Genomic DNA, 57,671 nt, shown 5'->3' on the forward strand with positions numbered 1-57,671 from the left:
CACTAACTTCATTTACACTGGAACGAAGGGTGATATCTTCATCCAATCCTTCATCTGCAAAGTTATCATAAGGATATAAACTTGCCAATTTTCGTACTGCCGCATCGGTTTGAACCACCACAAAATTTTCGAAGTTATTAACGTCAAAGGAAGCTTTGTACGTGTCCATCACGCGCCATACAAGAATGGTGCTTATCATTACAGGATTTCCCAGTTTGTCGTTCACTTTAAGCCGTTCACTGTCAAAGTTCCTGGCACGAAGGGAAATTTTCTTTTTTGTGTAAAAAGGATTTACCCAAAAAAGTCCGTTTTTTTTAACCGTTCCTTTATAATCTCCGAAAAGCAATAGAACTCTGGATTCATTAGGGTTTACAAGGATTAAGCCGGGAAGGATTACCAGGGAAATAAGGAAACCAAAACCAAACCATACGCTTTTAAGGGTTGCGAAGCCTATAATGCTTCCAATAAAGAGGATGAGAAATAAAAAAAGCATTACGTATCCATTTGAAGGATTTAAATCTTTTTCCTGAGTCATGACTAAAGTTGTTAGTTGATATTAATATGATATCATAAATGTATTAAATTAAACTGATTAAATGGTTTTTTTAACATTCAGTTTACTTAGCTTGTTTATATTTGCGGAAAAATTGCCTGCTATGAAGTCATTCCTGATTATTTTCTTTTCGGTTTTTGTTCTACAATTCTCTTTCGCTGGTACCGGAGACTGGGGGAAAACAGGACATCGTGCCACTGCTGAAATTGCTGAATCCCACCTCACTAAAAAAGCACAAAAAGCAATAGATAAAATTTTGAACGGGAGAAGCCTGGCTTTTGTCGCAAATTATGCAGATGATATTAAAAGTGATCCAAAATTCCGGCAATACGGGCCATGGCACTATGTGAATATAGATCCTGATGAAGAAGAATATAACCGGGAAGAGGCAAATCCAAGAGGAGATTTGATACAAGCTATAGAGAAGTGTGTTGAGGTTTTAAAAGATAAGAGTTCTTCTAAAGAGGATAAAGAGTTTTACTTAAAAATGCTCGTCCATTTTATGGGTGATCTTCATCAGCCTTTTCATGCCGGCAGGAGTGAGGATAAAGGAGGCAACGACATCCAGGTGCGGTGGTTTGGTGATGGATCCAACATTCATCGTGTATGGGACAGTGAAATGATCAATTCTTTCCAGATGAGTTATACTGAACTCGCCGAAAATACAAAAGAACTCTCAAGGGAACAGGTGGAGCAGATAAAATCTGGTGAACTCCTGGACTGGGTTTACGAGTCCCGGGCACTTGCAGACAAGTTATACGCTTCTGTAGAAAAGGGTGAAAAACTGGGCTATGAGTATATGTATGCGAGGTTTCCATTGGTGCTGGAGCAGCTACAAAAGGGAGGATTACGTTTGGCCAGCGTGCTCAATGAAGTTTTTGGATAACTATTCTATTCTTCTAAAAGTAAGATTGATTCTTTTTCCGATTTTTTTCTTTGTCTTCGGAAGTTGATGTTTCCAGAAATGCTGGGTGCTGCCTCTCATAATAAGCAGACTCCCGTGCTTTAGGTTGATCTTAAATTTTTCGTCTTTTGTTTTATGCTTAAAATGAAAAATCCTTTCAGCTCCAAAACTTACAGAGGCGATTTCGGGATTTTCTCCAAGTTCTTTTTCATTGTCGGCATGCCAGCCCATGCTGTCCTCTCCGCCCCTGTAAAGGTTTAGTAGGCAGGTGGTGAAGTTAACATTGCAGGCTTTTTCAATAGTAGCTTTTATTTTGAGTAAATCGTCAGAAAAACTTTCCGGCTTCATTGTTAATCCAGAATAGGTATATGTTTTATTATTATTTGCAAATAAGGCAGTAAGCCTTGGTTGAAGTATTTCTTTGCCAAATAACCTTATTTTGTCCTGTCTCCATTCAGTTGTATTGATAAGTTTGTTAAAATATAGATCTGCTTCAGCTTCAGAAAAAAAGTATGGGAAATACAGGATTTCTGCATCAGGAAGCTCAATAATTTCCGGTTTCATCATTTAATATTGAAGATATTGCCAGGCCCACCACATAAGAACAAACTGAAGCGGAATTCTAAGCATCAAAATCCACTTTGGGATTCCGGCAGCGGCCTTTTTAGAAGATAACATATAGAAGTGAACGAGCAAAAAGATGATGAGCATCAGGATAATCCCATATACCGCAAGGTTCCTGGTTTGCTCAAGTAATAAAGCTGCTCCTAAAGTTATTTCTGCCGCACCACTTAAAAGAACGAGGAATTTATGTGCGGGTAAATACCGTGGCATTATGCGCAGGTATATTTTGGGCTTTACAAAATGAAGAAATCCGCCAGTGAGATAGATTCCAGCCATGAGGTAAAGATGCCAGGGTTGATACATACTGGTTTTTGATTAAAGATACTGGAATTTTTTCCTAAGTTGGTTATTACTGCTAAGAAGAGAAATCTAAATTTAAAAAATTTTGTGTAGTTTGTTGAAATGCAGTATTTTTCGTACCCCTTAGATCTTTAACTTAACCAACAGCTAATTGCAAAAAAGCTACTACAGGCTTCTTTTTTTTCTGGTTTCCATACAGGCTTTTGCTCAGCAGAATCCGTGTAGGGACCCTTATCTGGATTCTCTCTACGACGTTTCCGTACGGCACTCCTATGATTATAATTATTACGATGCTATAACCGAAGCAAGGAATCTCATTCAGGAGGCTACACTCAGGGACAACAATTACTATATGTATCACGGCTATAATGTTTTGGGAGGTAGTTATACTGACTTAAAAGATACACTGCGTGCCAAGAGAAATTATGAGGAGGCGCAGCACTATGCTGTGGAATCAAAAAATGATACGCTTATCCTCTGGGCGAGCAATAATCTTGGAAATATTTACTCTGAAGATAAGGACACCAGGCAGCTTGGAATAGATTATTACAATAAGGCAATTGCTATTGCCAAAAAAATGGGTATTGAGCGGGAAATTCTTTATCCAACTAACAATATTGCCTGGACGTATATAGACAATTTGGAATACGACAAAGCCGGACCTTATCTTAGGGATGTATGGAATCTGATAAAAGATTCAGATGAAGAGGATCACTATTTGTTATCGCAGGTTAATTATTTGACAGGAAGATACTTTTTAGGGCAAAATGAGCTCGAGAAGGCTGAGCCATTCTTTAAAGACGCTATAGAGGTTGCCGAAGAGGATTCCTATCTGCTGGAGGCGTCACAGGCATATAAAGAATATGCACATCTTCTTTATAAACTTGAAAAATTTGACGAGGCTTATCTGGCGCTGGCAAAATATCAGGAATATAATAACCAAATTTTTGAAAAGCAGCGATTAAGACAAATCAACATAGCCAATGCAAAGTTTGATAATAATGAATACCAAAATAACCTCAAATTAGCCGAAAAAGAGCAACAATTCCAGGCGAAGATCATAGAGAATTCCAACGAGAAGATCTTTATCATGGTTATTTCTTCTGTTGTTTTAGTAATAATCTTATTTGTGCTGAATAAAATCAACAGGGACAGGACTAAATTAATTGATGAGCTAAAAGCCAAAAATAGTCAGCTTGAGGAATCAAAAAATGAGGCCGAGCGTCTTTCCAAATTAAAGACGCAATTTTTTTCTACTGTAAGCCATGAGATTAGAACTCCGCTCTATGGAGTGGTAGGATTAACTTCTCTTTTATTAGAGGATAAAAGCCTTACAAAACACCAAAGTGATTTAAAGTCTTTAAAGTTCTCTGCAGATTACCTTCTGGCGCTTATTAACGATGTTCTGCAAATGAACAAAATGGAATCAAATCTTGTAAAGCTGGAGAATGTGTCTTTTCATCTTAAGGATTTAATGAGCAGCATCTTAAATACTTTTGAATTTGCACGTATTCAGAATAATAATAATATTCATATTAACATTGATAAAGATATTCCGCCCTATTTAATGGGAGACCCTGTACGTCTTTCTCAAATATTAATTAACCTGGTAGGGAATGCAGTAAAATTTACCGAAAGAGGAGACATTTATCTATCAGCCAGGCTGCTAAAGAAAACAGAGGGGGAGGCATATCTTATTGACTTTGAGGTAAGAGACAACGGGATTGGGATTCCGGAGAATAAACAAAAACATATTTTCGAGGAATTCTCCCAATTGAAGACTTCAAACTACAATTATCAGGGTACAGGATTAGGGCTTCCTATAGTTAAAAAATTACTAGAGCTCTTTGATTCTGAAATCCATCTGGAAAGTGAAGAGGGTAAAGGCTCTGTTTTTAGTTTTACCATTGGATTTCAGAAAGATATTTCCAAACAGGAAAAAACTGTTCCAAAAACCAATGATGAGGAGTGGACAGAGACAAATGAAACTCCACAACACATTTTAATTGTTGATGATAACAGGATCAACCAGGTAGTTACCAGTAAAATTCTTGAAAAAAAGAAATTTATTTGTGAGGTGGCCGGCGATGGAGAAGAGGCAATTAATAAGGTGAAAGAGAATGATTACGGCCTTGTCCTTATGGATCTTAACATGCCGGGGATGGGCGGTTTGGAAGCCACTCAAAAAATTAGGCAGTTCAACTCTTATGTTCCTATTGTAGCCCTTACGGCTGTAGAAGTAGAAGAGATGCGCGAGAAAATTTTTAATTCTGGGATGGATGATATCATCGTGAAACCATATGATGTTCAGCAATTTTATCAGATAATTTATAGAAATCTTACAGGTAGAAAAATGATAGACAAAGTATAATTGTCGTCGATTTCAGCACTTCAGGAGCCTACGATTAATACTATTCAGGTGAACCAATTCCTAAAGATATTCAATCTTTTTTATTGCGGTTATACTTCCAGAGTCAATGCACATTTTTGGCAATTATCGGTATAAAAAAAGCCGCTTTACTGTAATTGCAGTAAGGCGGCTTTCACATCTTTAGTAACAATGATTTTACTTAACCATATCGAAGCTACGCTTTATAAAAGCAGTTAATTCTTCTCCTTTAAGCAGGTTTTGAGATAGTCTGGCCAAATCCAGGGATTGCTTTATAAGGCGCTCCTGTTTTTTGTCAGTTTTCGTGTTTAGAATTTCAGAAATTAAATCGTGGTTGGTATTTACCACAAGATTGTACATTTCTGGCATATTGCCCATTCCAAACATTCCACCGCCGCCGGTTTGTTGCATTTCCTTCATACGACGCATAAACTCCGGTTGAGTAATAATGAGCGGTGCAGCATTGCTATCCATAGCTTCTAATTGTACAGTATACTTTTCCTTCGGAACAACTTTTTCAAAATCTGATTTCAATTTCTCCTTTTCTTCATCTGAAAGTTTAGAGATATTTTCATCATCTTTTTTGATGAGGTTGTTCACGTGATCAGAATCTACACGTACAAAAGAAAGTTTTTCTTTAGAAGATTCCAGTTTCTGTAGCAAATGAGAAATGATTGGTGAATCTAAAAGTAGTACCTGGTAACCTTTGTCTTTGGCCGCCTGGATGTAGCTGTGTTGCTCATCCTGGTTGGAAGCATAAAGTACAACCATATTTCCGTCCTTGTCGGTCTGGTTTTCCTTTATCTTTTCCTCAAGTTCTTCAAAAGTATAGAACTTATTGTCTACCGTGGGATAAAGTGCGAAACTTTGTGCTTTGTCAAAGAATTTTTCTTCTGAAAGCATTCCGTACTCAATAACGATTTTAATGTCGTTCCATTTCTTTTCGAAATCATCACGATTATTGTTGAAAAGCGTTTTCAACTTATCTGCAACCTTACGGGTAATATAACTGGAGATTTTCTTAACTGAAGAATCTGCCTGAAGGTAAGATCGTGAAACGTTCAAAGGAATATCAGGAGAATCTATTACTCCGCGTAACATTGTTAAAAATTCCGGTACAATCCCTTCAACATTATCGGTAACATATACCTGATTTTGATAAAGCTGGATTTTATCTTTCTGGATGTTCATATCCTGATTCATCTTAGGGAAATATAAGATTCCGGTAAGATTAAAAGGATAATCTACATTTAAATGGATGTGGAATAACGGCTCCTCGAACTGCATGGGGTACAATTCGCGGTAGAAATTATTATAATCCTTTTCTTCAAGCTCGGTTGGCTGCTTTGTCCAGGCCGGCTCGGGATTATTAATAATGTTGTCTACAGTTTTTGTTTCCGGCTCAGCGTCTTCGGGAGCATCTTCAGGTAACGGAAGGGTTTCTTCTGTAGTTCCGAATTTAATTGGAATTGGCATAAACTTGTTATACTTCACCAATAACTCCTGAATTCTGTTTTCTTCCAGGAATTCTTCTTCATCTTCATTAATATGAACAATAATTTCTGTACCGCGCTCCTGCTTATCTCCTTCTTCTAAAGTGAATTTTGTAGTTCCTTCACAAGTCCAATGAGCAGCTGGTTCGTCTTTAAAAGATTTTGTGATTATTTCCACCTTATGGGCCACCATAAATGCAGAGTAAAAACCAAGACCAAAGTGTCCTATGATTCCGCTGTCTTTAGCAGAATCTTTATATTTTTCAAGAAATTCTTCAGCTCCTGAAAAAGCTACTTCATTAATATACTTCTCAACTTCCTCTTTGGTCATCCCAATTCCCTGGTCGATAACGTGAAGTTTTTTACCTTCTTTATCAACTTTTACTTCTATAACAGGATTTCCATATTCTACAGATACTTCCCCAATACTGGTAAGATGTTTCAGTTTAAGGGTTGCATCGGTTGCGTTAGAAATCAACTCCCTTAGGAAGATCTCATGATCACTGTATAAGAACTTCTTAATTAGAGGAAAAATGTTCTCTACAGACACATTAATATTTCCGGTTGCCATATATAATTTTTTATTTGTTAATCATTCGGCTCAATAAGGTCAAAAAAAGTACCATTGAACTGCCGCTGACAAACTGACATAGCAAGATGTAAGGATTTGCCAGTTTCGGCGTCTAAATTATGGAATACTACTGAAAAGGAAATATTTAACAAACATTTTGTTTAACATTCACGAATAAATGTTGAACAAGTAACTATATTTGAATAGAAAAATTAAGTGTTATGACAGCTAAAACAGGTACCACTAAGAAAAAACTTGATGAGGATCGTCTTATAAGTTTATATACGGATTATGTTCTGGAGGAGGAGAAGACTCCGGGAACTGTATATAAGTTTTGTAAAGAGAATAAAATTGACGAGCAGGAATTCTACCAGTTTTTTGGAAGTTTTGAGGGTCTTGAAAAAGGAATTTGGAGCCGTTTTTATGATCATGCTTTAAATGTGATTGGTAAGAGTCCGGAATATGAATCGTTCTCTAACAGGGAAAAGATGCTCACGTTCTTCTATACTTTTTTTGAAATCCTTACGGCTAACAGAAGTTATGTGTTATTTACGCTGAAAAAGGGTGAAATGCCACTTAAAAATCTGGAGCAGTTAAAAGGTCTTCGGAAAAAAGTGAAATCTTTTGCTGCAAATTTAGTGAGAGAGGGTAACCAGGAAAAGTCCGTAAATGTAATAAGACAATCTGAAGCTGTGTTTTCAGAAGGTGCCTGGATACAATTGCTGTTCCTTTTGAGATTCTGGAAAGATGATAATTCTCCAGGATTTGAAAGTACAGATGTAGCCATAGAAAAATCTGTGAATACGATATTTGACGTTTTTGACAGTACACCTTTGGATCGTATAGTGGATTTTGGCAAATTTCTATGGAAAGAAAAAATGGCATAAGCCGTATATAAAATGAAAACAATAGACAAAATACCCACAGGAAAGTTAGGTCGTAGCTCCAAAATGGTGCGTACCGGTGTAAAAATAGGTGGGAATTACATTAAGTATTATAGTAAAAAAGCCTTCAATAATCAGTTAACAAGGGATGAACTGGACGAAAGTAATGCCAGTGACATTTACGACGGCCTCAAAAGCCTGAAAGGAAGCGCGCTTAAAGTGGCCCAAATGCTTTCTATGGAGAAAAATTTATTGCCAAGTGCGTATGTGGAGAAATTTAGTCTTGCACAGTTTAGTGTTCCTCCATTATCGGCGCCTCTAGTTCGAAAAACCTTTAAAAAATACCATGGAACATTTCCGGAAGATCTATATGATACGTTTGCAACCCAATCTGTAAATGCGGCCAGCATCGGACAGGTGCACCAGGCTACTAAAGATGGGAAAAAACTTGCTGTGAAAATTCAATATCCCGGGGTTGCAGACAGTATCAGTTCAGATCTCGCAATGGTTAGACCCATTGCATTAAAGATGTTTAACATGCAGGCCAAAGATTCAGAAAAATACTTTAAAGAAGTAGAAGGGAAACTGCTTGAAGAAACAAATTATATTCTGGAGGTTGAGCAAAGTATAAATATTTCTGAACGCTGTGCTCATATTCCAAACCTTAAATTTCCGAAGTATTATAAAGATTTATCCAGTGAAAGAATTATTACGATGGACTGGATGGATGGCCGGCATTTAAGTGATTTTGCAAAAAATAATAAAAATCAGGAAAAGGCAAACAAGATTGGCCAGGCTCTTTGGGATTTCTATATGTTCCAGATACACGCTCTAAAAGAAGTACATGCAGATCCTCATCCTGGTAATTTTTTGGTAGATAAAGACGATAATTTAATAGCCATAGATTTTGGTTGTATTAAAAAAATCCCTGCAGAATTTTACGAGCCGTATTTTTCATTGACCAACAGGAATAACCTCGATAATTCTGAATATTTTCAGGAGCAGTTAAAAAAGCTGGAAATAATTCAGGAAACTGACAGTAAAAAAGAGGTAGCGTTCTTTTCTGAAATGTTTTACGAGATGTTCAGTATGTTTTCTACTCCATACCAGTCTGAAGAATTCGATTTTACAGATGAAGCTTTCTGGAAGCATCTTACAGAATTAAGCGAAAGATACTCTAAAGATCCGGAACTGCGAAAGATGAATGGAACCCGTGGTAGCAGGCATTTTCTATATATGAGCAGGACCTTTTTCGGCTTATATAATCTGCTTCACGATTTGGAAGCTAAAGTAAAAGTAAACAGGTATAAAGAGTATCTGTAACAATTTATTAATTGGTTAGGTTGTTGAAAAGCGTGTTCTTCTGCAAAGAATGCGCTTTTCTATGTCATAGCTTTTGCTGCTCGTCCCGGTTTGTTATTATAGTGGTAAAAAAGGCAGTTCCGCTTGTTAAATTCTGATAAATTGCTTTAGAACAGAGGCTTGTGTTTTTATATTCGTCCTAAGTTTAACCATTAAAAAAAATATATTATGAAGATGCAAACCTTAAGTATACTTGGTGCATTTTTGTTCCTAAGCACAGTGGCTGTTGGACAAAATACCGGGTATGATGATTACGATGGCAACATGGATGGAACTATAGATCGCACTGAGTTTGACGATCAGTACAACAACACCTACTCCACTTGGGACCAAAACAATGATGACAATGTTGATGAACGTGAATTCTACGAAAACACGTACAGAAATGTAGATCGAAACAGGGATAACCAAATTTCTGAAGATGAGTGGAACCAGGGCTATGATAACATGTATGGTGACTATATGGATTCCAGGAACTATGGTGACTACGACACCAATCGGGATGGAAACCTGAGCAGTGAGGAATATCAGGAGAGTTTTAGAGACTCAGACTTTTATAGTAGTTATGACACAAACCGTGATGGAAATGTAAACCAGGATGAATTTAACACAGGAGTTTACAGTTATATGGACCGCAACAGGGATGGCTCTTTAGATCAAGAGGAGTACGATGCCTATGGTTCATACTACAACACTGCTGGTGATATGTAGAAATCTTGTCTATTTAAGATTAATTGGAAAAGCCCGCATAGCGGGCTTTTTCTTTTTCATGCATGTAAGCTTTTACCTGTAAAAATTTACAGTAAACATTCCCGAAAACTTAATGTTTCTTATATTGCATACCTAATTTTTGCTGAAATGCTTAAATTGAAGTTGAATAATAAACAAAACTGAAAAATTCAGAATATGTATCAGTCCAAAATTGCGGGTTTAGGAAGTTATGTGCCGGAGAATGTTGTGACCAACGATGATCTTTCGAAGATCATGGATACCAACGATGAGTGGATTCAGGAGAGAACAGGAATAAAGGAGCGGCGACATATCAAGAAGGGAGATGGCAATTCTACCGCGATTATGGGAGTGAAAGCTGCTAAAGTCGCTCTGGAAAGAGCAGAAATTTCTAAAGATGACATTGAACTTATTGTTTTTGCTACTTTAAGTCCAGATTACTATTTCCCGGGCTGTGGTGTTCAGGTACAGGAAATGCTCGATATAAAGACCTGTCCGGCCCTGGATGTCAGGAACCAGTGCAGTGGTTTTATTTATGCAATCTCGGTCGCAGATCAATTTATTAAAACCGGGATGTACAAGAACGTACTGGTAATTGGAAGTGAAAATCACAGTGGCGGTCTGGATATGACAACCCGTGGCCGGTCGGTTTCGGTTATTTTTGGAGATGGGGCAGGAGCAGCGGTACTTACACGAAGCGATCATAATAGCCAGGGTATACTATCCACTCATTTACATTCGGAAGGGAAACATGCGTTGGAGCTTTCTTTGCGGGGGCCAAGCACAAACCACTGGGTACCGGAAATAATTGCTGAAAATCCGCAGGGAGATGATATCCCTTACTACCCGTATATGAACGGACAATTTGTTTTCAAAAATGCAGTAGTTCGTTTTTCAGAAGTAATTATGGAAGGCTTGTCAGCAAATGGACTGGAAGTAAAAGATATAGATATGCTTATTCCGCACCAGGCAAATCTGCGGATTTCACAGTTTATTCAGCAGAAATTTAAACTGAAGGACGATCAGGTTTATAATAATATTCAGAAGTACGGAAACACAACAGCCGCTTCAATCCCAATTGCTTTAACTGAAGCCTGGGAAGAAGGTAAAATTAAAGAAGGTGATGTGGTGGTCCTTGCTGCTTTTGGTAGTGGCTTTACCTGGGCAAGTGCAGTAATACAGTGGTAGAAATTTAATGGGAAAGGTCCTGGAACAATTTACAATTTGTCTTGCAGGGCAAAGATTGATCAATTCCAGAGAACTTACGTACGGTTATAATACCTGTAAAGGTCGTAGATGCCAAAGGCGATAAAGCCTACTGCCAGTATAATTCCTAAAACATCTTCTTCAGGAGAATTTAAGCGGTAGTAAAGCCTGTAACTTCCATATCCTATAAATGCAACTCCTAAAACAAGCTGCCAGATATTCCGCTTTTTTTGCGGTTGGTTGCTATTCATTCTTAAAGTCTTTCGGAAAAGTATTCCTCGCAATCTTCAAGGCTTCGTTATAATGATCCTTAACTACAAACAACAGGATTTGTCCAGGCATTCCGCCACCAAAACCTGCTCTCAAACCTGAATCAAAATCATTTCTAACGCGGGAAGATATTCCTTCCTTTTCAAATAATTCCTGAAGATATTGCACATTGGTTTCAGAGCCTGTATAAACGTGTTGATAGCTTTGGTCAGTCTCCATAAGTTGTTGTTTTATAATTCTAAAATACGAATATCACTGCTCGAAAACAGGGGCTTTATGCAGAGTTTAACGTTCTAAGCGTTGTAATACTTGCTGTTCCAGATTTCGGAACTAAAATTTTTCCCCTTTTTAATTCCGAAGAAAATCGCAAGTCCTGCCACCCACTTAAACATAAAAAAGAAGATCATAAAGAATTCCGCTGTAGTCTGCCGGGGGGAAAACATACCATCTGGAACCAGCAACGCCAGCAGAAAACTTCCGAACAGCAGGACAAAAGCAAAGTTTTCCAATGTTTTAAAAGGCCACATTAACACTTTCCGGAAAGGGTTTAAATCATTTCCCCATTTGTGTATCAGGTAGAAATAATCGTTACCCATTGGTGCCATCAATAAAGGATCATCGGCATTTTCGAGCTTAAATAGCTTTGATGGAGCCAGTATCTTAAATCCCTTTAAAGTTGTTTTATGCTGTTTTTCAATACTCCTTATTTCAATAAAAGCTTCATGCGGAACATTTCCTTTAAAGTATTTAGTACTCAGAAAACGCAGCCGGTATTGCACACAAATTTTCTCAATGTCTAAAATATGAAAGATCCTGTTGCTTTCCAGGTCATCGAAAATAAAGTTATTCCCTTCTGCTGAAGATCCATCTTCCAATGCTTCCAGGATAAGGTTTTTTTCCTTTTCAGCATTTAGAAAAATATCCTGAACCTGTTGCAGAATTTTTTCTTCGGAAATTCTTTTATTGCGGGATCTTAAAAGTTGCTTTTGGACATTTGTTCTTGGGAGGTTCAGCTTCATCTATCATTTCTTTAGCATCTGCCACTAAATTAGGTATTAAACTTTTAAAATCCCAATCAAAATTTTCAGATGAACTAAAAAATATATTTTTTCTGGAAATGAACTTATATTTCAGAAATTCTGTACTCCAATATTATAGGGAAATTCAGTATATGTCTTTCCTTTAAAATAGAAGGTCGAAAATTGTCATTTTAAAGCCCCGGCTTCACTGCAAGTTCTCCAATATCTGATATTAAATTGAGTTACCGATATTTGCCGTATTCCTTGTTAAATTCAACTAAAAGTGGCGTAAAGCCTTTTTTTTAAGTCCATACGGACTAATTCTAGCATTTAGAATAAGAAAAACAGCAACCATGAAAGGTTTTAAACCTTATTTTCTTATCGTATTGGCTACCTTAACACTTGTGGCCTGTGGATCTGTGGACCTATTAGAGTAAATGCTAAGTAACTAAAGGCTATGATTCTTATTTGCCAAATAAGGACACCTCTAAAAGTCGAAAATTGGACATGGCGTGGCATCAGTTCTGAAGAAATTGGTGCACGTAGAATGAATAGCGATATTCAGGATTATATAGATGAAGTCTTTAAGAACTTTCCATTGTAGTCACGAACACTTAAGTTGCTCAGAAAAAAAAACCGTGTAAAAAGACTTTACACGATTTTTGTTTTTAAAACAATTTCAAAGTTTATCTTAATTCAGCCTGAAGATCTTTTTCAAATCGCTGCTGAAGCTTATTCATAATTTTATCTACCTGCTTATCTGTAAGTGTTTTATTTTCATCCTGAAACATAAAACTTACGGCATAACTCTTTTTTCCTTCCGGAAGATTACTGCCCTGGTAAACATCAAATAAATTAACCGCTTTTAAAAATTTCTTTTCAGTTTGTGATGCGATAGATTGTATATCCTCGTACTTAACCGACTCGTCCAGCAGGAGCGCAAAATCCCTTCTTACCGCAGGATATCGTGGTATGGTGTTGAAGCTGATTTTCTGAGTTTTTACAAGCTCAATTACCGCGTCCCAGTTAAAATCGGCAAACAGCACTTCCTGTCCAATATCGAAATGCTTTATAACAGATTTGCGGACCACCCCAAACTCTACCAGTGTCGCTTTTTTGGAACTCATCGCAATTCCTTCAGAAAATACATCAGATTTAGCTGAACCAGCTTTGAGGTTGTTAATGCCCAATCGGTCCAAAATAGATTCCACAACTCCTTTTAAATAGAAGAAATTCCCTTTGTTCTCCCGGGTGTTCCAGCCTTGAGGATTTCTGTTTCCAGATACAAAAACAGACAAATGTTTATCTTCCACACGGCCACTTATATAATTGTGGTAAGTTTTACCAAATTCGAAAAGCTTTAGATCGCTGTGGCGTCTGTTAATGTTGTAGCTCACTGTTTCCAGTCCTGAAAAAAGTAAGGATTGCCTCATTACGCTAAGATCCTGGCTAAGCGGGTTAAGCATGTTTACGCTATGTTCCTGTTTTAGCTGTTCGCTCAGCTTAATATAGGCAGGGCTCGTAAGGGAATTTGCCATAGTTTCATGAAATCCCTGGCCTGTTAACTGGTTCGCAATAATATTCTGTAATCTGTAGTCTTCATATTTTGAAGAATTGGCAACAGATATTTTTAGTTTTTCCCCAATTTTAATATTGTTGTACCCGTATACCCGCAGGATTTCCTCGATAACATCAGATTCCCTTTGTACATCTACCCGGTAAGAAGGAATGGTGAGTCCCATTCCTGTTTCGGTAACATTATTTACTCTTATTTCCAAAGAAGCAAGAATGGATTTTATAGTCTCTTCCTGAAGGTTTTCACCAATAAGCTTGTTCACCTTTTCAAAGGTTAAGAATACCTGAAAATCTTCAATTTTCTTTGGATAAATATCATCAATATCACTGGTAATTTCCCCACCGGCAATTTCTTTGATCAGCAGTGCAGCACGTTTTATGGCATATTCAGCAATGCCTGGGTCTATACCACGTTCGTACCTAAAGGACGCATCGGTGTTAAGTCCGTGTCTTTTTGCGGTTTTCCTTACGCTAACCGAATTAAAGTAGGCGCTTTCCAGAAAAATCTTGTTTGTGTTTTCAGAAACCCCGCTTCCCAGTCCGCCAAACACGCCGGCAATGGCAAGGGGTTTTTCGGCGTCGCAAATCATTAAATCTTCTTCGTGAAGCTCTCTTTCCACTTCATCTAAAGTGGTGAATTTTGTGCCCTTTTCGAGCGTTTGTACTTTTATCTCCCTTCCTGCAATTTTATCTGCATCAAAAGCGTGCAGCGGTTGTCCCAATTCGTGCATCACGTAGTTTGTGGCATCTACCACGTTGTTTTTAGGGCCAATACCAATTGCCTTTAAACGATTTTGCAGCCATGAAGGCGAAGGCTCGATTTTTAGGCCTGAAATACTTACACCGCAATATCTTGGTGCAAGGCTGGAATCTTCTATATGTATCGGAATTTTAAGGCTTCGGTTATCTACATGAAAACTACTTACCGAAGGGGTAATTAACTCAAGATTTTTGCCCTGTTGCTTGTAGCCGGCCTTTAAATCTCTGGCTACACCCCAGTGGCTCATTGCATCTGCACGATTTGGGGTAAGGCCGATTTCAAAAACATGATCATTTTCAATATCAAAAATTTCGGCAACAGGTGTTCCGGGAACCAATTCGTTGTGCATTACCATAATCCCTTCGTGGCTGCCGCCCAGTCCAATTTCTTTTTCTGAACAGATCATCCCATGGCTCGCTTCTCCGCGTATTTTCCCTTTCTTAATGGTCCATTCTTCTCCATTTTCATCATAAAGCGTAGTTCCAATTGTTGCTACCGGTACTTTTTGTCCGGCTGCAATATTAGGGGCGCCACAAACTATTTGTACATTCTCGCCATTTCCCAGGTCTACGGTGGTAAGGTTCAACCTGTCGGCATTGGGATGTGGGTTGCAGGTTAGCACGTGACCAACCACTACTCCTTCCAGTCCGCCTTTAATGCTTTGGAAAGAAGTAATTCCTTCTACCTCAAGCCCCAGGTCTGTTAGTAAATCTCCGGTTTCAGTCGGATTTTCAGGGAGTTTAATGAATTGCTTTAGCCAGTTGTAAGAAATTTTCATCGGGTTCTGTTTTCAGGCAGCAAAGATAGTACTACGATTGATTTTAGCATAAATTATAAGTAATTTTTGAAGTGCTTCAAAAATTAGAAGACCTCTTTGTATTTATCTTTTTTTTAAACAATTTTGAGACGTTATTTTTTAAATCAGCCTCCTGCCTCTCTTCTCTCTCCTCTTTTAAAAGCGATGCTTTGAAAATGTCAATTATCGACCTGTAGTTTCACCACAAATCCACCAATAATTTCTAATACCCGCAGAAGAATAAACTTTCCACTTTCCTCTTGTTTCCTGCTTCCTGTCTCTTGCCTCTTGTTTCTTGCAGCGAAGCGGTCTTTAATCTTTTTTCTGAACAGGAAAGTTAACTTATATAATTCCAGATATTCTTATGCTTTACGAGTTGGACGTAGGTAAATTTTAAAACAGCATTTTTTTCTAATGCGAGGTCGGGATCTTCTTTAAGTATTTGCAGTGCATGATATCGGGCGGTTTTAAGAATGTCGTTATCTTTTACAATATCTGCAATTTTTAAATTAAGAACTCCGCTTTGCTGGGTTCCCATCATATCTCCGGGTCCGCGGAGTTTCAGGTCTACTTCGGCAATTTCGAATCCGTCGTTGGTGCTCACCATAGTTTGTAAACGGGTTTTGCTGTCGTTGGAAAGTTTATGCCCGGTCATTAAAATGCAAAAGCTCTGTTCGGCGCCCCGGCCAACCCGTCCGCGTAACTGGTGCAATTGCGAAAGCCCAAAACGTTCTGCACTTTCAATAATCATCACACTGGCATTCGGCACGTTTACGCCAACTTCAATCACCGTAGTGGCAACCATAATCTGTGTTCCCCCGCGCACAAACCTGTCCATTTCGTAATCTTTATCTGCCGGTTTCATCTGCCCATGAACAATCGAAATCTGATTATCCGGAAATTCCCGCGCAATACTTTCATAGCCATCCATAAGATCTTTGTAATCTATTTTTTCAGATTCCTGGATCAACGGATAAACGATGTAAACCTGTCTGCCTTTCTGGATTTCTTCTTTTATAAACTTGAAAACTTTCAGGCGGTTACTGTCATAACGGTGCACGGTTTTTATCGGCTTCCGTCCCGGCGGTAATTCATCTATAACCGAAATATCAAGATCGCCATAAAGGCTCATCGCCAAGGTTCTTGGAATTGGAGTCGCAGTCATCACCAGGATATGCGGGGGCAGGTTGTTCTTTTTCCACAATTTTGCCCTTTGTGCAACTCCAAACCTATGCTGCTCATCGATGATAGCTAGTCCCAGATTTTTGAATTTCACTTTATCTTCCAGAAGGGCGTGCGTACCAATCAGAATATCTATTTGACCATTTTCGAGCTTCTCGTGAATTTCCCTTCGCTTCTTTGTTTTTGTTGAACCGGTTAAAAGATAGATGCTGATATTAAGTTTGCTGCACAATTCTTTTAGTCCCTGGTAATGCTGAATAGACAATATTTCTGTCGGCGCCATTAAGCAGGCCTGGAAGTTATTGTCAAGCGCAATCAGCATCGCCATTAAAGCAACAATGGTTTTTCCAGATCCTACATCGCCCTGTAGTAACCGGTTCATTTGTGCGCCGCTGCCAAGATCACTGCGTATTTCTTTGATCACCCGTTTTTGGGCATTGGTAAGTTCAAAAGGAAGATGTTCCTTATAGAAATTTCCAAAATTCTCACCAATCTGATCAAAGTTAAAGCCCTTGATCTTCTTTTTCTGAAGCATGTTCTTAATGAGCAACTGCAACTGAATATAAAACAGCTCTTCAAATTTTAACCGGAATTGTGCTTTTGCCAACAGCTCCTGGCTTTTTGGGAAATGCACATTAAACATCGCTTCAGCTTTGGGAATAAGTTTTAGTTCCTCCCGAATTTCAGTTGTAAGCGTATCGTAAAATTTTCCGTTGGTTTCTACGAAGAGTTGCTGCATGATCTTATTGATCATCCTGTTGCTAACACCTTTTTTCGCCAGCAATTCCGTAGAAGGATAAACAGGTTGCATCGCTGTGCGCAGCTGTTTTTTGTACTCTTCAACCAGTTCCATCTCTGGGTGCGGCATACTAAACATGCCATTAAACCAGTTGGTTTTTCCGAAGATTACATAAGGTGTATTTATTTTCAGGTTTTCCCGAATCCATTTATGCCCTCTAAACCAAACCAGTTCCATTTTGCCGGTGTCATCTACAAAATCGGCGACCAGTCTTTTTCCGCGTTTTTGTTCAACGGTTTTAAGGTGGGTGATTTTACCCACAATTTGAACTTCAGCAGAGGTTTTTTCAAGGCTGGAAATCTTGTAAAACCGGGTTTTATCGAGGTAACGATTCGGAAAAAAATTAAGAAGATCCTGATAAGTATGAATGCCAAGCTCCTTCCGCAGCAGATCAGCGCGACCGGGACCTACTCCTTTCAGGTAATCTATGGGCGTTTGCAGGATGTTGGGATTCATGGAAACGAAGATATTAAATCCCGCTAAAATTTTGGGAGGAGATAACATGGGATTTACACTAGCACGAAAATTACCATTTTTAAGGCGTCACCGGTTTCAGGCCTTCATAATTTTGTAAATTTAACCATTATTGTAACCTTCAGCATGAAAAAGATTTTCCAGAGCCTGTTTTTATTGATTTCTATAACAGGAATTGCCCAAAATTCAGATATTTCAGATCAACTTCAGTATGTCGACTTCAAAAACGTCAATGCAAGCGTCACTATTCTTCCCGAAGAGGAAAAAGTAGCCGGGGAACTCGAATATTTGTTCGAAATTCTTCAATTTACAGATTCAATCTTCATCGATGCTCATAATATGGCTTTTGAAGAGGTAATGCTGAATGGAAAAAAAGCTGAATTCAGCAATAGTGGCAGACGACTATGGATAAAAGGCAATTTTCGACCTTCTGAAGGGAATCAACTTACTTTGAAGTATGCTGCAACTCCAAAACAGACGATGTATTTCATCAATTGGAATTCACCTGCTGCTGTACAAGCGCCACGACAGGTCTGGACACAGGGGCAGGGAAGGTACACTTCGCACTGGTTGCCGAGTTTTGATGACATGCAGGAAAAGGCAATTTTCGACCTGCAGTTTAGGTTTATACCGGGCTATGAGGTCATTGCCAATGGTGTGCTTCAGGAAAAAGAAGTTTTAAACGATTCTGTTGTGCAATGGAGCTTCGATATGGAGCAGCCAATGAGCAGTTATTTGGTGGCCGTTGCTGCAGGAAATTACCGCGAAAAGGAGATGTTAACTTCTTCCGGAATAGAAATGCTGCTTTACTATGAACCTGAAGATTCTTTAAAAGCAGAACCCACTTACCGCTATTCCACAGAAATATTTGATTTCCTGGAACAGGAAATTGGCGTTGATTATCCGTGGCAGAATTACAAACAGGTGCCGGTTCAGGATTTTTTATATGCTGGAATGGAGAATACGGGAACCACTATATTTTCGAACGTTTTTATGGTGGATTCTACAGGTTTTAACGATCGCAATTATGTAAATGTGAATGCTCATGAGCTGGCGCACCAGTGGTTTGGCAATCTGGTGACAGAAACCGGGAGCAAAGATCACTGGCTGCACGAAGGATTTGCCACTTTTTATGCATTGCTGGCCGAAAAGCAAATCTTCGGCGAAGACTATTATTACTGGAAATTGTACGAAAGTGCAGAGCAGTTAAGAGAGATGAGTGACGCCGGCAAAGGAGAAGCGGTTTTAAATGCCAGAGCGAGTTCGCTAACTTTCTATCAAAAAGGAGCCTGGGCCTTGCATATTTTACGCGAAAGAGTAGGGGAAGAGGCGTTTAATGAGGCGGTGAGAAATTATTTGAACCAGTACAAATACAGTACGGTAACTACCGATAATTTTATTGCTGAAGTCGAAAAAACCTCGGGTCAGGATCTTTCCGGTTTTATAGATAACTGGCTAAAACAGTCGGCTTTTAAAGCAACCGATGCTTTAAATTCGCTGAAGAAATCTCAGTTTATCACAGATTATCTTGCCATTGCCGGTTTGCGGGAAGTTCCGTTAAGCCAGAAATTTGCCAATTTAAATGCTGCACTAGATTTTCCGGTAAACGATTATATTGGTCAGGAAGTGGTGTTTCAACTGGCAGGGAATACTTCAGAAGAAGCTATAATGCTTTATGAGAAAGCGTTTGAAACCAATAATTTGTATGTAAGGCAAGCGATAGCGATGAGTATGGATGAAATTCCGACGGAATTAAAGCCTGATTATGAATCGCTTTTGAAAGATGATTCTTACCTCACCAAAGAAACCGCGCTTTACAATTTATGGATGCAGTTTCCCAAAAGTCGCAATACTTACCTGGAAAGGACCGGGGGGATAACGGGTTTTATGGATAAAAATGTTGAAACCTTATGGCTGGCTTTAAATTTAGCAACTCCAAATTTTCAGCCCGAAAAAAACCAGGAGATTTTTCAGGAATTAAGTAAGTATACTTCTCCTTATTATTACTTCGGAACGCGGCAAAATGCCTTCGGCTACCTTTATCAGCTTAATGCGTTTACAGATAAGAACCTGAAAGATTTACTGCAGGGAACACAGCACCAAACATCGGGTTTCCGGAATTATTCTAAAAAATTGCTGGAAGAACTTTTAAAGCAAGAGGAATACCGGGAAAAATTCAGGTCTTTAGCTGAAGAAGTTCCGGAGAAGCAACAGCAATTTTTACAGACAAAATTGAATAATTAGATGAAGGCACTGGTAATTTCAGGAGGAGGTAGTAAAGGCGCTTTTGCAGGTGGTGTGGCGCAATATCTTATAAAAGAACTGGACAGGGATTACGATCTTTACCTTGGTACTTCTACCGGAAGCCTGCTTATTTCTCACCTGGCACTCAATAAAACCGAAAAGATTCAGGATGTTTTTACTTCAGTAAAACAGTCAGATATTTTTAGCAACCGACCTTTTCTGATTAAAAGAAAACATGGTTTTGATCAGATTAGCATCAATCATTTTAATGTATTCCGGAATTTACTGAAGGGCAGAAAAACCTTCGGCGAAAGTAAAAATCTTAGGGATCTGATCACAAAAACGCTTTCTCCTGAAGAGTTTAAAAAGCTGAAGCAAAGTTCGAAAGATATTGTGGTCACCGTTTCGAATTTATCGCTTAACGACGTGGAATATAAATCAATTAAAGATTTTAGTTACGAAGACTTTTGCGACTGGATCTGGATTTCTGGAAATTATACTCCGTTTATGAGCTTAGTGCAAAAGGAGGGCTGCGAATATGCCGATGGCGGATTGGGTTCTATGGTTCCTATAGAAGAAGCAATTAAACGTGGTGCGACAGAAATTGATGCTATTATCCTGCAGACCGAAGTGAATTATTTAAACCGCATGCCTTCCAAAAACGTTTTTTCTTTGATAACGACTTTATTTCAATTTATGCTGGACAGGATTGAACACCAAAATATTAAAATCGGAAAATTTGCGGCGGCAAATAAAGATGTGATCATTAATTTCTATTATACTCCTACAGTATTGACTACCAATTCCCTTATTTTTGATGAAAAGAAAATGAAGGTCTGGTGGAAAAGTGGTTATAATTATGCGAAAAGGAAGAACGAGGAAGTTAATCAAATTGAAATTTAATGCGGGCACTGGTAATTTCGGGAGGAGGTAGTAAAGGAGCTTTTGCGGGTGGAGTAGCACAATATCTTATAGAAGAAGAGAAGAAGAAGTACGATCTTTACCTGGGAACTTCTACGGGAAGTCTCTTAATTCCTCATCTCGCCGATGGTAATATTGAAAAGGTCCATGAAATTTATACCAATGTAAATCAGCATAAAATTTTCAGCGTTAATCCCTTTATTGTAAAGAAAAAAGATGGACGCGAATATATTACCATCAATTATCCAAACATGTTCTGGCAGTTTATGAAGCGCAAGCGTACGTTTGGTGAGAGCAAGAACCTGAAAAAGCACATCAGGATACATTTTACTGAAGAAAATTTTGAATCGCTGAGGTCCAAAGTTAAGGATGTGGTAGTAACTGTTTCCAATCTCTCCAAGAACCGGGTGGAATATAAATCCATCCACGATTTCTCTTATGACGATTTTTGTGACTGGATTTGGATAAGCTGTAATTATATTCCTTTTATGAGCCTTGCCACGAAAGATGGCTGCGAGTATGCCGATGGTGGGTTAGGTTGCGTTGTTCCAATTAGGGAAGCGGTAAAGCGTGGCGCTAAAGAAATTGACGCGGTTATCCTGGAAGCCGAAAATATGGAATACAATAAAGTGCTGGGGAAAAATCCTTTTTCTTTAATGATGAACCTTTTTGGATTTTTACTGGACCAGGTGGAGTACCACGATATTATTGAAGGTAAACTGGCAGCACTTAATAAACAGGTAAAACTGAATATTTACTATACGCCAACAAAACTCACCGAAAATTCTCTCGTATTTAATAAAAAGGACATGACAGCGTGGTGGCAGCAGGGTTTTGAATATGCAAAACTCCGAAACGAAGAGAAAAAGAAATCAAAGGGTTTCTTTAGCCGGTTTTCGTTTAAATAATCTTCCTTACTTCCTTTTTAATAAAGGCCAGCGCGGCATCTGTAGGAGCTTGTTTTTCGATAAGTGAAGTAAGGATCACTTCCCTTAATTTATCTGCATATTCTACTTCTTCCCTGGAAGCTGCTTTTCGGATTAAACCTATGGTCGCGTTTTTTGCTGTTTTTATGTAGTCCCAGCAATCTGCAGTAACATAGATTTGTTGTGCCAGGTTATGCTCAAATTCCTGTTCTATGGTGTTTATGAGCAAATTTGCATAAGCATTGGCGTCTTCACTTACCGGTTTTACCCTAAAAAGGATTTTTCCAGGGGAAATTCGCTCCAGGAACAACGTCATCCGTTCATAAGCCTGTAATTTTATGGGTAGGGCTGTTTTCTGGTTTTCCCTGTGCAGAAGATAAATTCTTCTGGACTCTTCATTTCTGGAATTGGTATGAAAAAAATAGAAAGCTACGGCACCTACAATTATGGCAGGCAGGATACTGAAAAGAAGCTGTGTTAGATCCCCGGTCATATTTATTGTTCTAATTCTGATTTGTTAAACTTCAAAGCCTTCAAAAGTAAATAAAATCAGGATTTATCTTCTGTTTTGGTATTATTATTCTTATCGTAAACCGAAGTGTCCTCTGTTTCTGCTTCTTTTGTGGTTACTTCTTTGGCTTTAATTTTTCCTCCCAGGTAGGGTGAATCCACATGCTCCTGTACAGAAGTAAATTCAACTTCTGCCTTTTGGTAACAAAAAGTTTCTTCCAGTGTGGCAACCAATGTCTTGTCACTTAAATTAATCTGTACATCGCTCATATTTATCTGGCAGGGATGTTCATATCCGCAGGCATGGGTAATTTCCAGTAATTCTTTTCTGAATTTTGTGAAGTAATAATTTACCCTTTCAGATTTATCCTTAACATTTATTCCTGCCTGTAGCCATTTATTTTGAGTGGCAACCCCGCTTGGGCATGTATTGTTATGGCACACCTGGGCCTGGATACAGCCAATACTTAACATTGCTTCCCGTGCAACGCTTATACAATCTGCTCCCAATGCCATCGCCATAGCGGCTTTGCCGGGAAAGCCAAGTTTTCCGCTGGCAATAAAAACTATCCTTTCGGTAATTCCCCGATTTACAAATATTTTATAAACTTCAGAAAAAGCATAGATAAAAGGAAGGGAAACGTGATCTGCAAAACTTGGAGGTGCCGCTCCTGTACCGCCTTCTCCACCATCTATGCTTATAAAATCGGGACCGGTTCCTGTTTGTTGCATAAGGTCTGCCAGTTCTTCCCATTGTTTGAGTTGTCCCACGGCAGACTTTATTCCTACAGGAAGCCCTGTGGCTTCTGCTATTTCTTCAATAAAATCTACAAGTTCTCTCGTGTTTTCAAAGGCAGTGTGGTTTGGCGGGGACAGTACATCTTTGTTCAGAGGTATATGCCTGATTTCAGCAATTTCTTCTGTAATTTTTGAAGCCGGCAAAACCCCGCCTTTTCCGGGTTTTGCTCCTTGTGAAAGCTTAATTTCTATAGCTTTTATATGCGGATTCTCATCTACCAGCGCTATAAGCTTTTCTTTACTGAAGTTGCCATTCTCATCCCTTACGCCAAAATAAGCAGTCCCAATCTGGTAGACCACATCGGCTCCTTTTTTGTGGTAACTGGAAATCCCGCCCTCCCCGGTATTGTGAAAAGCAGCAGCTTTTTTACATCCGCGGTTTAGAGATTCTATGGCCCTGGCAGAGAGGGAACCAAAACTCATTGCAGAAACATTGATTATTGAAGCCGGGCGAAAAGGGCGCCTTCTTTTATGATAAAGCCCCATTACTTTTGCGCAGGCAATGAATGTAGGATCCTCGTGGTTAAAATGGTTTTTTTCCATTCGAAAGGGCATCATTGCATTGTTTACAAATATGTAGTGATTGCCGTAAATGTCCCTGTCTGTCCCAAAACCTTCATAATTATTTTCGTTTTTGGAGGAGGCATAGATCCAGCCGCGTTCCCCACGGTTAAATGGAAGTTCTTCCCTGTTGCTGGCCACGATGTACTGGCGCAGCTCCGGGCCTATACTTTCCAGCATATACCTTAGATTACCCACAACAGGAAAATTGTGTTTTATAATATGAGTTTTATTAAAAAAAATATCTTTAATAGCCACGGCAACCAGGAAAATCAATATCCAGGCCCACCAACTTATTGATCCCAAAAATTCTAAAACTTCATTCATCACTGTTGATTTAAATAATTCAACGCCAATTGCGACATTGCTTTTACCCCTAAAAGCAAGCCGCTTTCGTCTATAAAGAAGTCCGGGGTATGATGCGGTGCCGCCTTATCTGAATTTAAGGGTTTTCCTCCAAGAAAAAAATATAATCCGGGAACCTTTTCCTGAAAAAATGAAAAATCTTCACCTCCGGTAGTTGCTTTCACCAGTTTTACATTTTCACTTCCGGCAACTTTCTGAAGCGTGGAGAGCATTTTTTTAGTTAATTCAGGATCATTGTAAGTGATAGAAGTTTTGTTTTCAATCTTAATCGTAGCTTTTGCATTATAAGCTTCAGCAATAGCGGGCACCATTTCGTTCATTCTTCTTAAAATAAGTTCTTTCATCGCGGGATCCAGTGTCCTAACCGTCCCAATCATTTCCACCGATTCCGGGATAATATTGAAACGGACTCCCCCGGAAATTTTTCCGACGGTGATTACCGCGGCGGCATCTGTTAATTTTGCTTCCCGGCTAATAATGGTTTGCAGTCCATCAATAATTTTTGCTGAAATCATTACCGGGTCAATTCCTGACCAGGGTTGGGAACCGTGCGTTTGTTTTCCTTTTACATTAATTACAAAGCGTTCCACTGCGGCCATAGTTCCTTCAGGTTTATAAGTAATGGTTCCCACAGGAACTTCAGAATCTATATGTAAACCAAAAATAGCATCAACATCAGGATTTGTGAGCACACCTTCTTTTATCATTAATGCCGCTCCACCTTCTTCTCCTGGTGGCGGACCTTCCTCGGCAGGCTGAAAAATAAACTTAACCGTACCGTTGATCTTGTCTTTATGATTTGATAAGATTTCAGCAACACCCATAAGAATAGCGGCATGGGTATCGTGCCCGCAGGCATGCATTACACCTGTTTCCGCGCCTAAGAATTCTGTGGTAACTTCAGATTTAAAAGGGAGATCGTTCCTTTCGGTTACAGGCAGGGCATCAATATCTGCACGAAGCGCGACTGTTTTCCCTTCATTTTTACCTTTTAAGATTCCTACTACCCCGGTTTTTCCGACTTCAGTTTGCACTTTCATCCCCAGCCGCTCAAGATGGGCTGCTATTTTTTCAGCAGTTTTAAATTCGCGATTAGAAAGCTCGGGGTTTTGATGAAAATCTCTTCTCCATGTAATTACTTTATCTTCAATATTTTCAATTTGCTGTTCCAGTTGAATATCAGATTGGGCATATAATCCAAATCCGAAAATCGAAAACGCTAAGAATAATTTGTACTTCATGTTATGGGTTTAGTTAAAATTGATGAGGTGGTAGCCTTCATTTTGTAACTGCACCAGGGCTGTCATTGCCGAAAGGGCAAATTTCACGTCCTGGTGAACATCATATTGTTTTATGTCACGATACAACGCAGTCTGGCCACATAGGATGATTTCAACCCCTTCTTGTGCCAGCGCAGATAAGAGAGCTACATTGATATTTACAATAGTATTGGCAGTTGCAGTTCTACGCAGGTAAGTTTCAGTATTAAGAACATCGTTGGCGGCAGCTCCATGAACTACCAAAGCAATTTTCAGGTTATTTCGATTTGCTCCAGCATTGTAGTGCATATTGATAAGGCGTGCTGCGGCTTCAAAAAGTTCGTTTGGTTGTTCCTGGTTTTCTGAAGAGCGGCTTACATTAAAAACTACTTTTAGCAGTGCAGAAGTATCTGTTTTAAATTCGGCAAAAGGTATTTCATAGCTGTCACCATACTTTTCTATGATGCGCTTTTGAGCAAAATCCTGTGCGAAAAAAAGTTGAGATAGAAAAATGGCAATTATCAGCATATAATGTTTCATGACGCAGCACTTTTCCTTCTGTGGTATCTTATGCTGATTTTCCAGCGTAAACCACCTGTTTAGCTAAAGATATTCAAAATATAAACTAGCTCATAATTATTCAAAGAGGTTTTATTTACAAGAAGGGCCTTCCTGTTTTTTAAAACGTGCTTTTTTGGTTAAATTCACGCCTTAAAAGAAGGAGGAAAATTGGAATCTTATTTAGCTGAATTAAACGAAGCGCAGCGTGCGCCGGTACTGCAAAAGGATGGTGCAATGATTGTTATTGCCGGCGCAGGATCTGGAAAAACGCGGGTGCTTACTTACCGTATTGCTTACCTGATGAGCCAGGGAGTGGATCCTTTTAATATTTTGTCACTTACTTTTACCAACAAAGCGGCAAGGGAAATGAAAAACAGGATTTCCAAAATTGTTGGCAGCAGTGAGGCAAAAAACCTGTGGATGGGCACTTTCCATTCTATTTTTGCTAAAATATTGCGTTTTGAAGCAGATAAATTAGGTTATCCTTCAAATTTCACCATTTATGATACTCAGGATTCCCAGAGTGTGATAAGGGCGGTTATTAAAGATATGCGCCTGGACAAGGATGTCTATAAATATAAGCAGGTTTATAACAGGATATCTTCCTATAAAAACAGTCTTATTACGGTAAAAGCATATTTCCAGAATCAGGAATTGCAGGAAGCAGATGCCATGTCCAAAAAACCCCGAATGGGTGAAATTTATAAGGCTTATGTGGACCGTTGTTTTAAAGCCGGTGCGATGGATTTTGATGATTTACTGCTGAAGACCAATGAGTTGCTGAACCGTTTTCCTGAAGTGTTACAAAAATATCAGAACAGGTTCAGGTACATTTTGGTTGATGAGTACCAGGATACCAACCATTCGCAGTATTTGATCGTAAAAGCGCTGTCTGATAAATTTCAGAATATTTGTGTGGTGGGCGATGATGCGCAGAGTATCTACGCCTTTCGCGGAGCGAATATCAATAACATCCTGAACTTTCAGAAGGATTACGAGGATGTGCAGATGTACAGGCTAGAGCAAAATTACCGGTCTACAAAGAATATTGTGAACGCGGCAAACTCGATAATTGACAAAAATAAGACCAAGCTTGAAAAAATAGTCTGGACAGCTAATGACGATGGTCCTAAAATAGTGGTGAACCGTTTGCTTACAGACGGGGAAGAGGGACGTTTTGTGGCGAGTTCCATCTTCGAAACAAAAATGCAGAACCAGTTAGCTAATGGCGATTTTGCGATTCTTTACCGGACTAATGCACAGAGCAGGGCCATGGAGGACGCACTGCGGAAGCGTGATATTCCTTACCGGATCTACGGCGGACTTTCATTTTATCAGCGAAAAGAAATTAAGGATATCCTTTCTTATCTACGGTTGCTTATAAACCCTAAAGATGAAGAAGCGCTGAAGCGGATCATTAACTTTCCAGCCCGCGGGATAGGGCAAACGACGATGGACCGTTTAAGTATAGCTGCAAATCAATACGGAAGATCCATTTTTGAAGTAATTGAAAACCTGGATCACCTGGATCTGAAGATCAATAAAAGCACACGGAACAAGCTGGAGAATTTCGTGAATATGATCAAAAGCTTCACGATCCTGAGTGAAAATGCAGATGCTTTTGTGGTTGCGGATACGGTTACCAAAAAAACCGGACTCGTTCAGGAATTAAAAAAAGACGGTACGCCGGAAGGAATTGCCAGGATTGAAAATATTGAAGAGCTTTTAAACGGAATCAGGGATTTTGTGGAGGAGCAAAAGGAACTGGCAGATTCTTCGGGATCTTTAGCCGAATTTCTTGAGGATGTGGCCTTAGCTACAGATATGGACAAGGATACTTCAGATGAAGACCGGGTAGCATTAATGACTATCCACCTCGCCAAGGGACTTGAATTTCCATACGTGTACATCGTAGGATTGGAAGAAGATTTATTTCCTTCAGCAATGAGTATGAATACCAGAAGCGAGCTGGAAGAAGAGCGGCGCTTGTTTTATGTTGCACTAACCCGGGCAGAAACCCAGGCTTATCTCACATATACGCAATCCCGCTACAGATGGGGCAAACTTGTAGATGCCGAACCCAGCAGATTTATTGAAGAAATAGACGATAAATTTCTGGATTACCTTGTTCCGCAGGATGATTACAAATATAAGCCGCTTATAGATACCGATATTTTTGGAGAGGTAGACAAGAGCAAACTAAGGCAAACAAAACCAAAAAAAGGGACTCCGCCGCCTGCTCACAAACCCACAGAACAACAGTTACAAAAACTACGGAAGTTAAAACCTGCTTCTCCAGAACCGGCAAAAGCAACAAAGTCGGTTAACTTAACACAAGGCAATGAAGTGGAACACATGCGCTTTGGAAAAGGAAAGGTACTGAAAGTAGAAGGTGTGGGCCAGGATCAAAAAGCAGAGATCGATTTTGAGAACGGAGGCATTAAAAATCTGCTACTCCGTTTTGCTAAACTTAAGCTACTTTCTTAGTAATTATTTCAGTTAAACTTCTGTTATAGAGGCTTTTTATCTGTTTCATTATTTCTATATTCAAAAGAAAAAATGATACGGGAAGGTAGTAATGTAACCTGGAAATGGGGCAATGGCATGGCCAGGGGCAAAATAAAATCGACTTATACCAGCAAAATCACCAAAACTATTAACGGTAGTGAAATTACCCGTAATGGCAAAGAAGGTGATAAAGCTCTTTTTATTGAACAGGAAGATGGTAGCAAAGTTTTAAAGCTTGAGAGTGAGGTAGGAAAAGTATGATTTTTGCCAATTACCGGAATGAGTAAAACTTAAATAAAAAATTTATCTATGGCGGAATTACTAAGAATCTACAACGAAAATCCTGAGCAAAATAAGATTAAAAAGGTAGTCGATACTTTAAGAAATGGAGGGTTGGTAATATATCCTACAGATACGGTGTACGGCTTGGGATGTGATATCACAAATACTGCAGCACTTGAAAAAATTGCACAGATAAAGGGGGTAAAACTGGACAAAGCGAATTTCTCATTTATTTGTGAAGATTTAAGTAACCTTTCAGATTACGTGAAACAAATAGATACCGCTACTTTTAAAATTTTAAAGAGGTGCCTTCCTGGTCCTTATACTTTTGTGCTTCCGGGGAATAATAACCTGCCAAACGTTTTTAAGAAAAAGAAAACGGTTGGCATTAGAGTGCCAGATAATAATATTTGCAAGGCTTTGGTATCTGGATTGGGCAATCCAATTGTTTCAACCTCTATAAAAGATGATGATGAAGTCTTAGAATATACTACAGATCCTGAGTTAATAAAAGAAAAATGGGATAAGCTTGTAGATATCGTCATTGACGGCGGTTTTGGTGATAATATTCCATCCACAGTTATAGATTTAACCACTGCAACCCCAGAGGTGATACGGGAGGGTAAAGGTAGTATAGAGATTATGTGAAAAGGTCAAGAAGCGACAAATGCGCGCTAGACAAAACAAAGCCTTCTGATTTTTCAGAAGGCTTTGTTTTTTACGGTGTTACAATAATCCTTTTATTGTTTTGCCAATTCTGTTCCAACAATACTTTGAACAATAGAAGCAAAAGCTTCATGAACTTCTTCTTGTGTTAAGATATGTCCTTTTTTCTGAGCATCTTGAGCAAGTTCATATCCCAGATGGGCTGCCTCCAGTCTTTGAAGAGGAGTGCCGTGGTGACCTGGACTGGCAAAGCTACAATCTCCAATTTGAAAGAATAGGTTAAAGAAGTCTTCAACTCTTTTCCAGTTGTAAGTAGCCCCTCTTTTATGTGTCATGTAATAAGCGGCCATAAAATCGGCTTCAAGCTCAGTATATCTGGTATCAGCAGCGGGATCTTCTGCGGCACCATTAGGGTACCAGTCTCCATAATTTAAAAACTGAATTTCGTGCGCCCATTCGTGAGCAAGAATACCGGTCCATACGATACCTTCATCTACACCAGTTTCAGCCAGCCATCCTGTCAATCCATCTCCAATAACAATGGTACGATTAGAAGAAGCAAATCCATCTGTTGCAAAATAAGGGTTTTCCGGTAAATTAGGAGAACTTTCGTTTAGTTCTAAAATCATATCGGCCTGTGCATAAGCTTGTTCTGTAGTTAGAGGGACGAATACACCATCTATAGTAAAACCGAAGAATGTTTCAAAAACTTCTGCAAGTACATCTCTGTCATTCAGGTTTGCCGTATGCTGCCCATTTACCCGAATTTCAACTGGCATATCCCAGAATTTAGTTAATTCTCGTTGTCTTTTAACCATTAGTTTCGTGTAATCTCCATCCTCACCAAAATACTGCTCACCCTGGTTTAAAAGGTAACTGTAATAATAATTAAGATCTGAGTAAAGACCATTATTGGCCAGAGCAACGGGGTCTTGGATAATAGCCGTAATGTATTTATTTTGAACAGTGGCAAGCTCAGTTGATCCACATTCCGACGGTTCTACAGCATTACGAAATGATACTCCCAGATTTTCACTTGTTTTAGCAACTACCACTTTTGCATCTTGAGGCTTAAGTTCTGCAAAACAATTTATATCTGTCATGGATGTATTGGCAGGATTACTTCCAAGTTCTTCTACTGCATCTGTTTCACAGGAAACTGTTGCCATTCCCAGGGCTAATGTTAAAAGAGCTACTCTAATTTTTGTGCGTTTCATTTTCTTTATGGTTAAAATTTGAAAAGGCGAATATATAATTTGCTGCTCATAGTAATAGCGGGAATCATGTTAAAATTATTAACGTTTATGACATTGTTTTGAATAATAATGAATTAAAACAGCCATTATGGAAATCTCGGTGAGAATTATTTAACCAAGCCATAAATTCCAAGAGTACTTAAAGCTCTAAATATGTATAAAACAAAAAGCCCCATGATAATTATCACGGGGCTTTTCAATTCCTATGTTGTAAACTACTTTATTAGTCTTGAGAAGCTGCGCTTGCTTCTTTCATTCCTTCTTCAATCATTCCGTAGAATTGATCAAGTTTAGGAAGCACTACAATTCTTGTCCTTCTGTTTTTAGCACGACCTTCAGCAGTTTCATTTGTTGCAACAGGTATATAATAACTTCTACCTGCGGCAGTCATACGGGCGGGCTCAACACCAAACTCATCCTGAAGTACTCTAACCACAGAAGTTGCTCTTTTTACACTAAGATCCCAGTTATCCTCAATAACTCCGCTGCTTATAGGATTATCATCGGTATGGCCTTCAACCATAAACTCGATGTCCGGCTTGTTCTTAACTACAGTGGCAACTTTTCCCAGAACTTCTTTTGCTCTGCTAGTTACATTGTATCGTCCACTCTCAAATAAAAGTTTATCTGAAATAGATACGTAAACCACTCCTTTTTCAACATTAATTTCGATATCCTCATCACTCATATTACCTAAAGCACCTTTAAGGCTGGTAACCAATGCAAGGGTAACAGAATCTTTTTTGTTTATAGCATCACGCATGTTCTTGATGGCCATGTCTTTTTCCTTAATGCTTTCTAAAGAACGCTCAAGGTTTTCTGCTTCTTTCTTAGACAAAGTGGCCAAATCTCCCACGTTGTTCAATAAAGCGGCATTAGTATTATTAAGGGTTGATACCTGGCTATTAAGTCTTTCTTTCTCGTCGAGACAGGAATTAAGTTTAACAGTGGCTGTATTAAGTTGGTCCTGGGTTTCTCTTTGCTTAGTCTCCAGTTCTGCATATTTCTTTTGAGAAACACAAGAGGAAAGCATAATAGCGGCTGTTGCCGATAAAAGCATGAATTTTTTCATAACTTGAAAATATTATTATTAATGTTAGATGATTCCAAAAGTATCAAAAAATATCTGTCTTAAAAAGCGAATTTAACATTTCTTTCACGCAGATTTTTAAATTTCTGAATATTTCTTACTTCCCCGAAGGTAGTGCGCATATACAACAGATCTTATTCTGAAATATTGTCCTTTTTTAGGAAATTTTTTTCTCTTTTTCCACATTGCTGAAAACGATGAGTAAAAACTCATATGTGCCCGGAAAACAGCGAAAAAATGATTGAATTTGCCCTGTCCCAAAAACCGGAAAGCAGCGATCCCGTCCAGGAGCATTCTAATTATTAATACCGATGTAACTTGTGGAGATGGTACATTTTTGGTAATTAAGTAAAGACTGTTCCTGAAGTTAAAGAATGTCTTCATAGGGTTAATGCTGCTTAAAGTAGCACCGCCTACGTGGTAAATTGTTGATTTTGAGGCATATATTATGCTGTAACCGAGATTATACAATCTCCAGCAAAGATCAATTTCTTCCTGGTGGGCAAAAAAATCCTCATCAAAACCACCTGCTTCTAAAAAAGCCTCTTTCCGGATGCCCAGACAGGCACCACTGGCCCAAAAGATCGTTTCATCCTGGTCGTACTGCCCTTTATCCTTCTCAATTTCTTCAAAAATCCTTCCACGGCAAAAAGGATAAGCATATTTGTCTATAAAACCACCTGCCGCACCGGCATACTCGAAGTAGGATTTATTATTAAAATCAAGAATTTTTGGTTGTACCGCGCCTACTTTTGGTGCATGCTCAAAAACGTCAATTATCGGCCTTAGCCAGCCTGCAGTCACTTCAATATCGCTGTTTAGCAGAATAAAAATATCTTCATCTAAGTTGCGAAGAGCATCATTATAACCTTTGGCATATCCTCCGTTTATTTCATTCTGAATAATACTTACCTGCGGGAAATTCTTCCGTAGAAACTCAATAGAATCATCTGTAGATGCATTATCTGCCACATAAACTGTAGCTTCCGCAGAATGGGAGATCACAGAGGGAAGAAATTTCTTCAGAAGTTCTTTTCCGTTCCAGTTTAAGATGACTACTGCAATTTTCATGTTTAATTTTACTGTTCGTTTTGCTGAAAAGGAGGAAGTTCTTTCAAAAAATTATATTTTTCTGCCTTATAATCCATTTGGCAATAGTAATGGTTAATTCCGTTGGTCACCATTAAATAAGTAGCGTCCAGATTTAAATTATACCTCGCGATCTGGTCGAAAGTGTCCTGGTTAATTCTGATTTTTGGAGCTTTACATTCCACAATAAGGTGAATATTACCGTTGCGGTTAAAAACCACAATATCGTACCGTTTTACCAGGTCACCCAGCTTCAGTTGTTTTTCAACATTTATAAGGCTCTCCGGGTAATTTTTTTCTTCAGTTAAAAACCTTACACAATTTTGTCTCACCCACTCTTCCGGAGTAAGGATGACGAATTTTTTCCGTAGTTTGTCAAAAACAGCTGTTTTATTTTGATTATTTTTGAACCGAAAGCTATACCGCGGGAAATTCAACTCTTGCATAGCGCCAAAAATAAGAAAGAATAAAGAACCCTTCCACGAAATTCTGAAAAGAATAGGCAGGTTGAAAAGACTCCAAATTTACGAATGGAAGAAGCAAGGCAAATTGTTAACAGCATAAAAAGCGGAAATATAAAACCTGTGTATTTTCTAATGGGGGAAGAGCCGTATTATATAGATAAAATTGCCGATTTTATTGCTGATAATGTGTTGCAGGAGGAGGAAAGAGGTTTTAACCAGATCGTGATGTACGGGCGCGATACCACGGTAGATGAGATTGTGAGCAATGCAAAACGCTATCCTATGATGGCAGAGCGGCAGGTGGTAATTGTGAAGGAGGCGCAGGATCTTTCCAGGACTATAGAACAGTTTACAGCATATGCAGAAAGCCCGCAGCCTACCACCACGCTTGTGATGTGCTACAAATACAAGAAAATTGATAAGCGGAAAAAGCTGTATAAAGCCGTTGCAAAGTCGGGCGTAATTTTTGAAAGCAAACGTCTCTATGAGAATAAGGTTGCAGAGTGGATCCAAATCACGCTTAAAACCAGGAACTACAGCATTTCTCCCAAAGGAGCGCAAATGCTGGTGGAATTTTTGGGAAATGACCTGGGGAAAATTGAAAATGAGCTGCAAAAGCTTCAGTTAATAGTTCCCGAAGGAACACAAATTACTCCCGAATTAATAGAAGAAAATATAGGGATAAGTAAAGATTTTAATAATTTTGAGCTAAGAAAAGCGGTGGGCATGAAGGACACTTTAAAAGCCCATCGTATTATAAATTACTTCGCCCAGAACCCAAAGGATAATCCTCTGGTGGTGACCATTTCGCTGTTATTCTCCTACTTTTCACAATTACTGCAATATCACGGCCTTTCAGATAAGTCCAAAGGAAACGTGGCGCGGCAATTAAAAATTAATCCGTATTTCGTGAGTGATTACTCTACGGGTGCCAGGAATTATCCCATGAAAAAAGTAAGCGGCGTGATTAGCCTGCTGCATGAGACCGATGTTAAGAGCAAAGGAGTGGGGACCGTAAATACCTCACACGGAGATTTGCTGAAGGAATTACTGGTAAAAATAATGCACTAATTCATGAAAAAAGTTAAGACCTGGATTGGAGCTGCGAGATTGAGAACTCTACCATTGTCTCTTTCCGGAATTCTTGTAGGTACTGCAATTGCTGTAGAAAAGGGATTTTTTAATATTGTTATTTTTAGCCTTGCCCTTGCCACTACTTTAGGTCTGCAAGTGCTTTCCAATTTCGCAAATGATTATGGAGACGGGGTAAAAGGTACAGATAATGAAGACAGGGTTGGACCAATGCGGGCGCTGCAAAGCGGGATAATTGGCCAGAGGGAAATGCTTGCCGGAATAATAATAACTGCGGTTATTACTTTAATTTTGGCCGTCCTGCTTATTTACGCCGCATTCGGGACTGAAAAAGTTTTTACAGCACTGCTTTTTTTCTTCCTGGGTATTGGCGCAATAGTGGCAGCCATAAAATATACCGTTGGTAAATCTGCTTACGGTTATCGTGGCCTGGGCGATCTTTTCGTTTTTATTTTCTTCGGAATAGTGGCGGTCTACGGATCTTATTTTCTTTATATCCATCAAATGGAATGGGATGTGCTTTTGCCAGCTTCAGCATTCGGCTTCTTTAGTGCGGGAGTGTTGAACCTGAACAACATGCGTGATAGAATTTCTGATGAGAAAGCCGGTAAAAATACGTTGGTGGTGAAAATAGGAGGAAAGGCGGCCAAAAAATATCATTATTTTCTGATAATCTCCGCCTTTGTTTTAATGATACTTTACACGATTAGAAATTTTGAGGGAGTTGATGATTTCTTATATGTGCTGGCATTTCTTCCGCTTGTGTTTCATTTAAAGCGGCTTAAGCAGAATGAAAATCCTGTTCTCCTGGATCCGGAATTAAAGAAACTTGCGCTGTCAACTTTTGCAACTGCCGTGCTTTTTGGAATAGGGCAAATCTGGTAAAAGCAGGTTTAACAAAATTATATAGCTAACATTTCTTAAGGTCCTTCTTCAAATCCTTATTTTTAGGTTTTAACCTGAAAATTATTTAATTATGAAAATCACTTTCTACGGGCAAAATTGTTTAGGACTTAAAATAGGAGAGATAGATGTTTTGGTAGATCCTTTTATTACCGGAAATGATCTTTCCAGAGATAAAATTAATATAAAAGACCTAAAGGCAGATTATATTTTGCTAACCCACGCGCATCAGGACCATACCCTGGATGCCGAAGAAATAGCAAAGAATACCGGCGCGGTAATCGTAGCTAATTTTGAAATAGCAAATCATTACGAAGAAAAGGGTCTTGAGGTGCATCCCATGAATCACGGCGGTAGCTGGGATTTTGATTTTGGTAAAGTTAAATACGTTAACGCTATCCATACCAGTTCTTTTCCTGATGGTAAATACGGCGGCCAGCCCGGAGGTTTTGTAATAGAAGGCGAGCATAAGAACATCTATATTGCCGGGGATACTGCACTCACGATGGATATGAAATTAATTCCTATGACCACAAAACTTGATCTTGCCGTTCTTCCGGTTGGGGATAATTTTACCATGGGTGTAAACGACGCGATTGTGGCCAGTGATTTTGTAGAATGTGATAAAATTTTAGGCTGTCATTATGATACATTTGGCTACATAGAGATAGACCATGAAGAAGCAAAGAAGAAATTCTATGAAAAAGGAAAGGACCTGATGCTGTTGGAGATTGGAGAAAGTATAGAACTATAATTTTTATTTAGAATTTTGGAATGCTGGAATTTTAGATATAGAAATAATAAATCAAAAAGATGCATCGATTTAAAGAGTTGGAGATTTGGAAGAAGAGTCGCATCTTTTGTAAAGACCTTTATAAAATAACAGCAGATTTTCCAGAATTAGAAAAGCTTGGCCTTATATTAATCAATTAAGAAGAGCAAGTGTATCTGTTCCCTCTAATATTGCCTAAGGAGCCTCAAGGGAATCGTCAAAGGAATTTAGTAGGTTTCTGGAAATAGCAATAGGTTCTTGTTATGAGATAGAAACACAACTCCTGATTTCAAATGATCTTGGCTTTATAGAAGCTAAGCATCTTTAAACTCTACAAACGGAATTAGATTCAATAATAAAAATGATATCGAAATTCCGTGCTACTATTAAAGTCGCATTTGAATCAGAATTTTATTCGTAATTTCTTAATCCAACAATCCAACAATCCAACAATCCAACAATCCAACCATCCAGGACACTAAATGACTGCAGAATACAAAAAGTACATTCTAAACTTTAAGCGCCCCAGTGGAACTTCACGGGGCGTTCTTACTACAAAGGAAACCTGGTTTATTATCATCAATGACAACAACCGGAAAGGTATTGGTGAGTGCGGAATTCTTAGAAGTTTAAGCGTCGATGACAGGGCAGATTATGAAGAAAAACTGAAATGGACTTGTGAGAATGTAGCTTTAGGTAAGGAGAGACTTTGGGAAGCGTTAATTGAATTTCCAAGCATTCAGTTTGGGGTGGAAATGGCGTTCCGCTCTTTGGAAGCTGCTAATCCTTTCGAATTATTTCCTTCGGAATTTACACAAGGAAATGATGCTATTCCCATTAATGGTCTTATCTGGATGGGAGAGAAAGCGTATATGAGGTCCCAGATTGAAGAAAAAATTGCTTCAGGGTTTAATTGTATTAAACTGAAGATTGGTGCGATAGATTTTTCTTCAGAACTTCAACTTTTAAAATACATCCGGCAAGAATTTTCTTCAGAAGAAATAGAATTGAGAGTGGATGCGAACGGAGCTTTTGCGCCTTCCGAAGCTTTGGAGAAACTGAAAAAGCTTAGTGAATTCGAACTTCATAGTATAGAACAACCTGTAAAACAGGGCCAGATTGAAGAAATGGCGAATTTGTGCAGCAGGACTCCGCTCCCAATTGCGCTGGATGAAGAACTTATTGGTGTTTTTGATGTAACAAAAAAGGAGGAACTACTACAAACAATAAGGCCGCAGTATATTATTTTTAAACCGAGTTTGATTGGTGGCTACAGAGGTACACAGCAATGGATGGATCTGGCCGAAAAAGAAAAGGTTGGGTGGTGGATTACCAGTGCTTTGGAAAGTAATGTAGGGCTGAACGCAATTTCGCAGTGGACGCACATTAAAAAGCCGTATATCCCGCAGGGCTTGGGAACGGGCGGTTTGTATACTAATAATTTTGATAGCCCGTTGGAGGTGCACAACGGTAAAATTCATTATAATCCGGCAAAAGACTGGAATTTTAATTTATAAAATAAGGTATGTATATAGCTCAGGCTTTTAAGTATCACTACGGTTTCTGGAGATATATAATCGGAATTATTATTGTGGCAATAGGATTAACTTTAGGGCAGATTCCCTGGACTTTTGCTGTTTTTATGGAAGAGGGGTTTAATATGTTTGCCATGCCTCAAACTGAATTGATGACTTCCCTCGAGTCCAATTTTTCCCTGTTTCTCCTGCTATTGTCTTATGGGGTGGGATTGGCAGCTTTGTTCTTTGCTGTAAAATATCTTCACCAACAACCTATTCTTGCACTAACCACCTCCCGCAAGAGAGTAGACTGGAAGCGGGTTATATTTTCTTTCCTGATTACCGCAATTTTAATAGTTGGCGGAATTTTAATAGGATATCTTCTGGAACCGGAAAATTTTCAGTGGAATTTTAACCTTGTTCCGTTTTTGATTCTACTGGTAATCGCCGTTATTTTTATTCCGATACAAACCAGTTTTGAAGAATACCTTTTCCGCGGATATCTTATGCAGGGCATAGGGACACTTGTAAAGAATAAATGGGTACCTCTTTTAGTAACTTCCCTTATTTTTGGAGGGCTTCATATCGCTAATCCCGAAGTTGCTACCTACGGCTATTTTATAATGGCCAGCTATATAGGCATAGGTTTGCTCCTGGGGATCATCACATTAATGGATGAAGGGATGGAACTGGCTTTAGGCTTTCATGCCGCTAACAACCTTTTTATAGCCCTTTTATTAACATCAGAAAATACAGCTTTCCAGACCCATTCGGTATTTAAAGATATTTCTACACCGGAATTATTAGGTTGGGAAGTCTTTATTGAATTGCTAGTAGTTTATCCTGTGGTTCTTGGGATATTTGCCAAAAAGTATGGCTGGACCAATTGGAAGAATAAACTTTTCGGAAAAGTAGAAAAGCCGGAAACCTTAAAACTTTCTGAAGAACCTTAAGCTTTTCATAGTATTTTGTTAACTTTCCATAATCAGAATTAAGATAATTTTGATTTTAAGCTATGACAGACAAGTATAAAGTACCTGAAACGCATCCGGACTTCAGACTTAACAAACAGTATTTTACCAATGCTGAACTGCGCCAGGTTGCGTATAGTTTTATAAAGGAAGGAGAGGCTTACGAGGAAAAAATCGGGAGTTTTCTACTGGACTGGTTAAAACCATCTTCTTATACTATCAGTAAAACATCAGGATCTACAGGCAATCCAAAGGAAATTAAGCTGAAAAAAGAGCACATGGTAAATTCTGCTCTGGCTACTTCCAAATTCTTTGAATTGCCGGCAGGAACAACCGCTTTACTTTGTTTGCCGGCCACGTATATTGCAGGACGCATGATGTTGGTTCGGGCAATGATTTTAGGCTGGCACCTGGATTTAATTCCACCGTCTTCCAATCCGTTGGACCAGGTTTTTAAGCGATATGATTTTTGCGCGATGACGCCTTTTCAACTTGATAATTCTGTGGGGCGGCTTCATCTTATAAAAAAGCTTATCGTGGGCGGTGGTGCGGTTTCCTATCGCATTCAAAAAATGGTAAAAGATGTAGATACCAAAGTTTATGAAACCTACGGAATGACAGAAACCGTGACGCATATCGCAGCCAAACGTCTCAATTCTAACAAAAAGAAGCAGGATCGTCCTTTTAAAGTACTTCCCAATATCAACATTTCCAAAGATAGCAGAGGCTGTCTCGTGATAAAAGCACCAAAACTTTCAGATGAGGTTATTATTACTAACGATATTGTGGATATTTTGACCTACAAAAAATTTAATTGGAAGGGAAGGATTGATAATGTGATAAATAGCGGCGGAATTAAAATTTTTCCTGAAGAAGTAGAGCAGAAAATGAGTCCGGTGATCGATCAGCGGTTTTTTATTACCTCAATTCCCGATGATTCACTTGGAGATAAGCTTGTTTTATTTGTAGAAAGTGATTTTTCTGAAGAATTACTGCTTCGGTTGAAGAAAAAGATCGAAAAACTGCCGACTTTGGATAAATATGAGGTTCCGAAGAAAATATACCTCATCGAAAAATTTGAAGAAACTTCTTCTGGAAAAATCCACCGGGAAAATACAATTAAAAGTAAAGTCCGTTAGTCCTCTTATTTAACACGAATAAAGCTAATGGTCGAAAATGGCAATTTTCGGGCATCCGTTTTTTCGGTAATACATCTCTGGCTTATCAGAAAATATAGTTGTATATTTACAACTATGCAAGAGTAATATTACAATCTTAAATATGGAAGCAACCTTAGAAAATTCCAAGAAAGGAAGACAGCAAGCTAATCTTGCTAAATTTTCACCATCGTGGGTTATTTTAAACGTGAAAGATGCTCCTGGTTATAAGATGGAATTAATTGACCGTATCCGGAAAGGCGTGAGAAAGGCAGATTGGAAGCAATTAATACATGATACCGGTTCTACCGAAAAAGAATTTGAACATATTCTGCCCGCATCTATTAGTAGTATGCAGAAGAGGAGCGTTTATGGAAAAGAAACTTCAGAAAGGATCTATGAACTGGCGAGATTATTTGGATTGGGCTATGAAGTTTTTGATTCCAAAGAGGATTTCAAACAATGGTTAATGACTCCGTCCAAAACTCTTGGGGGAAAAATTCCGTTTGAACTTCTGGACAGTAGTTTTGGATTTGAAATGGTGGAGAACGAGATTGTCAGGATTCAGTACAATGTGTATAGCTAATGATTGTCTATAGAATTGCTAATGTTAAGTACAAAGATGCAACGCTATCGGGATTAGGAGCTGAAAAGGTTGGAGGGAGGTGGAACGAAGTTGGAACACGGGCAGTTTATTGTTCAGAAAACATTTCACTGGCCTTACTGGAATATTATGTTCACTCTGCAAATATTGCCTATCTACCTAGAGAAATATCGGTAGCAAAAATTCAATTTCCAAATGATCTTGTTGTCGAAGAATTACAAGAGCTTCCGGAAGAATGGAATAATTACCCATATTCTGCTCAAACAACAGAAATCTTTACAAATTTGGCCAAAGACCGAAATTTCTTTGCTTTACGGGTACCCTCCACTATTGTTGGAATAGAATCTAATATTATTCTGAATCCGCTGTATAAAGACTTTGGGAAAGTTGAAGTTACTGAGTTTCTAAATTTACCTGTTGATGAAAGGCTTAAGGTGGGAAAACGTGATTAAGTTGGTTTATCTTTTTTAAAATAAGAAGTAATTTTTTTTAGATGCCAATTGAAATTCTTTTAGTTAATGCGACGTGCAGTTTATTCTATTCTCAAACAGTATTTATCCACCCATTTAGGAACCCTATCACTTCTATAGGTTACTTTATTTGATTTATAAATGTCAAGAATTAATCTTGATTGATTTTCGCTATTATCGAATATAAATGTTCTGTAGGTAGATTTTATGGCATCTTGTAACAACTTTAAGCTTCTATAGTATCTTTCTTCTATTTTGCGATCAGGAACAGGATGCCCTCCAATTAGAACTCTCTCTTTTACTCTGGATTTATTAATTTCAAAACTTTCAGTGGATATGAAATATAAATAATTTTTGAAATTATTTTCTTGTGCAAATTTCAAGGTTTCTATTTTAGAAGGATGAGACATAACCGTTTCAAAAGATAACTTTTGTCCGGATTTAATGAGTTCTTGCCTTAGGAAATCCGTTAAAATCGATGCCTCGTAGGAATGAGTATGGTAAGTAGGATTTAGTATTAAGCCATCTTTAAAAGTTAGGTCAATCTTATAACCATCATTATTTGCTTTATGAAAAAGAGAATGTGAAGAAATAAATTCATTAAATTTTTCTCCAATTTCGGATTCAAGATTATAATCAGAAAGATTAATAAAATTCTTTCTTTTAAGTTCTTTTTCTATTTCATCCGCGTTTAGATAAATGCCTAAATCAAAATCATAATTTTTTTTAATCCAATTAAAAACAGTGCTTTTTCCAGAACCATTTGGTCCGGCAAACATCCTTAACCTTTTATTTGAAGGCATTGAGCAGTAGTTTTTCTAAAGGGAAATTGTTTTTCCAATTTCAACTTGCCTTTCTTCTATTTTAGAAATAATTTGATTCGGTTTGCCTGGTTTTTTTCGAATTAGTTTTCCGTTCTGAACAATAACAATTTCATGAGCAACCTTTTTTGCTCTCTCAAATCCTTTTTTGGTGCCTTCAGCAGCAATCTTTCCTAGTAAAGAAAAATCTCTGTCCTCTACAGTTCGAAATTTAACCACCGGTTTTTTAGATTTATCCTTTTTGGATAAGTACTTGTCATTAATATTTTCTAATATATTTTTATTCATTGTTTTTGAATTGCAATCACTACTAAAAGTACAATTAATGTTCCAACTTACAAAATTTCATATTTTTTAAGATGGGTCATAAATTTGTAAACTTAAAAGTATTCAGTCTCCAAACTTCTTTACATCCACATAAAACTCCTCTGTCTTCACTTCAATAGCATCTATATTCTTAACGCCTGCCAGTTTTTGCCAATTTTCGGTAGGGATTAGTCGTTCTTCTTCGCCATCGATTAGTACGTCTACAGGCATGGTAAAATTTTGAACATCTGCTTCCCATCGGAAAGAAATAGTCGCTCCTTCCTGCTTTAGCTGAAGTTCGGGAATTGCAGTTTCTCTAAGATACTGATCAAAAACCGGCTGAAGATTGGTCGCTATTGGTTCGTTGAAGAAATCTTCTACCTGTTGTGTAGTTACCGTTTGATGTTTAAAAGTTTCAGTATAGTCCCGAAGGGTTTGCCACCATAACTCGTCATTTTTATATATACTTCGGATGGTGTTTAGAAGATTAGCTCCTTTTGCATACATGTCACCCGATCCTTCAGCATTCACTCCGTAGTCTCCAATTATTGGATTTTCATTACTAATATTTCTTCGGAGACCTTTCAGGTATTCAAGAGCATTTTCTTTTCCCTGCTCACATTCTACAAAAATTGCTTCCGTATAGCTGGTAAAACCTTCATGAACCCACATGTCGGCAATATCTTTGGAAGTAATACTATTTCCGTACCACTCGTGCCCCGACTCGTGAATGATGATATAATCCCAGGACAACCCGTGGCCGGTTCCGGATAAATCATTTCCGAGGTAGCCGTTCATATAATGATTTCCGTAGGCCACTGCGCTTTGATGTTCCATCCCAAGGTAGGGAGTTTCCACAAGTTTAAAACCGTCTTCCGGAAAAGGATAAGGTCCCATTTTTTCATAAAAGCACTCCATCATTGGTTTCACTTGTTCAAACTGTTCTTTAGCTTTTTTCAGGTTATATTCAAGAACATAGTAATCCAGGTCCAGGTCTTTAAAGTTATCATTAAAATGAGCATATTTTCCGATGTTCACCACCACGTTGTAGTTGTTTATTGGATTAGAAACTTTCCATTTCCACCTGGTGTAGCCGTCTGCCAGTTTTTCGCTCCCTAAAAGTCTGCCGTTGGAAACGTTGGTCAAACCCGTTGGGACTTCAATCTCACTAAGTACTTCATTAGGTTCGTCGCTCTGATGGTCTTTGTTCGGGTACCATAAGCTTGCGCCCGTACCTTGCACTGCAACGGCTATCCACGGATTCCCTTTTTCATCTTCGCTCCAGACAAATCCGCCATCCCACGGAGCTCTTTCTGCCACAACGGGATTTCCGGAGTAATAAAACTGAATAGAATCTTTTTTGCCTTTCCTGAGAGGATTGGAAAATTCGACAAAAACGGCATTATGTTTCCTTTTGTATTGGAGCTTTTTTCCTTTCCGAATAATAGAATCAACCTTCATATTTTCAAAAAGATCTACCTGCATTACCGGCAGCTTTTCTTTAGTCCTGAAGGTAATAGTATTGGACCCTGAAATAAATTTATCTTCAGGAACAACCCTTACCTGGAGATGATATTTAAGCACGTCATAAGCACGTTCTTTCCTTAACGATCCACGAAGGCTGTCAGCTTCAGTATATTTTCCTTCTTTATTGCTGAGTACCTGGCAACTGCTGACAGGTACTATAAAAAAGAAAGCGAAAATTAAGAAAAACAGGTTTTTCATGTATTTTAAATTTAAGTCTGAATAACGCCCATATTAAAATCTTTTTCTATAGGAGCATGGTTCGCAGCTTCTATGCCCATAGCAATCCACTTGCGGGTATCCAGGGGATTTATAACCGCGTCTGTCCACAATCTTGCCGCAGCGTAGTAGGCAGAAGTCTGCTCGTCATACTTTGATTTCAGTTTTTCAAAGACTTCTTTTTCTTTCTTCTCATCCACCTTTTCGCCTTTTTTGGCCATAGCAGCGGTCTCTATTTGTGCCAGTACTTTTGCGGCCTGTGTTCCTCCCATAACAGCAAGTTCTGCACTGGGCCAGGCGACAATTAGTTTGGGATCATATGCTTTACCGCACATTGCATAATTCCCTGCACCATAAGAATTGCCAATTATTACGGTAAACTTTGGAACTACAGAATTGCTTACCGCATTAACCATTTTTGCGCCATCCTTAATAATCCCGCCATGCTCGCTCTTGCTGCCTACCATAAATCCGGTAACATCCTGAAGAAAGACCAACGGAATTTTCTTCTGATTACAATTCGCGATAAAGCGGGTGGCTTTATCTGCAGAGTCCGAATAAATCACTCCGCCAAACTGCATTTCACCTTTTTTGGTTTTTACGATTTTACGCTGATTGGCAACAATTCCAACCGCCCAACCATCAATTCTTGCATAGCCAGTGATAATTGTTTGTCCGTAGCCTTCTTTATATTCTTCAAATTCCGAATTGTCTACAAGACGTTTAATAATTTCGGTCATGTCGTACTGATCGCTGCGTTTTTTAGGCAGGATCCCAAAGATTTCATTTTCATCTTCTTTAGGCTTAACAGATGCTTTTCGGCTAAAACCGGCTTTGTCAAAATTGCCAATCTTATCCATGATATTTCTGATCTTATCAAGTGCTTCAGAATCGTTTTTCACCTTATAATCTGTAACGCCGCTTATCTCGCTGTGAGTAGTGGCGCCACCAAGAGTTTCATTGTCTACACTCTCACCAATCGCTGCTTTCACGAGGTAACTTCCGGCAAGAAAAATACTTCCGGTTTTTTCAACAATAATAGATTCATCGCTCATAATAGGGAGATAAGCCCCGCCTGCAACACAACTTCCCATAACAGCGGCAATCTGGATAATTCCCATACTGCTCATCACCGCATTGTTCCTAAAAATCCTTCCGAAGTGTTCTTTGTCAGGAAAGATTTCATCCTGCATTGGTAAAAATACGCCGGCGCTGTCCACAAGATAAATAATGGGTAGCCGGTTTTCAATAGCTATTTCCTGCGCACGCAGGTTCTTTTTTCCGGTTATGGGGAACCAGGCTCCTGCTTTTACTGTGGCATCATTGGCAACTACAACACACTGCTTGCCTGATACATAGCCTATCTTTACAATTACTCCGCCACTGGGACAGCCGCCGTGTTCTTTGTACATGCCGTCACCTGCAAAAGCTCCAATTTCTACAGATTTTGACTTTTCGTCCAAGAGGAAATCAATCCTTTCCCTGGCGGTCATTTTGCCTTTATCGTGGTGCTTTGCAATTCTTTTTTCGCCGCCACCTAGTTTCACCTCTTTTAGCCTGTGATTTAGAGTGGAAACCAGAAGCCGGTTATGATCTTCATTTTTATTGAAGTTGATATTCATATATTTTTTTTAAAAGCAGTTTTTAGATCAATCAGGAATTACGGTTAGAGAAATATTAAGGATTCAAATAAATTACCATTCATTAATCGAGTTTTCGCTAAAATACAAAATAGGTTTTAGTAAATTATTGAACAGCTAATTTAAAGTGTACACGCAAATATCACTCCAATAGCTTACATAGTTTTTGTAGATTTGGAGGTAACACTAACACAAGTATGGATAAAAATCAGGATATTCCTTGGTCTCTCGTTGTCACTCCAAAGTCCAATTGGTTAAACCTTAATTTAAGGGAAATATGGCGGTATAAAGATTTAGTTTTTCTTTTTTTAAAGCGCGATATAGTTACTGTCTATAAACAAACCATCCTGGGCCCTTTATGGTTCATTATTCAGCCTGTACTTACAACTCTTGTATTTACGGTGATTTTTGGGAATATTGCCAACATATCAACAGACGGTTTGCCACATGTTCTTTTTTATTTAAGCGGGATTGTGGTTTGGAATTATTTTGCAGATTGTATTAAGAACACTGCAGATGCATTTAAAGCAAATGAAAATATCTTCGGAAAAGTATATTTTCCAAGGGTGATTGTTCCTTTGTCCACAGTACTTTCAAATTTAGTGAAATTCGGAATTCAATTTCTTCTATTCATAGGGGTTTTAATTTTTTATACTTTTAAGATTGATTTACCGGCGATTGGACTGGATATCATTATTTTACCTTTTTTAATAGTATTAGTAGCACTGCTTAGTCTTGGCTGTGGAATGATTATATCTTCGCTTACCACAAAATATAGAGATCTGAGTTTTCTTATATCATTCGGCATTCAGTTACTTATGTATGCCACTCCGGTAATTTATCCGCTTTCGGAAGCGCCCGAGGAGTACAGGCCTTTTATACTTGCTAATCCCATGAGTTCATTAATAGAATCGTTTAGAAATATATTTTTGGGAACAGGAGAGATAAGTTTTTCCCATTTACTCTACAGTTTAATTTTTACTGTTGTAATTTTCCTTGCGGGCTTGATCGTCTTCAATAAAACTGAAAAAACCTTTATGGATACCGTATGAGTTATATTTCTATAAAAGTAGAAGATTTAAGCAAGCAGTACCGACTTGGTGTGGTGGGAACGGGAACTTTATCGCACGATCTTAACAGGTGGTGGTATAAAATGAGGGGCAAGCAAGATCCTTATTTAAAATTAACGGAAGTAAATGCACACTCCACAAAAGCCAGCGGTAATTATGTATGGGCATTAAAGGATATCAACTTTGAAGTGGAGCAGGGGGAAGTGCTGGGAATTATTGGAAGTAATGGTGCCGGAAAGTCCACATTGCTAAAAATTTTGTCACAGGTAACTGCCCCTACTACAGGTGTTTTTAAAGCCAGAGGAAGAATTGCCAGTTTGCTGGAAGTAGGTACCGGCTTTCACCACGAACTTACAGGTAAAGAAAACATTTTTTTAAACGGAGCCATTTTGGGGATGACCAAAAGTGAAATTCGATCTAAGCTGGATGAAATTATTTCCTTCTCGGGGGTAGAGCGATATATAGATACGCCGGTAAAGAGATATTCTTCTGGAATGAAGGTGAGGTTGGCCTTTGCAGTGGCAGCACACCTGGAGCCGGAAATTTTAATTGTAGATGAAGTATTGGCGGTAGGAGATGCTGCTTTTCAAAAACGGGCTATTGGTAAGATGCAGGAAGTGAGCCATAACAGCGGTAGAACCGTTTTGTTTGTCAGCCATAATATGGGGGCGGTTTCACGGTTATGCTCCAGGGGATTAGTACTAAAGGAAGGAAGCCACTTTTTTGACGGCACGGCAGATGAAGCCGTACAGGCTTATGGGCAGGTAAATATATCATCAACCGAACCTGATATTTCACAAAGAAAAGACAGGCAAGGTATGGGAGATTTTCGGTTTACCAGCGTACGAATAGAAAATGAAGCTCACCAGCCGGTGGAGGAAATACGTACAGGTTCCCGTTTTTTTGTACATGCTAAAATAAAAGCAGAGAGCATTTCTCCAAAAAAGGTGTATGCGGCAGTTTGCTTCAGGGATGCACTAGATAATAGGTTGTTTACGCTGTCATCTTCCTTGTTTGGTAAAAGGGTAAGCCTGGAAGGAGAAACAATTTTAACTTTTGAAGTACCACGAATGCCACTTTCAGAAGGTCTTTATTTGTGTGATCTTTATATAGCAGAGGGCAGGGGGGACACGTTGGTTCAGGACTATGTGAGAAGCGCCTTTAAAATAAAAGTATATGGGAATGACTATTTTAATTCCGGTGATCCGCAGCCGGTGGGATTGGACAGGTTTTATGTAGATTTTGGACTAGTAAAAAATCATGATAAAGAAATAATAGGAACAAAAACAAAGGCATGAACAACATACGATTCGCAGTAGTAGGATGCGGTCATATTGGCAAAAGGCATTTAAAAGTTATTCTTGGGGAAGAAAATGCTGAACTTACTGCCATTTGTGATAATGATACAGGGAAACTGGAAGCAATCAAAAACTCAGGAATTGAAGCACATTTTTTTGATGATTATGAAAAGATGTTGCAGGAATCTAATGTAGATATCGTATGTATATGTACGCCACATGGGTTACATGCTGAAATGAGTATACTCGCGGCTAAGTACAAAAAACATATCCTGGTTGAAAAACCAATGTCTTTAAATAGTAGTGAAGGCCGGGAGATGATAAAATCTGCAGAAGAAAATGGGGTGAGATTGTATGTGGTAAAACAGAACCGATATAACAAGCCAATCCATCTTGCGAATGAAGCATTAAAGAATAAAAAACTGGGAAAGGTTTTTATGGTACAATGTAATGTGCTTTGGAACAGGAATCAGGAGTATTATGAACAGTCCTCATGGAGAGGAAGAAAATCTTCTGAAGGTGGAGCTTTATTTACACAGGTCAGTCATTTTCTGGATTTGCTGGTTTGGTGGTTTGGTGAAATAGAAGAAGCTAAAACATTGGTGGACACCTTAAATCACGAAATTGAGATAGAAGATTGTGGGGTTTCGGCCTTAAAATTTAAAAATGGCTCTTTAGGATCTATTATGTGGACCAATTGTGTTTATAATTCTAATTACGAAGGAAGCATTACCATTTTAGGAGAAAAGGGGACTATAAAAATTGGAGGGCAATATCTAAATGAAATTGAATATTGGGATGTAAATTCTTATCCACTTCCTATAGATGTAGAATTTGAAGATAAGCCCAATTCTTACGGCACCTATCAAGGCTCCAGTTCTAATCATGATAAACTTGTGCATGAATTGGTGCTCGAAATTATTCAGGATCGGAAAGGTGTTGTCGAGGGGGAAGAAGGATTAAAAAGCATTGAAGCTATTGAAAAAATCTACAGGCATACCAAATTGCAATGAGCACTAAAATTTTTTATGACTATCCTGATTTTCCATCGTCCTTCTGGGCTAAAAATGCCGATCTTTTGTTTCATTCAAAGAACTGGATAGAAGTTTTAAACAGAACCTATAGTCTTCAAATTATTATGGCGCAAGATGAGGGTTCAGAAGAATTTCTTTTGTTTGGACTTGTGGATAATCCTTTTGAAAAGAAGTTAATCAGTTTGCCTTTTTCAGACTATTCAGGCGAAGATAATTTATCTAATTCATCTGCTTTTGAGATTATAGAGGCACTTCAGAAGAAATTTCCTGCTTTTAATATAGTTTTTAAAAGTAGGTTTTACTCTTTTAATTTATCTGCTTCGGAAGAAAAAAAGCCTACAAGATCAGCATTTTATCATCGAATATTAATTAAGGACCTTAAGCCTAATCAAATAAAAAATAATCAGTCTTCATCTTTTCACAGAGGAGTACGGAAGGCATTAAAAGAAGAAGTAAGCGTACAAAAAACCTGCGCAAAAGAAGATATTGAAGAGTTTTATGATTTATACGCAAATCTGAGATTAGAGAAGTTTGGGATAATTCCGCAGCCCTTTTGTTTTTTCAAAAATATATGGGAACTTTTTTTGTTAGAGGAAAAAGGTTTTCTTCTTAAAGCTGTTTATAAAAATAAAACTATAGCATCTATATTTATTCTGGAGCATAAAAATAAATGGTACTACAAATTTGGCGCATCGGCAAAAGATCATCTAAAGAAAAGGCCTAATAATCTTCTTTTTTATAAGCTTGTTGAATTGGCGGAGGAAGAACAGGTAGAATTTATAGATTTGGGAATGAGCGGCAGCGGGAAAAATTATGAAGGTTTGAGGAGGTTTAAAGAAGAAATGGGGGGGCATTTATTTCCTATAAATGTATATGAATTTGATGCTTTACAACCAGATGAGATAGAAAAAGAGGATAAAAAAGTATTGGAAAAATTTACCAGTTTAATTGTTTCTGAAAAACCACCTCTTAAAAAAGTTAGCGAATTAAGTGAATTTTTATATCCGTTTTTTGTATGAAATTAGCTTTGGTTGGGAACAATGATGGTCCTTTACGAATTTTAAGATCACTCCAAAAAAAAGACCTTCCCGTTTGCGTGGGCCTTCAAAAAGCAATTTCTCGAGATCTTGAAAATCAATATTTACAATACATCAATGTAAACAATTTTTATACCCAATTTGGAGAAGACTTGCTTTTTAAAATTCTTGAACAATATCAGCCGGAAATTGTGATAAATTGTTTTTGTAATTTCAAATTTGTAAAGCTACTGAATATTTATAAAGTTTTTAATGTTCATCTTTCTGCCTTGCCAAGATATAGAGGCAGGCATCCACTGCATTGGGCATTAATAAATGGAGAGCAACAAATTGGGATTACGATACATGAAATGACTTTTGGTTTTGATGAAGGCCCAATTTATTGGCAGAAAAAAATAAGGGGAACAGATAATTTATCGGTATCTGCTGCCAGAGAAGAGCTACTACAGCTACTCGAGGATGATTTTCAGGATTTTATGTTGAGATATAAAAAAGGTGAAATTACGCCGCATGAAAATTTAGATGAAGAAGCCACTTTAATTAAACGAAGAATTCCTGCTGATAGCGAGCTTACGGAATGGGGAAACCGGGATTTGATTTTCAGGAAAGTCTGGGCCTTATGTTCAGAAAAGAATCCCGCTTTTATTACTATCAATAATCAGGAAATTCCGGTGAAGGAAGCTGAAAAAATAAACTTCAACAGTAATTATTCTGAAGGTAGAATTGTTGATTTTCAGGATGGTTTTGTTGAAGTTAGCTGTGGAGGAAGAGCAGGGATTCGTTTAAAACTTTTAGGGCATATTCCCAATTTTAAAATTGATCAGGATTATATATGAACGTAGATTTTTTAGACTTAAAGCAGCAGTATTTATCAATAAAAGATGAAATAGATGCCGCAATGTTTGGGGTTATAGCATCCTCTGCTTTTATTAAAAGTAAGCCTGTAGCTGATTTTGAAAAAGAATTTGCCGATTATTTGGGAGCAGAGCATGTTATTAGTTGTGCAAATGGTACCGATGCGCTGGAGATATGTCTTCGAGGTTTTAATATTGGTGCAGGTGATGAGGTCCTGGTACCTGCAATGTCTTGGATTTCTACTTCAGAAGTAGTGGCGACAGCTGGAGCAACGCCTGTTTTTGTTGATATTGATGCAGAAACTTTTTGTATAGATATATCCAAAATTGAAGAGAAAATCAGCAATAAAACCAAAGCTATTATTCCTGTTCATTTATATGGACATCCGGCAGATATGCAGACAATCTTAGAAATAGCTCAAAAACATAAATTAAAAGTTATTGAAGACTGTGCACAGGCACATGGTGCCGAAATAGATGGAAAAAAAGTAGGGACGTTTGGAGATGCCGCCACCTTCAGTTTTTTTCCTACTAAAAATCTTGGTGCTTTTGGAGATGCCGGTGCCATAGTGGTAAAAAATATCGATCTGAAAAATAAAATTTCAGCAATTGCCAATCATGGTCAGGAAGAGAGGCATGAGCATATTTTGCATGGCAGGAACAGCAGGATGGACGGTATTCAGGCAGCTATTCTTTCAGTAAAATTAAAACATTTGGATAAGTGGGGTAAAATGCGGGAGCAAGTGGCCAGACACTATTGTAAGGAACTGGGGCAATTAAAAAATATAAGCCTTCCCAAAGAGCAGCCTTTAACTAAGCATGCCTACCATCTGTTTGTAATAAAAACTGAAAAAAGGGATGAATTAAAAGAGTTTTTAGAAGCAAGGCAAATCACTACACTAATTCATTATCCAAAAGCCCTTCCTTTTCAGTTATGCTATAAGGAATATGGATTTAGAGAAACAGATTTCCCCATAGCTTCCAAAATTCAAAAGCAGATACTGTCGCTACCTTTTTATCCTGAAATTTCAGAAGAAGCTATTCACCATGTATCCCAAAATATTAAAGATTTTCCATTTTGAAGAAAAAGAAATTAATCAAGTTCGATATTGTACATCCATCTGAATATTTAGAGCAGAAAAAGAAAAAATGGAAGGATTTAGACTCTATTTCTGCTGAAGAATACCGAAATAGGCTCATTAAGTTAAGGAGTAATTATTCTGATTTTTATACCTATCATCTTAACAAAATGGAGGATTGGGAGGCAGAAGAATTTTTTTTACTTGATGATACTTATCTTTTTAAAATAGCAGAAGAACTTTTTGGAAAAAGCCATGCGCTGCGTAGGTTTAGGTATGGCTACAACAAGCGTCTGAAATTAAATCCTAGAAAATGGAGGAATTATGTCGTAGATAAATATATTCAAAAATTTAAACCAGATGTAATTTTTGCCCGTTCTCAACCAATTCCCAGCGCTTTTTGGCAGCGATATAGAAAACACACACTGCTTGTTGCCAGACTTTCTGCACGTTTACCTCATGCCTGGCATCCTAATGACTGGGATCTAATTTATACAGATCAGCCAGATTTCAGGACCTTCTTCGAGCTACACGGGGTTAAAACTATTCTGAACGATCAGGGTTTTGATAGCAGGGTGGCTGGTGAGCTAAAAGCAGGAGACAACAATAGCGATATAGTTTTTATAGGAGGCTTGGGTACAGAGAATTTTTTAAATAGAACTTTATTTTTAAATGAAGTTGCAAAAGAACTTGAAAATTTTAAATGGTGGGGCTATTGGTGGAAATATGGAGGAGACGGAAGAGCTCTCAAGGATTTTCCTGCATTACAAAAAACTTTCCATGGTTTTACTTCAGGTTTAGAAATGTTCCAAATTTACAGGAACAGTGCTATAGTGGTTAACGATTATGTGGATACTGCTAATGGAATAGGATTTAATCAAAGAATTTTTGAAGTTATGGGATCGGGAGGTTTTATGTTGACCAGAGACGCCCCTAATTTAAAAGATCATTTCCCTATGGATTTATTTGTTACTTATAAAAATAAGGAAGACTTTAAGGAGAAAGTGAGTTACTACCTCCAAAATTCGGTGGAGAGGGAGAAAATTGCCAAAAACGCACAGGATTTTATTTTTGAAAATTTTGATTATACCCGGATTGTGAGAGAATTTTCTTCAGATTTGATTACCGAACTGCAGAAAAAATTTGGGTAATCAGGAGGAGTGATATTATTTTTTTTTCTCATTTTTAGCCTGCCTGGTTTAAGATTTTTTTCTTCACGTTCTTCATTAAAATCATGGCGATTCTTTTATCGAGATAGATAGAGTACAGCAAGTTGCCGATAAAGCTGGGTTTTTGCAACTTCAACAGGGTCATGGCTTTTATGTAGTACCTGATACTCAGGCGCCTGTTAAAAGTTTCGCTGCTTTTCACTGCTTTAAATTCTCTCTTATATACTTTCCATTCCTGTAACCTTTTATTTAGTTGGTCTATAGTCGTGTTGTTGGTAGCACTAAAACTATTATTGCTCATTCTCCGGCCGCTAAGGAGTTCATCGAAATATTTTGCTTTCCCATGCTGTGATATTAGAAGTTGTATGGCATAATCGGCACTATAAACCTCCCAAAACCATTCAGGGAATTCTTTGATCAGATGATTTCGGAACATCATTGAAGAAGTTTGTATAAACCATTCATGGGCTATATCTTCATGAGTCAGGGTTTCCTTTTCCTTTAAGAAACTAAATTCTTCATTGTGATAAAATGGTTCGGCTTCATTATCATCAAAATGAATGAAGGCATTATGAAAGCTGAGCGTGTAATCCTGATTTTTCTCCAAAAAATCAACCTGTGTCTGCAGTTTGTTCTTGCTTATCCAATAATCGTCCCCATCCAACAGTGCAATATATTTCCCGCGGCATGCATAAATATTGGTAATATTGTTGGTGCGGCCGGGTATATCATTATATCTTTTGGGGTGCAGAATAAGTTCAATAATATCCGGATATTTTTCTTGATATTCTTTAAGTATTTCCTGTGTCCCGTCAGAGGAGCAGTCATCACCAATAATGATCTCATACTTAAAATTCACTTCCTGCATCAATACAGAATCTATGGCTTTCTTGATATATGCCTTTTGATTGTAGGTTATGATGGATACACTAAGCAGGACTTCATCAGGCTCCATATTCTTTAATTATTATATTAATAGTGGATGGCTTTCTTTTCTTACCCCAAATGTATCAACTCCTTTTGACTTCTCAAGTATTTCTTTGTAAAAGGCACTGCTACTTATTCCAAGATATATTATAGATTAAAGAGGACAATGGAAGAAACTAAAGAAAGTTTTTAAAATTAGCCATTCAATGGTCGTAATATAGTACCGTGTAGCCGGGTTTTCCTAAGTGATATTGTCTTTTAATTCCTCAAAGGTTCTTTTCAAATACCGGAGTTTTGTTTAATTTAAGATTTAGCTGGTCGAAATTTGTTAATGGGACGAAATATTGAAGGAAATATTTATAAAAAGAATTTTTAACTACTTCACTTCAGCAATGATCTGAACAAAGCGTACTTGTTATCTAATCTTGGTTTTAGAAGTGAACTATAAATTAATTTCGGAAAAAATATAAGTGAGAAATCAGTAAGAAAATAGGCTGAAGTATTTTTCAGAAAAAAATAATATTTCTTTTGGTAGAATAATTTGGTCAGATGAAAATATTTAACTTCCGTAATTCTACGTTGTATTTCCCTTGACATTTTCAAATTCTTCAGAATTTTTTTATTGGGAAAATATGGAGTAAATTCCTTTCGGTATAACCTGAGTTCATTTACCTTAATTTCTAAATTTTCAGCAGTAAAAAAGTGGTTTATCATGAAACTGTCGCCATGATTTCTATAGCCGGTAAAAAGATCTTTTGAAAATTTCAGGTAGCCTTTTTGCGTTAGCAAAAGCATTAAAGCATAATCTGCACTAATAATTTTCCAAAACCATTCTGGAAATTCATTTATAATGTTATTTCTAAACATGTAAGTAGAAGTAGCAATAAAAGCGTAGGGAGTTTGAATAATATCTTCTATTTTTAGGCTGGCATCTGCAAAAATATCTTCATTATGAGTTTTAACTATTGAAGTCATTTTACCGTCTGCTTCAACTATTTTAGCCTGGTGACCAAAGATTGAACAATTTGGATTCGCTTCTAAAAAATCTACTTGTCTTTGAAGCTTATCTTTGGTTATCCAGAAATCATCCCCATCCAGCAAAGCAATATATTTCCCCCTGCAGGCATATATGTTGGTGATATTGTTTGTTCTTCCCGGGATGTCTCCATATCTTCTGGGGTGAAGAATTAGATGGATTATAGCTGGATATCTTGCCTCATACAATTTGAGAATTTCCTGTGTGCCATCTGAGGAGCAATCATCACCAATAATTATTTCATACTTAAAGTTGACTTCCTGCATCAATACAGAATCGATAGCCTCTCTTATAAAATTTTTTTGATTATAAGTTATTATGGATACGCTAACGAGTATTTCTTCAAGATCTTTATGCATTAGCTACAGAATGCAAAATTATGCGCATTATTAAATAGAGGGTTTGTTTTATCTTCCGGCTTCCAATTAGAAGTATCTTTAATTTCTTCCGGCATTCTCGATTCAGGGATAATTCTAAAATCAAATGATACTCTGGACTTTCCGGTGAGGTTGTTTTTGGCACCATGCTTAAGGTTGACTCCATTAAATCTCAAAAATTGTCCAGGTTCCAATTCCATGGCTTTATAATCTTCTTTACCTTCCTGAGATTCTATCCAGAGGGAATTGGTATCATAGGTTTTTGTTAGTGGTAGAAAATAGTTTATTTCTGCCTGATTATGACCGTAATCCCTATCACGATGAAACCGCGAAACTCCTTCGGCATTGCTATAGAGAATGCGGTGAGATGGTTTCGACTGGTAATAGATTCCTTCATCATATTGTGGGCGAACTACATCTTTTATAAATTGGTGGAAGGTTTGGTTAAATTTTTCACCTTCTTCAGAATTTAATTTTTCATAAAGGCGTTTGTGCAGGATAGTCTGCTCCATATTTTTATAGAGGGAATTTTTATTTTCTGAAGACGGCTCTCTTGCTTCCGCTTTTACTTCAGAAAGTTCTTCAACTTCTAAATAATCTCTTATTATCTTCGGAAAGTTATATGTGTATACGTCGTATTTAAAAATTTTTGATTCCATTCTTATTCCTGTTTAATTGCATATCCTATTCCTGTTTTACCAAATCCGTTTCCGTTGTAAAACAAATATCTTAGGCCTTTGTGAATAACAACATTGGGGTAGGTTTGCATCTTGGAGTCCCATCCTTTTTCTGAAAAAGTTATTCCTGCTTTATCATCCATTCGACTCCAGTTCAAGGCATCTTTGGATTCAGCATAACCAATTCTATAACTGTCTTTCCCGTCACGATAATCAAAACTGCCCCTGTAAGTGAACCACATTTTATAGATTCCATTTTCTTTTAAAACAGAAGCACGCGCATTCGCTTCAAATTTATCTTTTGGTGCTATACAGGTAATATTTTTTCGCTCCCATTTAATACCATTTATAGATGAGGCGTATTTGATTTCGTAAAGGGGCTCGGGTTTATTATTTACTTTCACAAAACCGGTGCTGGAAGCATACCACATATGCCAGATACCTTCTTCTTTAATCACGTATGGAGAGGCCGTAAAGTAAGGTTCCGTAGCATTTCTGTCGACTATTGGACCTTCGAACATCCTCTCAAAAGTTTCTCCATTATTTTTACTTACTGCAAGACCTATAGAGTTTCGGTATGGTACGGAGCCGCTTGGATTCCAGCCAACATAATAAAGATACAATTCATCATCAGTAGTAACAATAGAGCACGGCATAATTCCCCCATCGTCAAATGTGCCTAATTTCCCTAGTGGCATTATAGGTTTGGACGGATAACCTAAAATATTCTTTGGGTTTGCTGCTTCAACATCGATATAAGTTAGCATGCTTTGTCCTCTATTGTTCCGTGGGGAAAAGAAAATTCTGAATACCTTATCATTCAGGATATGGACTGTGGGAACACAGGCATGTGTAACCATCCAATCATGGTTGTTGTTGGTATTAAATATTACTCCTTTTTTAATCCACGTCATTATCCTTTGCTTTTATGGGATATACTGTCCAAATCAATACTTTTTTTGGCCATTTTCTTTGAGCTTTGCCCCAGATGTATTTCTCCGGGTTTAGTATCTTTTGTGATAATAGCCCCCATTCCTACGAGCGTCGCCTCGGCGATAATAGTTTCGTCCCTTATAGTGGCATTAACGCCAAAGAAGCTATGATTTTCTATGACACAGGAACCGGAAATTACCACATGGGAGGTGATAAAAACATGGTCTTTTATTACGGTATGGTGCCCAATGTGGTTTCCGCTCCACAGCACACAGTTGTTTCCAATTTTTACAAAAGGCTGGATTGTGTTGTCTTCAAATATAAAACAGTTGTCGCCAATGTCAAGATCTGGCCACGTGGTGGCTTTTGAACTTACATAGCTTACCAGGTGGTAACCTTTTTCTTTTGCAGCCTCATATTTTTCCCTTCTTAGATGGCTCATTTTCTTGAAGCTAATAGGCAAAAACATACTATATTCAGAAGGGGGATAATGTTTTTCTACATCTTCAAAAGCTACTAATGGCAGATTTTCATATTCATTTGTATTCAGGTAATCACGATCTACTGTAAATGCCGAAACTTCATGGGGACTGTCATGTTTAAAATAAAAGTGGGCAAGGCTGGCGAGCTGGCTCTCCCCAAAAATTACAATTTTTCGTTGTTGCATTTTATATTCAATTTTAATTTTAGCTTCCTTGGCCGATAGAACGATTTCAAAGAATCAGGTTAAATTCGGACTGAAAACCAGTTAAATTAATTGATATTCATTTAAGAACTTTTTTGTACCACTAAA

56 protein-coding genes (1 of these 56 running past the window's edge) are annotated in these 57,671 nt (G+C 38.1%); 29 read left to right on the forward strand and 27 right to left on the reverse strand.

Features of this window, described 5'->3' with window-relative positions:
• A partial coding sequence (locus tag RM529_RS02740) for an SPFH domain-containing protein (RefSeq protein ID WP_311483219.1) occupies nt 1-535 on the reverse strand: 535 nt, incomplete at its 3' end.
• A 121-nt stretch (nt 536-656) separates the two neighbouring features.
• On the opposite strand from RM529_RS02740, the gene RM529_RS02745 reads away from it, so the two are divergent.
• Nucleotides 657-1,439 carry a S1/P1 nuclease gene (locus RM529_RS02745; protein ID WP_311483220.1) on the forward strand — a complete coding sequence of 261 codons (783 nt, stop codon included), beginning with the start codon at nt 657-659 and terminating at the stop codon, nt 1,437-1,439.
• Here the strand turns inward: RM529_RS02745 and RM529_RS02750 are convergent, their stop codons facing one another.
• Both RM529_RS02750 and RM529_RS02755 read right to left on the reverse strand, forming a co-directional pair.
• Nucleotides 1,440-2,024, reverse strand: a complete 585-nt coding sequence (locus RM529_RS02750; protein ID WP_311483221.1) for an alpha-ketoglutarate-dependent dioxygenase AlkB family protein — start codon at nt 2,022-2,024, stop codon at nt 1,440-1,442. It abuts the gene before it with no gap.
• Complete coding sequence (locus tag RM529_RS02755) at nt 2,025-2,384, reverse strand: DoxX family protein (protein WP_311483222.1); 360 nt, start codon at nt 2,382-2,384, stop codon at nt 2,025-2,027. It lies immediately after the preceding gene.
• A 148-nt stretch (nt 2,385-2,532) separates the two neighbouring features.
• On the opposite strand from RM529_RS02755, the gene RM529_RS02760 reads away from it, so the two are divergent.
• The gene (locus RM529_RS02760) at nt 2,533-4,752 is read left to right on the forward strand and encodes a hybrid sensor histidine kinase/response regulator (RefSeq protein ID WP_311483223.1); all 2,220 of its coding nucleotides are present in this window, start codon (nt 2,533-2,535) and stop codon (nt 4,750-4,752) included.
• 195 nt (nt 4,753-4,947) lie between these two features.
• On the opposite strand, the gene htpG is transcribed toward RM529_RS02760, so the two are convergent.
• A complete protein-coding gene (htpG, locus tag RM529_RS02765; RefSeq protein ID WP_311483224.1) occupies nt 4,948-6,834 on the reverse strand; it encodes a molecular chaperone HtpG in 1,887 nt (628 codons plus the stop codon).
• Between the two features lie 221 nt (nt 6,835-7,055).
• Here htpG and RM529_RS02770 point away from each other — a divergent pair, with 221 nt between their 5' ends.
• From RM529_RS02770 to RM529_RS02785, 4 genes are all read left to right on the forward strand, one after another.
• Complete coding sequence (locus RM529_RS02770; RefSeq protein WP_311483225.1) at nt 7,056-7,721, forward strand: TetR family transcriptional regulator C-terminal domain-containing protein; 666 nt, start codon at nt 7,056-7,058, stop codon at nt 7,719-7,721.
• 12 nt (nt 7,722-7,733) lie between these two features.
• On the forward strand, nt 7,734-9,041 hold the full coding sequence (locus RM529_RS02775) for an ABC1 kinase family protein (protein WP_311483226.1): 1,308 nt from the start codon (nt 7,734-7,736) through the stop codon (nt 9,039-9,041).
• 207 nt (nt 9,042-9,248) lie between these two features.
• Nucleotides 9,249-9,791, forward strand: coding sequence for a hypothetical protein (locus RM529_RS02780; RefSeq protein ID WP_311483227.1), 543 nt, complete (start codon nt 9,249-9,251; stop codon nt 9,789-9,791).
• 195 nt (nt 9,792-9,986) lie between these two features.
• Nucleotides 9,987-10,997, forward strand: coding sequence for a 3-oxoacyl-ACP synthase III family protein (locus RM529_RS02785; protein ID WP_311483228.1), 1,011 nt, complete (start codon nt 9,987-9,989; stop codon nt 10,995-10,997).
• A 74-nt stretch (nt 10,998-11,071) separates the two neighbouring features.
• Here the strand turns inward: RM529_RS02785 and RM529_RS02790 are convergent, their stop codons facing one another.
• The 3 genes from RM529_RS02790 to RM529_RS02800 all read right to left on the reverse strand — a co-directional run bounded on the left by RM529_RS02790 (nt 11,072) and on the right by RM529_RS02800 (nt 12,304).
• Complete coding sequence (locus tag RM529_RS02790) at nt 11,072-11,266, reverse strand: hypothetical protein (RefSeq protein WP_311483229.1); 195 nt, start codon at nt 11,264-11,266, stop codon at nt 11,072-11,074.
• On the reverse strand, nt 11,259-11,504 hold the full coding sequence (locus RM529_RS02795) for a putative signal transducing protein (RefSeq protein WP_311483230.1): 246 nt from the start codon (nt 11,502-11,504) through the stop codon (nt 11,259-11,261). Before RM529_RS02795 ends, RM529_RS02790 begins: the two co-directional genes overlap by 8 nt.
• 74 nt (nt 11,505-11,578) lie before the next feature.
• Nucleotides 11,579-12,304 (reverse strand): hypothetical protein, encoded by a 726-nt coding sequence (locus RM529_RS02800; protein ID WP_311483231.1) that lies wholly within the window; start codon nt 12,302-12,304, stop codon nt 11,579-11,581.
• 457 nt (nt 12,305-12,761) lie between these two features.
• On the opposite strand from RM529_RS02800, the gene RM529_RS02805 reads away from it, so the two are divergent.
• Complete coding sequence (locus RM529_RS02805) at nt 12,762-12,908, forward strand: hypothetical protein (RefSeq protein WP_311483232.1); 147 nt, start codon at nt 12,762-12,764, stop codon at nt 12,906-12,908.
• A gap of 82 nt (nt 12,909-12,990) precedes the next feature.
• Here the strand turns inward: RM529_RS02805 and pheT are convergent, their stop codons facing one another.
• Both pheT and recG read right to left on the reverse strand, forming a co-directional pair.
• Nucleotides 12,991-15,417 carry a phenylalanine--tRNA ligase subunit beta gene (pheT, locus tag RM529_RS02810; protein ID WP_311483233.1) on the reverse strand — a complete coding sequence of 809 codons (2,427 nt, stop codon included), beginning with the start codon at nt 15,415-15,417 and terminating at the stop codon, nt 12,991-12,993.
• A gap of 355 nt (nt 15,418-15,772) precedes the next feature.
• Entirely contained in the window at nt 15,773-17,872 is a 2,100-nt protein-coding gene (gene recG, locus RM529_RS02815; RefSeq protein ID WP_311483234.1) for an ATP-dependent DNA helicase RecG, read from the reverse strand.
• A gap of 144 nt (nt 17,873-18,016) precedes the next feature.
• Between recG and RM529_RS02820 the strand changes: the two genes are divergently transcribed.
• Genes RM529_RS02820 through RM529_RS02830 form a run of 3 tightly spaced genes read left to right on the forward strand, consistent with a single transcriptional unit; the run spans nt 18,017 to nt 21,963 of the window.
• The gene (locus RM529_RS02820) at nt 18,017-20,134 is read left to right on the forward strand and encodes a M1 family metallopeptidase (RefSeq protein WP_311483235.1); all 2,118 of its coding nucleotides are present in this window, start codon (nt 18,017-18,019) and stop codon (nt 20,132-20,134) included.
• Nucleotides 20,135-21,037 (forward strand): patatin-like phospholipase family protein, encoded by a 903-nt coding sequence (locus RM529_RS02825; RefSeq protein WP_311483236.1) that lies wholly within the window; start codon nt 20,135-20,137, stop codon nt 21,035-21,037.
• On the forward strand, nt 21,037-21,963 hold the full coding sequence (locus tag RM529_RS02830; RefSeq protein ID WP_311483237.1) for a patatin-like phospholipase family protein: 927 nt from the start codon (nt 21,037-21,039) through the stop codon (nt 21,961-21,963). Before RM529_RS02825 ends, RM529_RS02830 begins: the two co-directional genes overlap by 1 nt.
• On the opposite strand, the gene RM529_RS02835 is transcribed toward RM529_RS02830, so the two are convergent.
• Genes RM529_RS02835 through RM529_RS02850 form a run of 4 tightly spaced genes read right to left on the reverse strand, consistent with a single transcriptional unit; the run spans nt 21,956 to nt 26,015 of the window.
• Nucleotides 21,956-22,474 carry a DUF7935 family protein gene (locus RM529_RS02835; protein ID WP_311483238.1) on the reverse strand — a complete coding sequence of 173 codons (519 nt, stop codon included), beginning with the start codon at nt 22,472-22,474 and terminating at the stop codon, nt 21,956-21,958. The two genes, RM529_RS02830 and RM529_RS02835, sit on opposite strands and share 8 nt — an antisense overlap.
• A 56-nt stretch (nt 22,475-22,530) precedes the next feature.
• The gene (locus tag RM529_RS02840) at nt 22,531-24,177 is read right to left on the reverse strand and encodes an FMN-binding glutamate synthase family protein (RefSeq protein ID WP_311483239.1); all 1,647 of its coding nucleotides are present in this window, start codon (nt 24,175-24,177) and stop codon (nt 22,531-22,533) included.
• Complete coding sequence (locus RM529_RS02845) at nt 24,177-25,457, reverse strand: amidohydrolase (RefSeq protein ID WP_311483240.1); 1,281 nt, start codon at nt 25,455-25,457, stop codon at nt 24,177-24,179. Before RM529_RS02845 ends, RM529_RS02840 begins: the two co-directional genes overlap by 1 nt.
• A gap of 9 nt (nt 25,458-25,466) precedes the next feature.
• A complete protein-coding gene (locus tag RM529_RS02850; protein WP_311483241.1) occupies nt 25,467-26,015 on the reverse strand; it encodes a DsrE family protein in 549 nt (182 codons plus the stop codon).
• Nucleotides 26,016-26,204: 189 nt separating this feature from the next.
• On the opposite strand from RM529_RS02850, the gene RM529_RS02855 reads away from it, so the two are divergent.
• From RM529_RS02855 to RM529_RS02865, 3 genes are all read left to right on the forward strand, one after another.
• Nucleotides 26,205-28,523 (forward strand): ATP-dependent helicase, encoded by a 2,319-nt coding sequence (locus RM529_RS02855; protein ID WP_311483242.1) that lies wholly within the window; start codon nt 26,205-26,207, stop codon nt 28,521-28,523.
• A 72-nt stretch (nt 28,524-28,595) separates the two neighbouring features.
• Nucleotides 28,596-28,805: a hypervirulence associated TUDOR domain-containing protein gene (locus RM529_RS02860; RefSeq protein ID WP_311483243.1), complete on the forward strand. Its 210-nt coding sequence runs from the start codon at nt 28,596-28,598 to the stop codon at nt 28,803-28,805.
• A gap of 48 nt (nt 28,806-28,853) precedes the next feature.
• Nucleotides 28,854-29,474 (forward strand): L-threonylcarbamoyladenylate synthase, encoded by a 621-nt coding sequence (locus RM529_RS02865; protein WP_311483244.1) that lies wholly within the window; start codon nt 28,854-28,856, stop codon nt 29,472-29,474.
• 92 nt (nt 29,475-29,566) lie between these two features.
• Here RM529_RS02865 and RM529_RS02870 read toward each other — a convergent pair whose 3' ends face one another.
• From RM529_RS02870 to RM529_RS02885, 4 genes are all read right to left on the reverse strand, one after another.
• A complete protein-coding gene (locus RM529_RS02870) occupies nt 29,567-30,709 on the reverse strand; it encodes a hypothetical protein (RefSeq protein WP_311483245.1) in 1,143 nt (380 codons plus the stop codon).
• Nucleotides 30,710-30,971: 262 nt separating this feature from the next.
• Complete coding sequence (locus tag RM529_RS02875; RefSeq protein WP_311483246.1) at nt 30,972-31,820, reverse strand: OmpA/MotB family protein; 849 nt, start codon at nt 31,818-31,820, stop codon at nt 30,972-30,974.
• Nucleotides 31,821-31,916: 96 nt separating this feature from the next.
• Nucleotides 31,917-32,909 carry a glycosyltransferase family 2 protein gene (locus tag RM529_RS02880; protein ID WP_311483247.1) on the reverse strand — a complete coding sequence of 331 codons (993 nt, stop codon included), beginning with the start codon at nt 32,907-32,909 and terminating at the stop codon, nt 31,917-31,919.
• 8 nt (nt 32,910-32,917) lie between these two features.
• Nucleotides 32,918-33,373 carry a type I restriction enzyme HsdR N-terminal domain-containing protein gene (locus RM529_RS02885; protein WP_311483248.1) on the reverse strand — a complete coding sequence of 152 codons (456 nt, stop codon included), beginning with the start codon at nt 33,371-33,373 and terminating at the stop codon, nt 32,918-32,920.
• An 84-nt stretch (nt 33,374-33,457) separates the two neighbouring features.
• On the opposite strand from RM529_RS02885, the gene holA reads away from it, so the two are divergent.
• The 9 genes from holA (at nt 33,458) to RM529_RS02935 (ending at nt 40,859) form a co-directional block, all read left to right on the forward strand.
• The gene (gene holA, locus RM529_RS02890) at nt 33,458-34,462 is read left to right on the forward strand and encodes a DNA polymerase III subunit delta (RefSeq protein ID WP_311483249.1); all 1,005 of its coding nucleotides are present in this window, start codon (nt 33,458-33,460) and stop codon (nt 34,460-34,462) included.
• A gap of 3 nt (nt 34,463-34,465) precedes the next feature.
• Nucleotides 34,466-35,368 (forward strand): 1,4-dihydroxy-2-naphthoate octaprenyltransferase, encoded by a 903-nt coding sequence (menA, locus tag RM529_RS02895; RefSeq protein ID WP_311483250.1) that lies wholly within the window; start codon nt 34,466-34,468, stop codon nt 35,366-35,368.
• A gap of 91 nt (nt 35,369-35,459) precedes the next feature.
• Nucleotides 35,460-36,140, forward strand: coding sequence for a metal-dependent hydrolase (locus RM529_RS02900; protein WP_311483251.1), 681 nt, complete (start codon nt 35,460-35,462; stop codon nt 36,138-36,140).
• 268 nt (nt 36,141-36,408) lie between these two features.
• Nucleotides 36,409-36,486 carry a four helix bundle protein gene (locus RM529_RS02910; RefSeq protein WP_311483279.1) on the forward strand — a complete coding sequence of 26 codons (78 nt, stop codon included), beginning with the start codon at nt 36,409-36,411 and terminating at the stop codon, nt 36,484-36,486.
• Between the two features lie 154 nt (nt 36,487-36,640).
• Entirely contained in the window at nt 36,641-37,675 is a 1,035-nt protein-coding gene (locus tag RM529_RS02915; protein WP_311483253.1) for an o-succinylbenzoate synthase, read from the forward strand.
• Between the two features lie 8 nt (nt 37,676-37,683).
• Nucleotides 37,684-38,628 (forward strand): CPBP family intramembrane glutamic endopeptidase, encoded by a 945-nt coding sequence (locus RM529_RS02920; RefSeq protein WP_311483254.1) that lies wholly within the window; start codon nt 37,684-37,686, stop codon nt 38,626-38,628.
• Between the two features lie 62 nt (nt 38,629-38,690).
• Nucleotides 38,691-39,785 carry an AMP-binding protein gene (locus tag RM529_RS02925; RefSeq protein WP_311483255.1) on the forward strand — a complete coding sequence of 365 codons (1,095 nt, stop codon included), beginning with the start codon at nt 38,691-38,693 and terminating at the stop codon, nt 39,783-39,785.
• Nucleotides 39,786-39,927: 142 nt separating this feature from the next.
• On the forward strand, nt 39,928-40,389 hold the full coding sequence (locus RM529_RS02930; protein ID WP_311483256.1) for an Xre family toxin-antitoxin system antitoxin: 462 nt from the start codon (nt 39,928-39,930) through the stop codon (nt 40,387-40,389).
• Nucleotides 40,389-40,859: an RES family NAD+ phosphorylase gene (locus tag RM529_RS02935; protein ID WP_311483257.1), complete on the forward strand. Its 471-nt coding sequence runs from the start codon at nt 40,389-40,391 to the stop codon at nt 40,857-40,859. Before RM529_RS02930 ends, RM529_RS02935 begins: the two co-directional genes overlap by 1 nt.
• An 80-nt stretch (nt 40,860-40,939) precedes the next feature.
• On the opposite strand, the gene RM529_RS02940 is transcribed toward RM529_RS02935, so the two are convergent.
• From RM529_RS02940 to RM529_RS02955, 4 genes are all read right to left on the reverse strand, one after another.
• Complete coding sequence (locus tag RM529_RS02940; RefSeq protein ID WP_311483258.1) at nt 40,940-41,680, reverse strand: ATPase; 741 nt, start codon at nt 41,678-41,680, stop codon at nt 40,940-40,942.
• A 15-nt stretch (nt 41,681-41,695) separates the two neighbouring features.
• Nucleotides 41,696-41,986 carry a hypothetical protein gene (locus RM529_RS02945; protein WP_311483259.1) on the reverse strand — a complete coding sequence of 97 codons (291 nt, stop codon included), beginning with the start codon at nt 41,984-41,986 and terminating at the stop codon, nt 41,696-41,698.
• A 102-nt stretch (nt 41,987-42,088) separates the two neighbouring features.
• Nucleotides 42,089-43,729 carry a M1 family metallopeptidase gene (locus tag RM529_RS02950; RefSeq protein WP_311483260.1) on the reverse strand — a complete coding sequence of 547 codons (1,641 nt, stop codon included), beginning with the start codon at nt 43,727-43,729 and terminating at the stop codon, nt 42,089-42,091.
• 11 nt (nt 43,730-43,740) lie between these two features.
• Complete coding sequence (locus tag RM529_RS02955) at nt 43,741-45,369, reverse strand: acyl-CoA carboxylase subunit beta (RefSeq protein ID WP_311483261.1); 1,629 nt, start codon at nt 45,367-45,369, stop codon at nt 43,741-43,743.
• 215 nt (nt 45,370-45,584) lie between these two features.
• Between RM529_RS02955 and RM529_RS02960 the strand changes: the two genes are divergently transcribed.
• From RM529_RS02960 to RM529_RS02990, 7 genes are read left to right on the forward strand one after another with little or no spacing between them, the layout of a single operon-like run.
• Nucleotides 45,585-46,439, forward strand: coding sequence for an ABC transporter permease (locus tag RM529_RS02960; RefSeq protein ID WP_311483262.1), 855 nt, complete (start codon nt 45,585-45,587; stop codon nt 46,437-46,439).
• Nucleotides 46,436-47,755: an ABC transporter ATP-binding protein gene (locus RM529_RS02965; protein WP_311483263.1), complete on the forward strand. Its 1,320-nt coding sequence runs from the start codon at nt 46,436-46,438 to the stop codon at nt 47,753-47,755. The genes RM529_RS02960 and RM529_RS02965 overlap by 4 nt, the downstream gene beginning before the upstream one ends.
• Nucleotides 47,752-48,768: a Gfo/Idh/MocA family protein gene (locus tag RM529_RS02970; RefSeq protein ID WP_311483264.1), complete on the forward strand. Its 1,017-nt coding sequence runs from the start codon at nt 47,752-47,754 to the stop codon at nt 48,766-48,768. Before RM529_RS02965 ends, RM529_RS02970 begins: the two co-directional genes overlap by 4 nt.
• Nucleotides 48,765-49,808 carry a GNAT family N-acetyltransferase gene (locus RM529_RS02975; RefSeq protein ID WP_311483265.1) on the forward strand — a complete coding sequence of 348 codons (1,044 nt, stop codon included), beginning with the start codon at nt 48,765-48,767 and terminating at the stop codon, nt 49,806-49,808. The genes RM529_RS02970 and RM529_RS02975 overlap by 4 nt, the downstream gene beginning before the upstream one ends.
• Nucleotides 49,805-50,662 (forward strand): formyltransferase family protein, encoded by an 858-nt coding sequence (locus tag RM529_RS02980; RefSeq protein ID WP_311483266.1) that lies wholly within the window; start codon nt 49,805-49,807, stop codon nt 50,660-50,662. The genes RM529_RS02975 and RM529_RS02980 overlap by 4 nt, the downstream gene beginning before the upstream one ends.
• Nucleotides 50,659-51,762 (forward strand): DegT/DnrJ/EryC1/StrS family aminotransferase, encoded by a 1,104-nt coding sequence (locus tag RM529_RS02985; RefSeq protein ID WP_311483267.1) that lies wholly within the window; start codon nt 50,659-50,661, stop codon nt 51,760-51,762. Before RM529_RS02980 ends, RM529_RS02985 begins: the two co-directional genes overlap by 4 nt.
• Nucleotides 51,759-52,910 carry a glycosyltransferase family protein gene (locus RM529_RS02990; protein ID WP_311483268.1) on the forward strand — a complete coding sequence of 384 codons (1,152 nt, stop codon included), beginning with the start codon at nt 51,759-51,761 and terminating at the stop codon, nt 52,908-52,910. The genes RM529_RS02985 and RM529_RS02990 overlap by 4 nt, the downstream gene beginning before the upstream one ends.
• Nucleotides 52,911-52,944: 34 nt before the next feature.
• Here RM529_RS02990 and RM529_RS02995 read toward each other — a convergent pair whose 3' ends face one another.
• From RM529_RS02995 to RM529_RS03020, 6 genes are all read right to left on the reverse strand, one after another.
• Nucleotides 52,945-53,883 carry a glycosyltransferase gene (locus RM529_RS02995; RefSeq protein WP_311483269.1) on the reverse strand — a complete coding sequence of 313 codons (939 nt, stop codon included), beginning with the start codon at nt 53,881-53,883 and terminating at the stop codon, nt 52,945-52,947.
• A 353-nt stretch (nt 53,884-54,236) separates the two neighbouring features.
• Nucleotides 54,237-55,250: a glycosyltransferase family 2 protein gene (locus tag RM529_RS03000; RefSeq protein WP_311483270.1), complete on the reverse strand. Its 1,014-nt coding sequence runs from the start codon at nt 55,248-55,250 to the stop codon at nt 54,237-54,239.
• Entirely contained in the window at nt 55,250-55,927 is a 678-nt protein-coding gene (locus RM529_RS03005) for a 2OG-Fe(II) oxygenase family protein (RefSeq protein ID WP_311483271.1), read from the reverse strand. Before RM529_RS03005 ends, RM529_RS03000 begins: the two co-directional genes overlap by 1 nt.
• 2 nt (nt 55,928-55,929) lie before the next feature.
• A complete protein-coding gene (locus RM529_RS03010; protein ID WP_311483272.1) occupies nt 55,930-56,859 on the reverse strand; it encodes a glycoside hydrolase family protein in 930 nt (309 codons plus the stop codon).
• Entirely contained in the window at nt 56,859-57,545 is a 687-nt protein-coding gene (locus RM529_RS03015) for an acetyltransferase (RefSeq protein ID WP_311483273.1), read from the reverse strand. Before RM529_RS03015 ends, RM529_RS03010 begins: the two co-directional genes overlap by 1 nt.
• A gap of 81 nt (nt 57,546-57,626) precedes the next feature.
• A protein-coding gene (locus tag RM529_RS03020; RefSeq protein WP_311483274.1) for a WbqC family protein crosses the window boundary here: on the reverse strand, nt 57,627-57,671 show its 3' end. 657 nt of this gene lie beyond the right edge of the window; 45 of the gene's 702 nt are visible here — the last part of the coding sequence; its start codon lies off the right edge, out of view; it ends in the stop codon at nt 57,627-57,629.

The organism is Autumnicola edwardsiae (assembly GCF_031846505.1).
Classification (GTDB): Bacteria; Bacteroidota; Bacteroidia; order Flavobacteriales; family Flavobacteriaceae; genus Autumnicola; species Autumnicola edwardsiae.

Coding starts and splice junctions, on each gene's coding strand:
- RM529_RS02945 (WP_311483259.1), bottom strand. CDS start 41,986: ATGAATAAAAATATATTAGAAAATATTAATGACAAGTACTTATCCAAA.
- RM529_RS02840 (WP_311483239.1), bottom strand. CDS start 24,177: ATGAATGAAGTTTTAGAATTTTTGGGATCAATAAGTTGGTGGGCCTGG.
- RM529_RS02770 (WP_311483225.1), top strand. CDS start 7,056: ATGACAGCTAAAACAGGTACCACTAAGAAAAAACTTGATGAGGATCGT.
- RM529_RS02870 (WP_311483245.1), bottom strand. CDS start 30,709: ATGAAACGCACAAAAATTAGAGTAGCTCTTTTAACATTAGCCCTGGGA.
- RM529_RS02790 (WP_311483229.1), bottom strand. CDS start 11,266: ATGAATAGCAACCAACCGCAAAAAAAGCGGAATATCTGGCAGCTTGTT.
- RM529_RS02880 (WP_311483247.1), bottom strand. CDS start 32,909: ATGAAAATTGCAGTAGTCATCTTAAACTGGAACGGAAAAGAACTTCTG.
- RM529_RS02845 (WP_311483240.1), bottom strand. CDS start 25,457: ATGAAGTACAAATTATTCTTAGCGTTTTCGATTTTCGGATTTGGATTA.
- recG (WP_311483234.1), bottom strand. CDS start 17,872: ATGAATCCCAACATCCTGCAAACGCCCATAGATTACCTGAAAGGAGTA.
- RM529_RS02925 (WP_311483255.1), top strand. CDS start 38,691: ATGACAGACAAGTATAAAGTACCTGAAACGCATCCGGACTTCAGACTT.
- RM529_RS02785 (WP_311483228.1), top strand. CDS start 9,987: ATGTATCAGTCCAAAATTGCGGGTTTAGGAAGTTATGTGCCGGAGAAT.
- RM529_RS02950 (WP_311483260.1), bottom strand. CDS start 43,729: ATGAAAAACCTGTTTTTCTTAATTTTCGCTTTCTTTTTTATAGTACCT.
- RM529_RS02865 (WP_311483244.1), top strand. CDS start 28,854: ATGGCGGAATTACTAAGAATCTACAACGAAAATCCTGAGCAAAATAAG.
- RM529_RS02775 (WP_311483226.1), top strand. CDS start 7,734: ATGAAAACAATAGACAAAATACCCACAGGAAAGTTAGGTCGTAGCTCC.
- RM529_RS02900 (WP_311483251.1), top strand. CDS start 35,460: ATGAAAATCACTTTCTACGGGCAAAATTGTTTAGGACTTAAAATAGGA.
- RM529_RS02995 (WP_311483269.1), bottom strand. CDS start 53,883: ATGGAGCCTGATGAAGTCCTGCTTAGTGTATCCATCATAACCTACAAT.
- RM529_RS02975 (WP_311483265.1), top strand. CDS start 48,765: ATGAGCACTAAAATTTTTTATGACTATCCTGATTTTCCATCGTCCTTC.
- RM529_RS03010 (WP_311483272.1), bottom strand. CDS start 56,859: ATGACGTGGATTAAAAAAGGAGTAATATTTAATACCAACAACAACCAT.
- htpG (WP_311483224.1), bottom strand. CDS start 6,834: ATGGCAACCGGAAATATTAATGTGTCTGTAGAGAACATTTTTCCTCTA.
- RM529_RS02795 (WP_311483230.1), bottom strand. CDS start 11,504: ATGGAGACTGACCAAAGCTATCAACACGTTTATACAGGCTCTGAAACC.
- RM529_RS02985 (WP_311483267.1), top strand. CDS start 50,659: ATGAACGTAGATTTTTTAGACTTAAAGCAGCAGTATTTATCAATAAAA.
- RM529_RS02970 (WP_311483264.1), top strand. CDS start 47,752: ATGAACAACATACGATTCGCAGTAGTAGGATGCGGTCATATTGGCAAA.
- pheT (WP_311483233.1), bottom strand. CDS start 15,417: ATGAAAATTTCTTACAACTGGCTAAAGCAATTCATTAAACTCCCTGAA.
- RM529_RS02930 (WP_311483256.1), top strand. CDS start 39,928: ATGGAAGCAACCTTAGAAAATTCCAAGAAAGGAAGACAGCAAGCTAAT.
- RM529_RS02800 (WP_311483231.1), bottom strand. CDS start 12,304: ATGAAGCTGAACCTCCCAAGAACAAATGTCCAAAAGCAACTTTTAAGA.
- holA (WP_311483249.1), top strand. CDS start 33,458: ATGGAAGAAGCAAGGCAAATTGTTAACAGCATAAAAAGCGGAAATATA.
- RM529_RS03005 (WP_311483271.1), bottom strand. CDS start 55,927: ATGGAATCAAAAATTTTTAAATACGACGTATACACATATAACTTTCCG.
- RM529_RS02860 (WP_311483243.1), top strand. CDS start 28,596: ATGATACGGGAAGGTAGTAATGTAACCTGGAAATGGGGCAATGGCATG.
- RM529_RS02825 (WP_311483236.1), top strand. CDS start 20,135: ATGAAGGCACTGGTAATTTCAGGAGGAGGTAGTAAAGGCGCTTTTGCA.
- RM529_RS02915 (WP_311483253.1), top strand. CDS start 36,641: ATGACTGCAGAATACAAAAAGTACATTCTAAACTTTAAGCGCCCCAGT.
- RM529_RS02835 (WP_311483238.1), bottom strand. CDS start 22,474: ATGACCGGGGATCTAACACAGCTTCTTTTCAGTATCCTGCCTGCCATA.
- RM529_RS02940 (WP_311483258.1), bottom strand. CDS start 41,680: ATGCCTTCAAATAAAAGGTTAAGGATGTTTGCCGGACCAAATGGTTCT.
- RM529_RS02820 (WP_311483235.1), top strand. CDS start 18,017: ATGAAAAAGATTTTCCAGAGCCTGTTTTTATTGATTTCTATAACAGGA.
- RM529_RS03015 (WP_311483273.1), bottom strand. CDS start 57,545: ATGCAACAACGAAAAATTGTAATTTTTGGGGAGAGCCAGCTCGCCAGC.
- RM529_RS02780 (WP_311483227.1), top strand. CDS start 9,249: ATGAAGATGCAAACCTTAAGTATACTTGGTGCATTTTTGTTCCTAAGC.
- RM529_RS02920 (WP_311483254.1), top strand. CDS start 37,684: ATGTATATAGCTCAGGCTTTTAAGTATCACTACGGTTTCTGGAGATAT.
- menA (WP_311483250.1), top strand. CDS start 34,466: ATGAAAAAAGTTAAGACCTGGATTGGAGCTGCGAGATTGAGAACTCTA.
- RM529_RS03000 (WP_311483270.1), bottom strand. CDS start 55,250: ATGCATAAAGATCTTGAAGAAATACTCGTTAGCGTATCCATAATAACT.
- RM529_RS02750 (WP_311483221.1), bottom strand. CDS start 2,024: ATGATGAAACCGGAAATTATTGAGCTTCCTGATGCAGAAATCCTGTAT.
- RM529_RS02875 (WP_311483246.1), bottom strand. CDS start 31,820: ATGAAAAAATTCATGCTTTTATCGGCAACAGCCGCTATTATGCTTTCC.
- RM529_RS02960 (WP_311483262.1), top strand. CDS start 45,585: ATGGATAAAAATCAGGATATTCCTTGGTCTCTCGTTGTCACTCCAAAG.
- RM529_RS02935 (WP_311483257.1), top strand. CDS start 40,389: ATGATTGTCTATAGAATTGCTAATGTTAAGTACAAAGATGCAACGCTA.
- RM529_RS02755 (WP_311483222.1), bottom strand. CDS start 2,384: ATGTATCAACCCTGGCATCTTTACCTCATGGCTGGAATCTATCTCACT.
- RM529_RS02805 (WP_311483232.1), top strand. CDS start 12,762: ATGATTCTTATTTGCCAAATAAGGACACCTCTAAAAGTCGAAAATTGG.
- RM529_RS02850 (WP_311483241.1), bottom strand. CDS start 26,015: ATGAAACATTATATGCTGATAATTGCCATTTTTCTATCTCAACTTTTT.
- RM529_RS02745 (WP_311483220.1), top strand. CDS start 657: ATGAAGTCATTCCTGATTATTTTCTTTTCGGTTTTTGTTCTACAATTC.
- RM529_RS02830 (WP_311483237.1), top strand. CDS start 21,037: ATGCGGGCACTGGTAATTTCGGGAGGAGGTAGTAAAGGAGCTTTTGCG.
- RM529_RS02965 (WP_311483263.1), top strand. CDS start 46,436: ATGAGTTATATTTCTATAAAAGTAGAAGATTTAAGCAAGCAGTACCGA.
- RM529_RS02885 (WP_311483248.1), bottom strand. CDS start 33,373: ATGCAAGAGTTGAATTTCCCGCGGTATAGCTTTCGGTTCAAAAATAAT.
- RM529_RS02955 (WP_311483261.1), bottom strand. CDS start 45,369: ATGAATATCAACTTCAATAAAAATGAAGATCATAACCGGCTTCTGGTT.
- RM529_RS02980 (WP_311483266.1), top strand. CDS start 49,805: ATGAAATTAGCTTTGGTTGGGAACAATGATGGTCCTTTACGAATTTTA.